Genomic DNA, 55,025 nt, shown 5'->3' on the forward strand with positions numbered 1-55,025 from the left:
CCCGATCCGCGCGTCGAGGTGATCTCCGTGGGCACCGCCGACGAGCTCGGACGGGCGATGGATGCCACGGCCCCCGACGCCGACGTCATCGTCATGGCCGCGGCGGTCGCCGACTACTCCGTCGCCGCGGTGTCGGAGCACAAGCTCCGCAAGCAGGAGTCCCCCGGCACACTCACGCTCGACCTGGTCGAGAACCGCGACGTCGTGGCGGGGCTCGTGGCCACACGCCGACCCGGCCAGACGATCGTGGCGTTCGCCGCCGAGACCGTCGACAGCGAGCAGGAGCTCCTCGAGCGCGCCCGCGCCAAAGCTGCACGCAAGGGCGTCGACCTCCTCGCCGCGAACGCCGTGGGGTGGACGCAGGGCTTCGAGTCCGCCGACAACGCCCTCACGATCGTGGGGCGCGACGGTGACGTCGTGTCGGTGGCATCCGGGACGAAGGACGACACCGCTCACGCGCTCCTCGACGCCGTTCTGACGGCGCGGACGCGCTGATCCGGAGCGGTGTCCTCAGTACCCTCCGGTGGAGTACTGCAGCTGCTCGAGGATCGGGACGATCGCGCTGAACAGCGCCACGATCCAGATCGATACGGCGATGATCGTCACCAGCGTCACCGCGATCCACCCCCAGACCGGAGCGAGACCCTTGCCGGTCTGGCGCCGCAGGATGACCGCGCGTCCGATGACGTACACACCGACGCTGGAGATGACGAGGACGGTGAAACTCCACGCCCAGTGGAAGGGCTTCTGGATGCCGCGGGCGCGCAGCTGACGCCAGTCCAGGAACGCGAACAGCACCGTCAGGGCGACGATGATGAGGCTGAAGATGGACGTGCCGGCCGTCACCGCCAGGGACGACGACGCCAGGTAGGGGGCCTGCTCGGGGTAGGCCGAGGCGTAGACGGACTCCTGGACGTAGGTCTGCCAGTCGAAGAGGAACAGCGTCGACACGGACAGCAGCGGAAGCGCGACGGCGAGCCAGATCCAGACCGTGTTCGTCGAGACGTCGGCGCGAGCGGGCGCGGCAGCCGCGGGAGCCGCGGGAGCCGTCGGGTAGCCGGGAGCCGTCGGGTAGCCGGGAGCGACCGGGGCGCCGGGCCCCGTCGGTGTTGCCGCGCCGGGCTGAGCCGGGGCGCCGGGGTAGGCCGGGGCACCGGGATAGGCGGGGGCACCGGGGTAGGCGGGCACTGCGGCGCCTGCGGAGACGGGGGGCGTCGGCGGGACGGGCTGGGCCACCGGCGGGGTGTCCGCGGCCTGCGCCTCGGGCGCGGCCTCGGGCGCAACGGGGGCATCGGCCGCGGGTGCGTCGACCGCGGGGGCGGCGACCGGCGCGGCGGTCTCGGGGGCATCGGCCGGCGCGGCGGGCGCGGACTCCGGTGCGTCCGGAGCCGCGGGAGCCTCGGCGGAGGGCCGCACGTCGTCGGTCCACGCCGTGCCGTTCCACCGGCGCAGTCCGCCGCTTCCCGCGGGGTCGGGGTACCAGCCGTCGGGCGGAGTGGGCGTGTCGGTCATGTCGTTCCCCCTGTGATGCGTCGGCATGGCGTGAATCCCCCGAGTCTAGTGAAGGCCTCCGTCCTCACCGGAAGTCCCGGGAGGCGTGCGACACACCCACGCGGAGATCCGTGAATCCGTCGGCGACCACGTTCGTGACCCCCTCGACCGATCTCTCGAGCATGCCCCGCACGATGAGCGCGGGCGATTCCCGCACGATCCGTCGATACCGGTTCCACACCCCCACCGAGCACACGATGTTCATGAGGCCGTGCTCGTCCTCGAGGTTGAGGAACGTGATCCCGGATGCCGTCGCCGGCCGTTGCCGATGCGTGACGAGTCCCGCCACCTCGACCCGGCGGTCGGTCTCGGCCGACCGCAGTTCGCGCGAGGTGAGCACACCGCGGGCGTCGAGGGCGGAACGGAAATGCGTGAGCGGATGGTCGTCGGTGGAGAGCCCCGTGGCCCACAGGTCGGCGGCGAGCACCTCGTAGCTCGACGGATCGGTGAACAACGGCGGCTGCACGAACGCCACCGAGTCCGGTAGGAACTCGGGCCGGTCCTGCGCCGCCGACCCCGACAGCCAGATCGCCTCGCGTCGCGAGTGCCCGAGGCATTCGAACGCCCCGGCGGTGGCGAGTGCCTCGAGCTGGGCGGTGACGAGGCCCGTCCGGCGCACCAGATCGCGCAGGTCGCGGTACGCACCGCCGCTCTCGCGTTCGGCGACGATGCGTTCGGCGACCTTCACCCCGATGCCGGTGACACCGGCGAGCCCCATCCGCACCGCGAACGCCCCGTCCCGCCGGTGCGCCTCGGTCTCGTCGGGGGCCGAGCGGTCGAAATCCCCCGTCGGGGGCTGGTCGGCGCACGCGCACGCGTCGAGTCCGGTCGCGGGGCGGCGGCGATCGGCATCCGGCCCTCCGGTCTCGTCGTCGAGCGGCTCGAGGCCGGCTTCGACCCCCGACCGCAGCAGGTCGGGGCGACGCACCCGCACCCCGTGGCGGCGGGCGTCGGCGGTCAGCGTCGCGGGCGAGTAGAACCCCATCGGCTGCGCGCGCAGCAGCCCCGCGAGGAACGCCGCCGGATAGTGCAGCTTGATCCACGAGCTGGCGTAGACCAGCAGGGCGAACGAGAGCGAGTGCGACTCGGCGAACCCGAAGTTCGCGAACGCCTGGATCTTCGCGTACAGCTCGTCGGCGACCGCGCCGACGAGGTTGTTCTCGGCCATGCCGGCGTAGAGCTTCTCGCGCAGCGAATCGATGCGCTCGAGCCCGCGTTTCGACCCCATCGCACGCCGCAGCAGGTCGGCATCCTCGGCGGAGCAGTTGCCCACCGCGACGGCCATCTGCATGAGCTGTTCCTGGAACACCGGGACGCCCATCGTCCGTTCGAGCACCGGACGCAGCCTCTCGTGCACGTAGGTGATCGGCTCCTGCCCGAGCTTGCGGCGCACGAAGGGGTGCACGGCACCGCCCTGGATGGGCCCCGGGCGGATCAGGGCGATCTGCACCACGAGGTCGTAGAAGCGCCGGGGCTGCAGACGCGGCAACAGCCCCATCTGCGCGCGGGACTCCACCTGGAACACCCCGATCGAGTCGGCGCGGCACAGCATGTCGTAGACCGCTTTCTCCTCCTTCGGCAGCGTCGACAGCTCCCAGTGCTCGCCCGTGGCATCCCGGATCAGGTCGAAGCAGTACTGCAGCGCCGCGAGCATGCCGAGCCCCAGCAGGTCGAACTTCACCAGCCCCATCCAGGCGGCGTCGTCCTTGTCCCACTGGATCACGGTGCGGTTGTCCATGCGGGCGTGCTCGATCGGCACGACCTCGCCGACGGGCCGGTCGGTGAGCACCATGCCGCCGGAATGGATGCCGAGATGCCGCGGCGCCTTCAGCAGCTCGGCCGCGAACTCGATGACCTCGTCGGGGATGTCGTGATCGGCGCCGGTCTCGAGCGTCGCCCCCCACCGTTCGACCTGTTTCGACCAGGCGTCCTGCTGGCCCGGGGAATGCCCCAGGGCGCGGGCCATGTCGCGCACGGCGTTCTTGGGTCGGTATTGGATGACGTTGGCGACCTGCGCCGCGCGGTCGCGGCCGTAGGTCTCGTACACCCACTGGATGATCTCTTCGCGACGATCGGAGTCGAAGTCGACATCGATGTCGGGCTCTTCGTCGCGCAGGCTCGACAGGAAGCGTTCGAACGGCAGGCGGTAGAAGATCGAGTCGACCGCGGTGATGTCGAGCAGGTAGCAGACGGCGCTGTTGGCCGCCGATCCCCGCCCCTGGCACAGGATGCCGCGCCGCCGTGCCTCGGCCACGATCCCGTAGACGATGAGGAAATACCCGGGGAAGTCCTTCATCTCGATGACGGCGAGTTCGCGCTCGATGCGATCGCGATCGTCGGCGGAGAGGTGGGGATACTTCCGCGGTACGGCCTCCCACACCAGGTGCCGCAGCCACGACATCGGCGTGTGCCCCTCGGGGACGGTCTGCTTCGGAAGCGCGGGCTTGGCTCGCCGCAGCGGGAAGGCGAGCTCGTCGGCGAGCGAGACGGTCCGCGCCACCGCTCCCGGGTAGCGCGCGAACCGCGCGGCCATCTCGGCCCCCGAGCGCAGGTGCGCCCCGGCGTGCGCGGGCAGCCACCCGTCGAGTTCGTCGAGACTGCGGTTGGCGCGTACGGCGGCGACCGCCGCGGCCAGCAGCTCCTTCTTCGGTGCGGCGTAGTGGACGTTGTTCGTGGCGAGCACGGGGAGCCCGCGTTCGGCGGCGAGCGCGGCGAGCAGGTCGTTGTGGGCCGAATCCAGCGGAGAGCCGTGGTCCATGAGCTCGACGTGTACGGCGGCGGGTCCGAACAGATCGACCAGACGATCGAGCGCGCGAGCGGCTCCGGCCGGACCCTCGGATGCCAGGGCCCGACGCACCGCCCCCTTCCGGCATCCGGTGAGGATCGCCCACTGCGGATCCGCGGGGCCGCCGGCGCGTTCGGCCAGATCGGCGAGGTCGTAGACCGGTCGCCCCTTCTCGCCGCCGGCGAGCTGGGCGTGCGTGATCGCCGCGGCGAGCCGGTGGTACCCCTCTTCGCCGCGGGCGAGCACGAGCAGATGCGAACCGGTGGGATCGGGTTGACCGTTCTGCGGCCCCGGGAGCCCGAGCGAGAGCTCGGCGCCGAAGACGGTGCGGACGGTGCGCGCCTCGGCTGCCTCGGCGAACCGGACGATGCCGTAGAAACCGTCGTGATCGGTGAGCGCGAGCGCGTGGAGACCGAGCTTCTCGGCCTCTTCGACGAGCTCTTCGGGCGAGGACGCCCCGTCGAGGAAGGAGTACGACGAGTGCGCGTGCAGTTCGGCGTACGGGACGGCGTCGACGGGACGCTCGATGGCGGGGGGAACGTAGGGCCCGCGCTTGTGCGACCACGCGGGGCTGTCGCCGCCGTCGCCGTTCGCCGGTGTCGAGGCCGGTCGCCTCGTGTCACTCAGCGCCCGTTCGAGTTCCGACCACTTCACCGGCGGATTGTGGAAGCCCATCAGCCCTCCCCCGTCCGCCGGGTGCGCGCGACCCGGGGTCGGTCAGTCATAACGCCCCTCCGCTCGCCATTCGCCCTCTTCGACGACGAGCAGCCACGCGCCGCCGTCGGCGTCGACCACCTGGAAGCGGTGGGCGCGGCGCCGGCGCAGCGGATCCCACCCGCGTTCGCTGATCGGCCAGGGCCCCGCCCACTCGCGGATCCGCACCCGGCGCCCGCCGGCGTCGAGGACCGCCGGCGGGGCGCTCAGCGCGTCCCGCTCCCCCACGGTGACCGACGCCCCCGCGATGTCGGTGACCTCGACCAGTCGCGGCTCGGGATACACGGTGGCCGGCAGCGGGTCGGGGAGACTTCCCGGCCAGGGCCGGGCACGGTCTTTCGCCGTGACCGCGCGGTCCCCCCACGGCACCAGCACCTGCCGCTCGGCCAGCCAGCGGCCCCCGCCGATGACGGGGGTGACGACGGCGCGGTGCCCGAGCATGGCCTGCACGCGGGAGAGGGCGTGGTGCACCCGTTCGTCGGGTCCCGCGCCGAAGAGGCCCTTGGCGTGGTGCGCCGCGTCATCGACCGCCTCGGGTTCGATGGACACCCCGGCCACACCGCTGCCGAAGATGCCCCGGCCGTCCTCGGCGAGCTGCCAGCGGACGCGGTCGACCACGGCACCGGCGTCGAACGACCCGGGGTGCAGCCAGACGCGTTCGCTGCGCTCCCCGCGCTCACCCGAGAGCACCACGCGCAGTTCGGTGCACACCAGGTTCTGCTCCCCCAGGCGCGCGATGAACTCCTCCGCGGCGATGCGCATGCCGAAGGCGATCTGGTCGGCGAGTTCGAGCGGCGGCTCGAAGGCGACCTCGCGGTGCAGCTCGGGCGGAGGCGTGCGGGGCTGCACCGGTTGGGAGTCACGCCCGGACGCGAGAGCGTGGAGTCGCGCCCCGCGCTCGGCGAAGCGCTCGCGAACACGCTCGACGGGCATCGCGGCGAACTCGCCCAGGGTGTGCACCCCGAGGCGCGCCAGCAGGCTCGCAAGATCGACGTCGTCGAGAGAGGTCACCGGGAGCGGGGCGAGGAACGCAGCCGCCTGCCCGCCGGGCACCACTCGCACCGGCTCGTCGGCACGGGTGACGCGGGCGGCGTGTTCGGCGGTGAAGACCCCGTCGGCCACACTCGCCCGGGCATCCGCGAACCCCTCGGCCGCCAGGAGCCGGACGAGCATGCGCGCCGCTTCTTCTTCGCCGCCGTAATACCGCGCCGGACCGCGCGCACGAAGGGCGCAGAGTCCGGGACGCACGATCTGCACCCCCGGGGCGTGTTCCTCCACCAACGCCACCACGGGGGCGAACACGCGCGCGTCGCGCACGGGATCGGCCGCGACGACGATGACGGACGGACACAATGCCTGAGCGTCACGGCGCCGCTGGCCCCTGCGCACGCCCTGGGCACGCGCCGCCGCGGAGCAGGCCACGACGGTGTTGTTCTCGAACACCGCGAGGGGTGCGTCGGCCCGCGGAGGTCGAACGGCTTCGCGGCGGTAGGCCAGGACCGGCCAGTCGGGCAACCACAGGACGAGGCTGCGGGTGGGCTCCTGCATCATCCCGCCACCCGCTGCCGGTACTCCGTCCGCTCCCGCGGGAGGAGTCTCTCGGTGGGAGCACCGAGCAGTTCGATCGATCCGTCGGCGGCGGGGAGCAGCATGCGCGCCCGACGTGCCGTGGGGGTGCGCTTGCTGCTGACCGACACCGTCAGCTCGCGGCCAGCGAGATACCCGTGCCCCTGGCCGAGACCCGCCCACCGCGGATCGGCGACGTCGATCACGGCCTCCGCCTGCGGCCACGCCCCCTGCACCAGCAGGACGGTGCCGCGATCGCGGAGCCGCGCCGCGAGTCGGGTGGCCTCGGCCCCTCCGCGGGCGGTGTTCGCTCCGGCCGGGGGGCGTACCGCCACCACCGGCAGGACCTCGGCGATCGTGGCCGTGACCGCCAGCCACCGCGGCCCCGGATCGGGGATGAAGACGAGCCGGTCGAGGTCGAGCCCGTACTTCTCGGCGGCCTCGGCGCCCAGCTCGGGCATGCCGACGACCCCGCACCACGCGCCGTCCTGCGAGGGGCGGGCCATGAGCGCCAGCAGCAGCGACATCGAGCGGGCGATCGCGTACGCCGACCCCGATCGCAGGCCACCGCCGGGAAGCAGCGACGTGAAGGCGGGGTGCGTCGGCAGCACCGGCGCGTCCAGGCGCCGCCCCTGCATCCGCTCGAGACGATCTCGGAGCGCGTGGATGTCGGGAACGGCCTCCGCCTGGTCTCGCACGATCGCCCTCACTCCCACAGGTTAGAACATGTGTTCTACACTCTCAATCCCTGTGGTTCGAAGATACGATCACCCTCCGACATCGCCGCGGGCGGCTCAGATCAGATCGGCGGTCCGCGCGATCCGGGCGAATCCGCCCTGCTGCAGCACCAGCCCGGTCGCGGCCATCAGCTCGGCCGCGGAGCGCGTCACGACCCCGAGCCCCGCGACCTCGGCCGACAGATCGAAGGTGCGGGTGGCATCCAGCGCGACGGTCACGTCGTATCGGAGATTGCCCGCCATCCGCGCCGTCGTCTCCACGCACATGTTCGTCTGGATACCGCAGATGACGATCTCCCGGATGCCGCGCTCCCCCAGCCACGCGTGCAGATCGGGGTCGCCGTAGAACGCGGAGTTGACGTTCTTCGTGAGGAACAGAGCCGGCTCGACAGCCGCGACGACGTCGACCAGGGCGTTCCCCGGCGACGCCGGATGCAGCGGAGATCCCTCCGACCGCGAGTCGTGGCGCACGACGACGACGGGCTCCCCGTCGGCCACCCAGCGCTCCACGAGGGCACCGACGTTGGCCTCGCAGTCCGGATTGGCGGTCGGCCCCCAGAAATCGAGGTCGTCGAAGCCACGCTGCATGTCGATCACGAGGAGAGCACGAGTCATGCCTCCATCACACCACCGACCGGGATGCCGCGCACCGCCTCGGGGCAGAGGTGACGCCTATGCCGCCAGCGCCAGGTACGGCTCCCATCGGGGGTCGGACTTGTCGACTCCGCGCACCGTCCAGGACGACCCGTGAGGGGGCCCCGGAATCAGACGCAGCTCCCACATCATCTCCTGGGGCGTGCGGTCGCCCTTGATGTTGTTGCACCGCAGGCAGCAGGCCACGAGGTTCTCCCACGTGTCCTTCCCCCCGCGCGAGCGGGGAAGCACGTGGTCGATGGTCGACGCGGCCTTCCCGCAGTAGCCGCAGCGGTGCGCATCGCGACGCAGCACCCCCCGCCGGGTCACCGGAACGCGACGGGCGCCCGGAACGCGCACGTAGCGCGTGAGGATGATCACCGCGGGGCGATCGTACGTCCCCGCCGCCGCCCAGACGGGATCACCGTCCACGCGTTCGACGACGGTGGCCTTCTCGTTCATCACGAGCACGAGGGCCCGCTTGAACGACACGACGGCGAGCGGCTCGTAGCCCGCGTTCAGCACCAGTGTGCGCATTCCGTTTCCTCTCGAATGGCCGAGACGGCTTCTCGGATGTTCGACTCTCGACGGTGGAAGAGGCGCAGGGGCATGAAAAAAGGCGCTGTCTATGCAGACAGCGCCTCGAAAGCCGCGGTGAGGCCGCGGCATCCGCTCACACGATGCCGAAGGACGAGCAGCCCGAGCGCATCCATGGTGCGGATGCGAGGCATGGTGTCCATCAGCGTTCCCTTCGGTTCTCCCGACGTCGCGAATAGGCTAACCCACCGCGACACGCCCGGGGTCCGCTCCACGGGGAAACGACAGACGGCGTGTCGGAGAACGATCGTCTCCGGCACGCCGTCTGAGGACTTCGGTGTTCAGCCCGCGTTCTGCTGCAGCCAGGCGTACGGGTCGACCACGGAGCCGTTGATGTGCACCTCGAAGTGGAGGTGGTTGGCCGTCGAGCTGCCCGTCGAGCCGACGAGGCCGATGAGCTGGCCCGCGGCGACGGTCTGGCCCGCCTGGACCTGCCGGCTGCCGTATGTCATGTGCCCGTAGGTCGTGGAGACCTTCTGGCCGTTGATGACGTGCTCGATCACGATGCCGACGCCGTATCCGCCGTAGCTCTCGGACGAGACGCTCACGACGCCCGCGGCGGCGGCGAAGATCGGCTGCCCCTGGGGAGCGAGCAGGTCGACGCCCTGGTGGTATCCGGAATCCCACAGGCCGCGACCGAGGATGTAGTTGGTGATCGGCCACCGGACCTCGCCCGAACCGGGCGCGGTCATGTTGAGGTTGACCGAGGAGACGGCGACGTTCGCACTCGCGGCCAGCTGCCGGGCGCGTTCGGCGGCAGCCGCTGCGGCGGCCTCCTGATCCTTCTTCTTCTGGATCTCTTCGGCCGTGGTGGCGGAGTAGCTGCTGCGGTCCAGCGTCTCGGCGTTCGCGTTCGACGCGACGACGAGCGACTGGTTGTCGGGGGCCGACATCTCCTGCAGCGTCACGGTCTCGGCCGCGGGGAGCGACGCGGCGTACGCGGGGATCGCGACGGTCGCGACGAGACCCGCGACCATCGAGAGGATCACCGCGCTGCGCAGCGGCTTCGCGCCGCGTCGGAACGACGAGGAGCGGGGAGCGGGAGCGGGACGGGCGACGGCCGAGGAGGCCACGGCGGGTGTCCGCTGGGGGCGGCGAGCGGGTCGGGCGACCGCGGCGCGCGCGCTCTTTCGAGTCTGACCCGTCGCCGGGACCTCGGGCAGGTCCGCAACGGGATCGGTGTGTTCAGCCAAATTTCCTCCGGCGCCTCTGCGTGGTACACGCTGGCTCGTCAGCACTCGATTGGGGGCACGATGTGCGGGCTTCACCCTCTGCGGACGACGAGCCGGGGAGGCAAACCGCGAGGGGTCCGACGGCGGGCTTCTCGCCTGTGGACTCTCAGAGGCTACCCGAAGATAACGAAACTGTCACGCCTAGCGACGGGGTGTACAGGCGATGTCCGGGATACGACGATCTCCCGCGTCGACGCGATCAGGCTTCGTCGACGAGGAAGATGTGCGACGCGACCTCGACGGGAAGCTCGAGCCCCTCGTCGACGCCGTCCATCTCGACGAGCACGTACCCCTCGTTGAAGCGGTAGTGGCCACGCGCCCCGGGGAGGACTCCCGCGGCCTTGAGCTGCTGGAGCAGTTCGGGATCGACCTGCGCCGGCTCGGCCAGACGCCGGACCGTACCGGAAATGGGCTCCCCGGCATCCGTCAGCTTCCGCACGAGGCCCACGACGCCTTCTTCGAAGGTCGCCCCGGCCACGTCGCCCAGCTGGTCGAGGCCCGGGATGGGGTTGCCGTACGGGGACTCGGTGGGGTGACCGAGCAGCTCGACGAGCCGACGCTCGACCTGCTCGCTCATGACGTGCTCCCAGCGGCAGGCCTCGTCGTGCACGTAGGCCCAGTCCAGGCCGATGACATCGCTCAGGAGGCGCTCGGCGAGACGGTGCTTGCGCATGACGTCGACGGCCTTCTGCCGCCCGTCGCCCGTGAGCTCGAGCCGGCGGTCTTCGGAAACGACGACCAGGCCGTCGCGCTCCATGCGCCCCACGGTCTGCGAAACCGTCGGACCGGAGTGGCCGAGCCGCTCGGAGATGCGCGCGCGCAGCGGAACGATGTTCTCTTCCTCGAGCTCGAGGATCGTGCGCAGGTACATCTCGGTGGTGTCGATGAGATCGGTCATTCAGGAGTCCTCGGGCCTCGTAGCGGTCCTCCCAGCCTACCGACCCCCTCCGACACACGCGCCGGACGCGACGGACCCCCGCCCTAGAATCGACGCATGCCGCACGTGGACCTTCCCACCGACCTCCTGCCCGCCGACGGCCGCTTCGGATGCGGCCCCTCGAAGGTGCGCGGTGCGCAGCTCGAGGCGCTCGTCACCCGCGGGGCGACGATCCTCGGGACCTCGCACCGCCAGGCACCCGTCAAGAACCTCGTCGGCAGCACGCGCGAACGACTCGCCGAGCTGTTCCGCCTGCCCGAGGGGTACGAGATCATCCTGGGCAACGGCGGGTCGACCGCATTCTGGGATGCCGCCGCCTTCGGACTCATCGAGAACCGCAGCCAAAACCTGGTCTCGGGCGAGTTCGGCGGCAAGTTCGCCGCCGCCGCTGCCGCTCCGTGGCTGCAGGCGCCCGACGTGCGTCGCGCCGAGCCCGGCACCCGGGCCGGCGCGGAAGCCGTCGAGGGCGTCGACGTCTACGCCTGGCCGCACAACGAGACCTCCACCGGCGTCGCCGCTCCCGTGACGCGTGTGCACGGGGATGCCGGAGCCCTCACGGTCATCGACGCCACCAGTGCGGCGGGCGGCATCGACTTCGACGTGACGCAGGCCGACGTCTACTACTTCGCCCCGCAGAAGAACCTCGGTTCGGACGGCGGTCTCTGGTACGCCGCAGTCTCACCGGCGGCGATCGAGCGCATCGAGCGCATCGCAGCATCCGGTCGCTACATCCCGGAGTTCCTGAGCCTGAAGAACGCGGTCGACAACTCGCGACTGCAGCAGACGCTCAATACGCCGGCGCTCGCGACCCTCCTGCTCCTCGACGAGCAGCTCGGCTGGATCCTCGACAACGGCGGTCTGTCGTGGGCCGGCGCCCGCACGCAGGAGTCCTCGTCCGCGCTGTACGCGTGGGCCGAGGCGAGCGAGGTCGCGACCCCGTTCGTCGCCGACCCCGCCGACCGCTCCCCCGTCGTCGTGACCATCGACTTCGACGAGTCGATCGATGCCGCCGCGATCGCGAAGAGCCTGCGCGCCAACGGGATCGTCGACACCGAGCCGTACCGCAAGCTCGGCCGCAACCAGCTGCGCATCGCCACGTTCGTCTCCATCGAGCCCGACGACGTGCGCCGCCTCATCGGCGCGATCGACTACACGATCGAGCACCTGCCCTCGGCCTGAGCCCCTCTCGACCGGAAGCCGTCCCGATCGGCGCGGGGCGGCTTCCGCCGTTTCCGGGAGCAACGAGGCGCGGTCAGAGGCGCGCGCAACAGCACCGAGGCACCCTCGTCGGAGCCCCCGCCATCCGAGGAACCCGTGTGGGACTCCCCGGACGGCCGGTCGACTCAGTAGCTGCGCTCGCGCTCGTCGTCGTCCCCGTCGGGATCGTCGTCATCCTCGGCGTCGTCGTCCTTGGAGTCGTCGTCCCCGTCGGGATCGTCGTAATCCTCGGCGTCGTCGTCTTCGTCGGCGTCGTCCGAAGCGCCGGCCGACTCGTCCAGCTCGTCGATGTCGACGCCGTCGAGGTCTCCCGCGTGCAGGCGCGCCTTCGGCTCGTCGTCATCGTCGTCGGTCTCATCATCGGCGTCGTCATCGTCGTCGAGATCGTCGTCGTCGTCGAGGTCGTCGGCCAGCTCGTCGTCGGACTCGTCACCGGCGGCGGCCGCCGCGGCCTGGGCGGCCTGGTATTCAGCCAGGCGCTGGGCCCACGGCACCCAGTCGGGAGCCAGCAGCGCGCCGTCCCCGGGCAGCAGTTCGGCCTCGAGCACGGTCGGCTCCGAGTCCTCGACCAGCGCGACGGTCACCGTCCAGTACCACCCCGGATACCCGGCGAGACGCGTGTGGAACCGCAGCGAGACGACGTCGTCGGCCTCCACGACGTGACCGGCGGCCGGTCCGACGGTCTCGGCCGGAGTGATCTCGTGGAGCGCGGCCAGCGCCAGGTCGTGCGCGTGGAGGAGCCGTTCGTCGGCGACGGGCTCAGGCTTCGAAGTCATCGGCGACCTTGCGCAGGACCGCGGCGATCTTCTTGGCGTGCGCCCCGCTGGGGTAGCGCCCGCGACGGAGGTCGCCCCCGATGCCGTCGAGGAGCTTCACGAGGTCTTCGACGATGATCGCCATGTCGTCAGCGGGCTTGCGCGACCGCTTCGCCATGCTGACGGGAGCCTCGACCACGCGCACGGAGAGGGCCTGGAGGCCGCGCTTGCCGTCGGCGACGCCGAACTCCAGTCGCGTGCCGGCCTTCGGCCCGGGGGTCCCGGCGGGCAGGGCGGTGGCGTGCAGGAACACGTCCTGGCCGTCATCGGTGGTGATGAAGCCGAAGCCCTTCTCGTCGTCGTAGAACCTGACCTTGCCGGTGGGCATGGACACCTCGCTGGATATGTGCGCGAAGAGCGCGGCGGAACACGGGACCCGATCGGATCCCGGCCCCCCAGCCTACGGCACGGCCGCCAGGCAGTAGGCTGACGACGATGAGCACGCGCACCCCCGACGGCGACGTCCCGATCCGTCGTATCGACCGGATCCTGGCCTTCATGTCCCTCGGTCTCGGGATCCTGTCGATCGTGTGCTTCTTCACCGTCATCCTCGCGCGACCCGCCGGCGTGACGAACTTCGGCGAGGGCATCTGGCCCACCGTCGTGGTCCTGCCCCTGATCGCCCTCCCGATCGCCTTTCTCATGATGATGGCCGTGCTCATCATGAGCTTCGTGCGAAGGGCACGCGCCAACAAGGGACGCTGACGTGGCCGAGACCTCCGACCAACGTGCGCTGGCGGTCTCGCTGAGCGCGTTCGACGAAGAGGTCCTCGCCCGCCTCCTCTCCGATCGCCACGTGTCGACCTCCGCGACGTGGCGCGACATGTTCGACGCCGCCGACGCGCTGCTCGACCCCGCCTCGATCGCCCGCGCGCTGCCGTTGCTCGCGCGCGTGGAAGCCGAAGCGCTCGTCGCCGCGGTGGACGACGGCATCCCGGCAATCGGCCCCGTCGGTCGCGCGCTCCACCATCGCGCCCTCGTCGACGACGACGGCCGCGCCTACGCCGCGGTCGCGACCGCCGTGAAGGACGCGGCTCCCGACGGGTTGCCCGCGGCATCCTCGGATGCCGTCGCCGAGGCCTCGGACGACGCAGCCGCCGCCGAGTCGGCCTTCACCAACGCCGCGGCGCTGGCCGATGTCCTTCTGCTCACGCTGGAGTCCCCCCTCGGACGGATCGGGTCGGGGTCGCTCGGCGCGAGCGAACGCCGGCGGCTCGTCGATGCCGGAGCCGCCCCTTCGGGGGAGGAAGCCGATCTGCTGGTGGGCCTGGCCGCCCGCACGGGGTTGCTGGGCACGAACGGCCGCGCCTGGCTCGTGACCTCGGCAGGGCGCGCGTGGCTGCGTCTGCCCACGCTCGAGCGGTGGGCATCGACCGCCCGCACGTTGCGCGACACGCTGCCCCGGGCCTACCGCGCACCCTCGGGCGGATGGATGCCGCAGCCCACCTGGGCCGGAGCCACCCCTTTCGACCCCGCCGGAACCGAGCGCGCCGCGCGATGGACGCACCGCCTGCGGGCATGGGGTCTCCTCGACGCCCGCGGCGCGGTTCCCCCCTGGGGTCGGGGTCTGGCCGAGGGCGCCGACGTCGACACCTCGGTCCTGCGCGACCTGCTCCCGCCGGAGGTCGACAAGGTCTACCTGCAGAACGACCTGACCGCGATCGCGCCGGGGCCGCTCGCCCCGCACCTCGATGTCCGGCTGCGCGGGATGGCGGCGCGCGAGTCGCGCGCGCAGGCGTCGAGCTACCGATTCAGCGCGGCGACGATCGGCGCGGCCATCACCGCCGGAGAGACGGCCGACAGCCTCCGCGACTTCCTCACCGGGATCTCGCTCACCGGGCTGCCGCAGCCGCTCGCCTACGTCATCGAACGCACCTCCGCGGAGCACGGGAGGGTCCGCGTGAGTGCGGACACGGCATCCGGTCTCACCACTGTCCGCACGGACGACGAGACCCTGTTGCGCGCGATGGAGGTCGACACGTCGCTGCGTTCGGTGGCGCTCAGTCGCTCGGACGACGAGCTCATCACGCACGTCGCGGCCGACGTCGTGTTCTGGGCCCTGAGCGACGCCCGCTATCCGACAGTCGCCGTCGACGCGGACGGGCGCCCACGGGCGGTCGAGCGGGCGAAGCTGGCCGCGGCCGCGACACCCGACGAGCCCTCCGAGCTCTACGGTCCGCTCATCGCGCGCCTGCGGGCCGGCGGCGAGGACTCGGATGCCGCGTGGCTCGAGCGCGAACTCGATCAGGCGGTGCGCGCTCGCGCCGTGATCGACGTCACCGTGCGGCTGCCGGACGGATCCGCGCGCGTGTTCCGACTCGAGGCCACGGGACTCGGCGGCGGGCGCTTGCGCGGGCGGGATCGCGCCGCAGACGTCGAACGCACTCTGCCGCTGTCGCACATCGACTCGATCAGCCCGGCCTCCTGAGCGTCGACCGGCGACCCGCTCCCGACGCACCGGTAGAATCGAACGCTATGGCTGACGGTCCCCTCATCGTCCAGAGCGACCGCACGGTGCTCCTGGAGGTCGCGCACCCCGATGCGGAGACCGCGCGGCACGAGCTCGCGGTCTTCGCAGAACTCGAACGCGCTCCGGAGCACATCCACACGTACCGCATCACGCGGCTCGGGTTGTGGAACGCGCGTGCGGCCGGACACGACGCCGATGCGATGCTGCAGACGCTGGACCGGTGGTCGCGGTTCCCGGTCCCGGCGTCCGTGAGCACCGACATCCGCGAGACGGTGGGCCGGTACGGACGTCTGGTGATCGAGCGCGACGAGGACGGGGCGCTCGTGCTGCGTTCCACCGACCCCGCGGTGCTCAGCGAGGTCTCGCGCAACAAGCGGATCTCTCCGCTGCTCATCGGCCACCCGACTCCCGACAGCTACACGGTCGACGCGTGGGCGCGCGGCCACATCAAGCAGGAGCTGCTGAAGATCGGCTGGCCGGCCGAAGACCTCGCGGGGTACACGCCCGGGACGCCCCACCCGATCGACCTGGCCGAGGACGGCTGGAAGCTGCGTCCGTACCAGCGGCAGGCGGTGGAGTCGTTCTCGGAGGGCGGCTCCGGAGTCGTGGTGCTCCCCTGCGGCGCGGGGAAGACCCTCGTCGGCGCTGGCGCGATGGCCGAGACGCGGACGACGACCCTCATCCTCGTGACCAACACGGTCAGCGCGCGCCAGTGGCGCGACGAGCTCCTCCGGCGCACGAGCCTGACCCCCGAGGAGATCGGCGAGTACTCCGGCCAGTCCAAGGAGATCAAGCCGGTCACGATCGCGACCTACCAGATCCTGACGGCGAAGCGCGGCGGGAAGTACGCCCACCTGGCCCTCCTCGACGCGCTCGACTGGGGGCTCGTCCTCTACGACGAGGTGCACCTCCTTCCCGCGCCGGTGTTCAAGCTCACCGCCGATCTGCAGGCCCGCCGCCGTCTCGGACTCACCGCAACCCTCGTGCGCGAGGACGGACGCGAGGGCGACGTCTTCAGCCTCATCGGCCCCAAGCGGTTCGACGCGCCGTGGAAGGAGATCGAGGCCCAGGGCTTCATCTCCCCCGCGGCCTGCTACGAGGTGCGCATCGACCTGCCCGCCGACGAGCGGCTCGAGTACGCCGCCGCCGCCGACGAGGATCGGTACCGCCTCGCGGCGACCGCACCGGCCAAGATCGACGTCGTCCGGCGCCTCGTCGATCGGCATCCGGGCGAACGCGTCCTCGTGATCGGACAGTACCTCGACCAGATCGACGAGCTCTCGGAAGCGCTCGATGCGCCGAAGATCACGGGCGCCACGCCGGTCTCCGAACGCGAGGAGCTGTTCCAGGCCTTCCGCGAGGGCGAGATCTCGCTGCTCGTGGTGTCGAAGGTCGCGAACTTCTCGGTCGACCTCCCCGAGGCCTCCGTCGCCGTGCAGGTGTCGGGCTCGTTCGGGTCGCGCCAGGAGGAGGCGCAGCGCCTCGGCCGTCTGCTCCGGCCGAAGCAGTCGGGCCACACCGCGAGCTTCTACACGCTCATCGCCCGCGACACCGTCGACCAGGACTTCGCGCAGAACCGTCAGCGTTTCCTCGCCGAGCAGGGCTACGCCTACACGATCCTGGATGCCGAGGGGATCGTCGCCGAGGCCGCCTGAGCACTACCAGGACTCGGCGTTTCTCGCGATATCCAGCGGTTCCTTGGGTGGAGTCACGATAATGGGCGCATGACAGCACCGCGCATCCTCGTCGTCGACGACGAACCCAACATCCGCGACCTGCTCATCACGAGCCTGCGTTTCGCCGGATTCCAGGTCCGCGCCGTCGCCAACGGCGCGCAGACCATCTCCGCGGTACTCGAGGAGGAACCCGACCTCATCGTGCTCGACGTGATGCTGCCCGACATGAACGGGTTCAGCGTCACCAAGCGCCTGCGGGGGGCCGGTTACACCGCCCCCATCCTCTTCCTGACCGCCAAGGACGAGACCGAGGACAAGATCACCGGCTTGAACGCCGGCGGCGACGACTACGTCACCAAGCCGTTCAGCCTGGATGAGATCGTGGCCCGCATCCAGGCGATCCTCCGCCGCACGATGCAGGCGGACGAGGAGTCGGTGATCCGCACGGGTGAGCTGACCATGGATCAGGACACGCACGACGTCAACGTCGGCGACGTCTCGATCGACCTCAGCCCCACCGAGTTCAAGCTCCTCCGCTACCTGATGCTGAACCCGAATCGCGTGCTCTCCAAGGCGCAGATCCTCGACCACGTCTGGGAGTACGACTTCAACGGCGACGCGGGCATCGTCGAGAGCTACATCTCCTACCTGCGCCGCAAGATCGACCCGCACTCCTCCGAGCCGCTCATCCAGACCAAGCGCGGATTCGGCTACATGCTGAAGTCCGGCAAGACCGCCTGAGCGGAGCGCGATCCTGGAGAACTCCGACGATGCACTGACGCACTGGTGGCGCCGGCTGAGCCTTCGCACGAAGGTCACCGGCGTCACGGTGACGCTGCTGGCCGTCGGGCTCGTCGCCGCCGGCATCGGCACGCTCGTGTTCCTGCGTACGACGCTCATCAACAACCTCGACGAACAGCTGGGCCAGCAGGCGGCGGGCAACATCGCCAACAGCATCTTCGTCACCGATGACGTCGAAGGCCAGCTCACCTTCACGCAGGTCGACAACGCCCCGCAGATCGGCTCGATGGTCGTTGTCTACGGTCCCGACGGGCAGCGCGTGGCGTTCTACAACGGCACGGCGATGAAGACCGTGCCGCAGTTGCCCGAGACCTTCTCGGTCGAGCAGACCTACAGCCAGGTCGACCGTCGCATCGACCTCGACGACCCGGTCTCCGGGCAGCACTTCATCGCGCGGGTGGGTCTGCTGCAGGTACCGGGCAACAACAGCTTTTACACCCAGATGGTCATCCAGCCGCTGGCGCCGACCGACCGGATCGTGGCGGCGTACGTCGGCATCTACGGTTTCGTGGCGCTGCTGATCCTGATCGCGAGCGCACTGTTGACGCGTGCCCTGGTGACGCTGACCTTCCGCAGCCTCGGCCAGGTCGAGACGACGGCCATGGACATCGCCGCGGGCGACTTCAGTCAGCGTCTGACGGACATCGTCCCCGACACCGAGGTGGGCCGGCTCAAGGCGGCGATCAACGCGATGCTCGGGCGCATCGACGGCGCCCTGAATCAGCGGGATGCCACGGTCCGGCAGATGCGCCGGTTCATCGGCGACGCGAGCCACGAACTGCGCACTCCGCTCGTGACGATGCGCGGGTACGCCGAGCTGTACCGGATGGGGGCGATCCGATCCGATGAGGACGTGGCCCAGGCCATGGAGCGCATCGAGAAGGAAGCCATCCGCATGGGTGCCCTCGTCGAAGACCTCCTCGCGCTCGCGCGCCTGGACGAGCGACGCGATGTGGCGATCACTACCCTCGATCTGCGTCCCATCGCCCGCGATGCCGCGCTCGACCTGCGCGTGACCTCCCCGCAGCGCGAGGTCACCGTCGACGACACGACCAGCCGCGCCGCCATCGTCCTGCCCGTCATGACGCTCGATCCCGAACTCCCCGCCGAGGACGGCGCGGCGACGCCCGGCCGACGCCGGACGGCGCCCACCACCTCGGCGATGGCGATCGCCGGTGCGACGCTCTCCCGACTCCGGCGTCGACGCGACGCCGGCGACACCGCGGAGACCGAGGCGGCACCGAAGGGCCCGGTCGACGCGACCACGCCGCCGCGGCGGGTGGCGAGCCTGGCGCCGATCGTCCTCGGCGACGAGAACCGCGTCCGCCAGGTCGTCGCCAACCTCCTCGGCAATGCCCGCCGGTTCACTCCGGACGACTCCCCCATCGGCTTGCGCGTGGGGGTGGATGCCGAGACCGACATGGGGTGGATCGAGGTCATCGACCACGGCGAAGGTGTGCCTGAGCAGATCCGCGAGCAGATCTTCCAGCGCTTCTGGCGCGCCGACACCTCACGCACCCGCGAAACCGGCGGCTCCGGACTCGGCCTGTCGATCGTGGCATCCATCGTCGACCTGCTGCACGGGAAGGTCGAGGTGGCCGACACCCCCGGCGGTGGCGCGACCTTCCGGGTGTCGCTCCCGCTCGCAGAGCGTCGGGATGCCAGCGAGCACGCTCTCATCACGACGCAGCCGCTCGAGCGGCTCCCCGAGGCCCTCCGGCCCGAGATCGCCGACGAGTAGCCCCGCCGCGCGCTCCGCCGGGCGGTGACGGCTGCGCGGTGCTGCGCTGGCCCGCGCCGTGCCGGCCCGCGCCGCGCTGCGCTGAGTTCGGGCGAACGCCCGCGCCGGCCCGACCCACGCGTACGTCCGCGCCAAGTCAACATCGACCGAAACCGCCCGCGGCAGAGCCAAGGAGGCGAGGCCTCGTGGCTCGCGCCCCGACGAAAGAGCGCCCCCTCCCGAAGGAGGGGGCGTTCTTTCAGCGCTCAGGCGTGGATCAGAAGTCCATGCCGCCGGTCGGGTCGCCCGCGGGAGCGGCGACCTTCTCGGGCTTGTCGGCGACGACGGCCTCGGTGGTGAGGAAGAGACCGGCGATCGACGCGGCGTTCTGCAGCGCGGAGCGCGTCACCTTGGCGGGGTCGATGATGCCCTGCGCGAACAGGTCACCGTACTCACCGGTCGCGGCGTTGAGGCCGTGGCCCACGGGGAGCTCGGAGACCTTGTTGGCCACGACGCCGGGCTCGAGGCCGGCGTTGAGGGCGATCTGCTTGAGCGGAGCCTCGATGGCGACGCGGACGATGTTCGCACCCGTGGCCTCGTCACCGACGAGCTCGAGGTTCGCCAGAGCCGTCTTGCCGGCCTGGATGAGCGCGACGCCACCACCGGCGACGACACCCTCTTCCACGGCGGCCTTGGCGTTGCGCACGGCGTCCTCGATGCGGTGCTTGCGCTCCTTGAGCTCGACCTCGGTCGCGGCACCGGCCTTGATGACGGCGACGCCACCGGCGAGCTTGGCGAGGCGCTCCTGGAGCTTCTCGCGGTCGTAGTCGCTGTCGGTGTTCTCGATCTCGCGGCGGATCTGGGTCACACGACCCTCGATCAGCGCGGAGTCACCGGCACCCTCGACGATGGTCGTCTCGTCCTTGGTGATGATGACCTTGCGCGCACGGCCGAGCAGGTCGACGGTCGCGTTCTCGAGCTTGAGGCCCACCTCTTCAGTGATGACCTGGCCGCCGGTGAGGATCGCGATGTCCTGCAGCTGCGCCTTGCGACGGTCGCCGAAGCCGGGCGCCTTGACGGCCACCGACTTGAAGATGCCGCGGATCTTGTTGAGCACGAGCGTCGCGAGAGCCTCGCCCTCGACGTCCTCGGCGATGATGAGGAGTTCCTTGCCCTCCTGGATCACCTTGTCGACGATGGGCAGAAGGTCCTTGATGTTCGAGATCTTCTGGTTCGCGATCAGGATGTAGGGGTCTTCGAAGACCGCTTCCTGGCGCTCGGGGTCGGTGACGAAGTAGGGGTTGATGTACCCCTTGTCGAAGCGCATGCCCTCGGTGAGCTCGAGCTCGGTGCCGAAGGTGTTGGACTCCTCGACGGTGACCACACCCTCCTTGCCGACCTTGTCGATCGCCTCGGCGATGAGCTCGCCGATCGCGGGGTCAGCGGCCGAGATGGAGGCGGTCGCGGCGATCTGCTCCTTCGACTCGACCTCCTTGGCCGAAGCGAGGAGCTCGTCGGTCACGGCCTTGACGGCCTTCTCGATGCCCTTCTTGAGCGAGATGGGGTCGGCGCCGGCCGCGACGTTGCGCAGACCCTCGCGCACGAGCGCCTGAGCGAGGACGGTCGCGGTGGTGGTTCCGTCACCGGCGACGTCGTCGGTCTTCTTGGCGACCTCCTTGACCAGCTCGGCGCCGATCTTCTCGTACGGGTCGTCGAGCTCGATCTCCTTGGCGATCGAGACACCGTCGTTCGTGATCGTGGGGGCGCCCCACTTCTTCTCGAGCACGACGTTGCGACCGCGGGGGCCCAGGGTCACCTTGACGGCGTCGGCCAGGGTGTTGAGGCCGCGCTCGAGACCGCGACGGGCCTCTTCGTCGAAAGCGATGATCTTTGCCATAAGTTTGTCGTCCCTCCCGGACGGGTGACTTCCAGTTTTTGGCACTCGACGAAAGCGAGTGCTAATTCATTCTGGCACTCGCCCCTGGTGAGTGCAAGCCACACGACACCCCCGGACACGACGACGCCGCGGCCCCCGTGAACGGGGACCGCGGCGTGCGGGAAAGCGAGAGGCGGTCAGGCGATGAGGCGGACCGACTCGGCCTGCGGGCCCTTCTGACCGGACCCGACGGTGAACTCGACGGCCTGTCCTTCCTCGAGGACTCGGAAGCCGGACATCTCGATGTTCGAGTAGTGGACGAAGACGTCCTGGCCGTCCGTCACGGTGATGAAACCGTAACCCTTCTCGGCGTTGAACCATTTGACGGTGCCCTGGGCCATGCGAACTCTCCTGTTGCTGAACGACGTGGTCATCGTAAGCACGGGGAGCCGCGTGATTCCGGCCCGGGAGGCCATTGTTGACACGGCGGCATCCAACTTTTTACGCCGCGGAAACACCGGACGGCCGCGAGGACTCAGGGGGTGGGCTGGGTCGCCCTGTCGAGACCGATCACCACGACCAGACGCTTCTCGGCGCTTTCGTCGTCGGCGGTGTTCGGGTCGTCGGTGGGTTGGAGGAAGTCGCTCTGCGCGACCTCCGCGCCTCCGATCGCCGCGGCGAGGCCGAGCGCGGCCTGCTCGTCCGCCGGACTCTTGTAGTACACGGTCGTCGTGGCGAAGTCGGTCGTGTCGGAGTCGCCCGTCTGGACGGCGTCGCCCGACCACCCGAGGGCCACGATCTGATCCCGGAGGTTGCCCGCGAGGCCCTCGTCGGCGGTGCCGTTGAGGACGACCACCGAGTAGGAGGTGTCGATGGCCGGCGGAGTGGTCTCGGCCACGGTCGGCGTCGGCTCGGGATCGGAGGACAACGAGATCCGCCCGGATGCCACGAGCACCCCGAAGATCCCGACGACGATGAGGACGATCGTCGCCAGCGCGGCCCAGAGGAAGACAAGCCACCCGCGCGAGCGGGGGCGCTCCGCCCGGTGGGCGCCGACGCGGCCGTCACCGTCCGGAAGGTCGTCGAAGCGATCCCGCGGGAAGGTCGATCTGGGCATTGGACGATGTTACCGGTCGGTTCCCCAGCGTCCGATCAGCGTGACGCCGTGCGCCCGAGGCGCGTCCGGTGCTGCTCGGCGGCCTCGTCCCGGCGGCGGCGGAGGCGCCGCACCAGCATCGGGTCGTGCGCCAGCGCCTCGGGGTCGTCGAGCAGACGCCCGAGCAGCTGGTAGTACCGGGCGGGCGCGAGGTCGAACTCCGCGCGGATCGCCTCCTCCTTCGCGCCGCCGTGGCGACGCCACTCACCTTCGAACGCGAGGAACGCGCGGTCACGGTCGGAGAGAGGCACGACCTCACGCTACTGCGCGCGGAAGGCGGATCCCGGATGCCACGCCACCCAAGCCCCGAGCGGGTCGACGCTGGCGAGGACCTCCCCGTCCAGCGCGAGCGCGAAGCCCCCCGGACGGAGGTGGGGCGTCTCGTTCCACGCATCGTGGAGGCCCGCGGCATCCAGGGTGACCCACCGCCCCGCGGCACGCGCGGCCGCGATGACGTCTCCGCGGTGACGCCGCGGCACGTGCGCGAGGACACCGGGCGTCGTGACGACCAGGGTCGCATCGCGCGGGGCGAGCGCCGCGAGCGCCGGGAGCGCTGCGGCCCCGTCGCCCTCGACGAGGAGGGGCGGATCGCCTGCGGCGATGTCGAGGGCCGCGGTGATCCGTTCGCGGCGGCCCTCCTCCCCCGGCCACACCAGCCCGGTGAGCCAGGCGCGATCGCGCACGTCCCGCGCGTCGAGCGGCTCGAGGTCGATCCCCGCCCGCCACACGACCTCGGGGAGGCGTAGCGGAGGGTCGCCCTCGATCTCGGACTCCAGCACCACCGGGCTCGGTCCGTCCGACGGGTCGAGGCTTTCCACGGCGCCGCCCGAGGCGCGGAAGCGGTACGAGTACCGGTCGGGGTACAGGCACAGTCCCGCGCTGGCGCCGATCTCGATCAGCGCGATCGGCCCCTCGATGATCGACAGCGCCGGCAGCAGCGCGGCGCATCGCAGCGGTTCGTTCGTCTGGAGGGTCCGCCGAGTGCACTCGTCGACGATCGCGTCGGCGTGCGCGACGACCCACGCGGCCCATCGATCCCCCGCCTCCATCGGCGCGCCGAGCAGACGCATGACCGCGAAGACGAGGGGCGGCTGGCGATGCGTGTCCGGAATCCGCGCCAGCACCTCCGCGACATCCGGATCGATCTCCACCCGTCGCGCCCAGTCCTGGTACACGCGGGAGCGGCCGCGCGCTTCGTCGCGGGCGAACCGCCCGTAGCGGTCGACGACGGCGGTCACGGCATCCTGGTCCACCCCGCGATTATCCCGCCACGGGCATCACCGGTCCGGGACACGAGACAATGGAGGGGACGAAGGAGACCACCCATGACCTACGCCGTCGAAAAGTCCGACGACCAGTGGCGGGCCGAGCTGACGCCCGAACAGTACGCGGTCCTGCGCCAGGCCGGCACCGAACGCGCCTGGACGGGCGAGCTGCTCGACGAGAGCCGCGCCGGCCTCTACGCGTGCGCCGCGTGCGGCGCCGAGCTGTTCCAGAGCGGCACGAAATTCGACTCGCACTGCGGGTGGCCGAGCTTCTACGAGTCGGTGCGCCCCGAGGCCGTCGAGCTGATCGAGGACAACAGCCACGGCATGCAGCGCACCGAGGTGCGCTGCGCGAACTGCGGCTCGCACCTAGGCCACGTCTTCCCCGACGGGTTCGGGACGCCCACCGGCGACCGCTACTGCATGAACTCGCTGTCGCTGAACTTCACCCCCGTCGACGAGGCATGAGCGCGCTCGAGGCGATGCGCGACCGCCGGTCGTGGTCGAAGGTCACCGATCTCGCTCCCACCGGACCCGAGCTCGAGGCGTTCGTTGCGGCGGCCGGTCGCGTGGCCGACCACAAGTCGCTGCGGCCGTGGCGGCTCATCGAGATCCGCGGAGCCGACCGCGACGTGCTCGCGCGCGCCCTGAATCGAGCGGACGGCAAGAAGGGCCTGTCCTCGAAGCCGCGTCGCGCACCGCTCATCATCGCCGTGGTGGCCGATCTCAGCTCGAAGAAGATCCCCGCGTGGGAGCAGGAGGCCGTCGCCTCCGGCGTCGCCCACATGCTGAGTCTCGCTCTCGACGAGGCCGGGTTCGGCGTGTTCTGGCGCACCGACGACAACACCCGCAGCAAGGTGCTCGCCAAGGCCCACGGCCTGGCGAAGGGCGAAGTCCTGCTCGGCTGGCTGTACGTCGGTGGCAAGCCGGTGCGTTCCCGGCCGACCCGGCGCAAGACCGTGGATGCCGCGATGCACCTGTCGCGGATGCCGGGAGGCAAGAAGCGTCGAAAGGTCGACGAGGCGCGCCTCTGACCCGTCGTCGTGGCGGCGGCCTCAGCGGGGGCGCCGACGGCGCCACGGCAGCGCCGCCACGACGACACCGACGATCGCCACGGACGCGGCGAGCACGGCGATCGGCGTCGCCGGTGCCGCCGGCGCGGGCCAGACGGCATCCAGGACGACCGAGGTCGTGAGCAGGCCGACGACGGATCCGAGTCCGAGCAACAGGACACCCGTGCGCTGCACGATCACCGACGACAAGAAGATGTAGACCACCCCGACCGTTCCCCCCAGGTACAGCCACGGATCGGCGGGAAGGGCGCGGGGCGCCCCGACGATCGCGATGTGGACGAGCCCCGCGACGATGAGCACCGCCGTTCCGCCGGCGAAGTTCACGACCGTCGCCGCAAGGGGGCTCTGCACGCGCAGGCGCAGACGACCGTTCGTCCCCTGCTGCCACGCGACGCCGGCGCCGGCGACCACCGGAACGATCAGCATCCAGACCGGGATGCCGCCCACCCCGTCGCCCGTCAGCGAGACGCCGACTCCGGCGAGCGCCAACACGGCCCCGACGATCCGGCGGACGGTCACCGGAACCACTCCCGCCGGGCCGTGTCCGATGCGGTCGAGCAGGAGCCCGCCGGTGGTCTGGCCGGCGACGAATCCCACGGTGAACAGGGCGACGCCGATGGTCGCGACCGCGAGGCCCTGGCACGCGACGGTGAACGCCCCCGCCGCCCCGCCCCACAGCATCCAGGTGGGGACCGAGCGTTCGCGGACGCCCGCGACCAGACGCGCCAGCCCCGCGCGCCCCGCGGGGAGTGCCGCAGCGATCAGGAGCACCACGACCAGTCCCGATCCGAACGAGATCCCGCCCGCCAGCACGCCGTCGCCGATCTCGGCGCCGAGCGATCCGTTGACGCGGGCCTGCACGGCCGTAAGAGCGCCGATCAGGACGGCTCCGATGACGGCGATCCCCGGTGATCGTCGTGCCGACATGCATCCTCTTCCCTGGGCACCGCTCGCGTCGCGGGCCGTCGTCGATCGTACGTGCCCGCGCGCCGGTGTGGACCGGACGGCCCGGATGCGCGAGGCTTTCCGCGTGCCTCACCTCACCGCCGGCCCCGATGACGTCGCCGCAATCCTGTCCCAGCTGACCGCTGCGCGCGCGGACCGCGAGTTCCTCGCGAATGTCGAGCTGCACCTCCCCCGGCTGCACGACCTGTTCCGACGCCTATACGGCGACCGCCCCGACGGTCTCGAGCGTCTCGCCTCGGTCATCGACCTCGCCCGCAGGTCCTGGGCAGAGCGCCCCGCGGGACTCAGAGACGTCGATCGCGAGCGGGCGAGCGCCCCGGACTGGTTCGAGAGCGAGCGGATGCTCGGTGGGGTCTGCTACGTCGACCGGTACGCCGGTGGGCTCCGCGGCATCCGTGAGTCCATCCCGTACTTCCGCGAGCTGGGGCTCACCTACCTGCACCTCATGCCGCTGTTCGAAAGCCCCGAGGGCAACAGCGACGGGGGCTACGCGGTGTCGAGCTACCGCCGGGTGAACCCGACCCTCGGCACGATGGAGGAGCTCGCCGAGCTGGCCGCGGAACTGCGCCACGCCGGTATCTCGCTCGTCGTGGACTTCATCTTCAATCACACCAGCGACGAGCACGAGTGGGCGAGGAAGGCCGTGGCCGGGGAGGCGGGCTACGAGGACTTCTACCTCATCTACCCCGACCGCGAGATGCCCGACGCCTATGAACAGACGACGCGCGAGATCTTCCCCGACGACCACGCCGGCTCCTTCGTGCAACTGCCGGACGGCCGGTGGATCTGGGCGACGTTCTACCACTTCCAGTGGGACCTCAACTACGCCAATCCCGCGGTGTTCGAGGCCATGGCCGGCGAGATGCTGTTCCTCGCGAATCAGGGCGTGGAGATCCTGCGGATGGATGCCGTGGCCTTCATCTGGAAACGGCTGGGCACGACGTGCGAGTCGCTGCCCGAGGCGCACCTCCTGCTGCAGGCGTTCAACGCGGTGCTGCGGATGGCCGCACCGAGCCTGCTGTTCAAGTCGGAGGCGATCGTCCACCCCGACGAAGTCGTCTCGTACATCTCCCCCGACGAGTGCCAACTGTCGTATAACCCGCTGCAGATGGCGCTGACCTGGGAGGCTCTCGCCACCCGCGACGGACGCCTCTTGCAGCAGGCCCTCGAACGCCGACACGCCCTGCCCGAGGGCACCGCGTGGGTGAACTACGTGCGCAGCCACGACGACATCGGTTGGACGTTCGCCGACGAGGATGCGGAAGAGTTCGGCATCCAGGGGTATTCGCACCGGCGCTTCCTCAACGACTTCTACGTGGGACGCGTGGAGGGGTCGTTCTCGCGCGGGGTTCCGTTCCAGGAGAACCCGCGCACCGGCGACGCGCGCATCACCGGAACCACTGCGTCTCTCGCGGGGATCGAGGCCGGAGATGCGGGCGGCGAGGACCGGGTGATCCTCGCGCACGCGCTGGCGCTGTCCACCGGGGGCGTTCCGCTGCTCTACCTCGGTGACGAGGTCGCGCAGCTCAACGACTACTCCTATCGCCGCAACCGCGCCGAGGCCGGAGACAGCCGGTGGGTGCACCGCCCGCACCGCCCCGAACAGAACTACGCCGACCGGACGGATGCCACGACCCCCGCCGGCCGCGTGTTCTCGCGGCTCACGCGGCTCATCGACGTGCGCCGGTCGACGCCCGAACTCGCCGGCAACGAGCTCATCGCGTTCGACGCGCACGTCGACTCGGTCGTGGCGTTCCTTCGCCCCGGTGGTGCCGGCACCGCCGTGCTCGTGCTCGCGAACGTCGCCGACCACGCCGTCGAGATCGACGCGCTGACCCTCTCGGGCCTGGAGCCGGATGCCATCGACCTCCTCGCCGACCGGCCCATCCCGCTCGCCGGCGGGCTGACCGTGCCGGCCCACGGGGTGCTGTGGTTGCGGGTGGGGCTGCGCTGACGAGCGATTCCGCGACAGTGGAGCTCGAATTCGCGCCGGAATCTCTCCTAGCCGCGTGATGGAAACCTTCGCGTCATAGACGCTCCCTACACTCCCCTCCCGGGGGATTCATGGAGAAAGCAGCACACCGGTTCCGCGGTGACATTCAAGGCCTGCGCGCGCTCGCGGTGGGCCTCGTCGTGTTGTACCACGGAGGACTGCCGTTCCTCCCGGGCGGATACGTCGGCGTCGACGTCTTCTTCGTGATCTCGGGCTTCCTCATCACGACGCATCTCCTCCAACGGCTCGAGAGGACGGGGCACGTCGGCTTCGCCGACTTCTACGCCCGCCGCGCACGCCGCATCCTCCCGGCATCCCTCCTCGTCGTCGCACTGACGGTCATCGCCGCCCTCATCTGGATGCCGCCGCTGCTGATGAAGGAGGTGTTCTTCGGCGCCGTGGCGACGGCGCTCTACGTGCCCAACATCCTGTTCGGTCTGCAGGGCACGAACTACCTCGCGGAGTCCACGCCGTCGGTGTTCCAGCACTACTGGTCGCTCGGCATCGAGGAGCAGTTCTACCTCCTCTGGCCGCTGCTGCTTCTCCTCGTGGTGCGTTTCCTTCCCGGACGCCGTCGACTCACGATCGTCCTCACCCTGCTGACCGCGGCGTCCTTCGCCGCGGGGCTGTGGTTGACGTTCGAGAATCAGCCGTGGGCGTTCTTCGGTCTGCCCACGCGCGCGTGGGAGCTGGCCGTCGGCGGCATCGTGGCCGTCGTCGCGCTGAACCGCGAGTCGGTCCTCCCCCCGCGGGTGAGCGCGGTCGTCGGCTGGGTGGGCGTGGTCGGCGTCGTGGTCGCGGCCCTCGTGTACAGCGAAACGACGCAGTTCCCCGGTGTCGCCGCCGCCCTTCCCGTGGTCGCGACGGCTGCCGTCATCCTCGCCGGGAGCGGCCCCGCCCCCTACGGCCCGGCGGCGATGCTCTCGCTCCGCCCGCTGCTGTTCATCGGCACGATCTCCTACTCGCTGTACCTCGTCCACTGGCCGCTGCTGGTCATCCCGCAGGCCGCCGTCGGGTTCGAACACCCGCTGCCGCTGTGGATCACGCTCGCGCTGAGTCTGGCCGCGGTGCCGCTCGCCTGGATCCTGTACCGCTGGGTGGAGACCCCCGCGCGCGACGCGCGCTGGCTCACCGCGTTCCGCCCGCGGCGCACGCTCTTCGCCGCTGCCGCCGCCTCCGTGCTCGTTGTGGGGCTGACAACGGGGAGCTACACCCTGTCCGCGGCCAAGCCCCTCCACGAAGCCGCGACCGTCGCGGCATCCGAGCCCTCCGATCCGCCCGCGCTGACGTCGTTCGTCCCGGCGAACCTAGAGCCGAGCCTGCGGGCCGCGTCCGACGATCAACCCCGGATCTACGACGATGGATGCCACCTCGGCTTCGACGCGACGACCCCCAAGGACTGCGTCTACGGCGACCCGGCAGCACCGCGCATCGCCCTGTTCGGCGACTCGCATGCGTCGCAGTGGTTCCCCGCACTGTGGAGCTACGCGGAGGCGAACGGCATGTCGCTCGAGGTGCACTCCAAGAGCTCGTGCCCGTCGGCCGACGCCGAGCTCTTGCGAAACGCCGTGCCCTACACGGCATGCAGCCAATGGCGCGAAGCCGTCCTCGAGCGGCTGGCGGCGACTCCCCCGGCGCTGGTCGTCCTGGCCAACTACGAGAAGGTGTCGTACGCGAGCCCGAGCGGTGACGACGTGGCGGATTGGAAGGCGGCCCTCGACCGGACGCTGTCCCGCATCGACGCCCCGACCGTCGTGATGGCCGACACTCCCGACCTCGGCACGACGCCGTCGGTGTGCCTCTCCGCGCATCTGAACGCCGCCCTCGACTGCGGCCGCGACCGCTCCACCGCCGTCGCGCAGGTGTACCGCGACGCGGAGCGCGCGGCGGCCGACGCCCACGGCGCGGCGTTCATCGACCTCACGGACTACCTCTGCACGACGGACGAATGCGGGCCCATCGTGGGCGACACCCTCGCCTACCGCGACGCCCACCACCTGACGGCGACGTTCAGCGCCCAACTGGCGGGACCGCTGACGAGACAGCTGGCGGATGCCGGCTTCCCCGGCGCCGAGGGCTGAGTCCGGCGCGCGTCAGTGATGCGTGAGGAGCACCTGGTGCGCCTCGCCGCGGCAGAAGCACACCTCGGCTCCGGCGAGCCCGCTCACGGGCTCCTCCATGTAGCCGCATTCGACGACCGTGCGCCGACGGAACAGCGTCCGGACGATCCGCGCGGTCGCGTTTCCGTGGCCGCAGGAACGGCACGTCGCGCGACGCAGCGACGCGTCCTGATCCGTCTTGTGCGCATCTGACATGACCATGTCGACGGCCCCTCTCTCAGCCCTGCTCCTTTGCAAAGGCTGTCCCCCGATTGGAGGACACTAACACCGTTTAGGGGTACGGTGGGCGGCCTTGCGCGAATCGTGTGGGAGCGCGTCCAATGGGTGCCCTGAGGCGGGAAGACGCGGGGTCGAGGTGCCGGCTACAGGACTTGAACCTGCAACCCCCGTTTGTGCCGTTGGCTGTTCATTGTTGTACCCCCCTGTACTCTCCGCGGAAACACGCGGGAGCGGTACAACTAAGTACACGTAAGGACAGCCGCAAAACCGTGAGTAAATCGTGAATGAGGCGCGCCAACCATCACGCCAGGCGACGCCGCTGCTCGGCGTCCCCGGCGTCCCGTAGACGACGCAGACGGCGGACCAACATAGGCCGAGCCGCCTCAGCCTCCGGGGCCTCAATCGCACGATGCAGCACCTGAAAGTACCTAGCCGGCGACACCCCGAACCGAGATCGTATGGCCTCATCCTTCCGCCCCGACCAGCGCGGCCACTCCTCCTCGAAATCGAGCAGGCTCATCACCTCGATAGCTGCCATGCGCACATCCTCCCCCGCACCACCGACACACGTCGTGGCGCAACGACCGCGACAGCCGATATCGTGGCGTGCCATGAGCGCCGACGACCCGAAGCCCGGGAAGCTAGACCACCTCCGCGAAGACATTCGGACTGCGGCATCCGGTCTGCCTGCGAGCGGGTTCGTCCGTCGCGACCTGAACCACCTCGAAACCCACCTCGCCGACGGGGAAACGGTCGACCGTATCGTGTCGGGCACGTACGACAACGCGAACGGCATCCTCGTGCTAACCGACCGTCGACTCCTGTTCCTCAATCACGGGATCCTCTCCCAGCGCAGCGAGGACTTCCCGCTCGAGAAGATCAGCAGCGTCCAGTTCAAGGGCGGGATGATGCTCGGTGAGGTGACGATCTACACGTCGAACCAGCAGGCGACGATCAAGAACGTCGCGAAGCCCCTCGGGAAGACCTTCACGGACGCCGTGCGCTCCCGCGGTTCCGCACCCCGCGCCGCCGCACCCCCGGATCACGCTCAGCAGTTGGCGCAGTTGGCCGAACTCCGAACCGCGGGCGTCCTCACCGAGGACGAATTCGCCGCGAAGAAGGCCGAGATACTCGCGCGCATGTGATCCGTCGCCCGCGGCCACCAACGACGAAACGCCCCGGCGTCCCAACCCCTCGTGAGGGTGGGACGCCGGGGCGTCTGTCACGCAGCCTTCGTGTAGCGGATGCGGAGGGTGAACGATCCGGGCGTGCCGGTGCCGCCAAACCCGCCGTACGTGGATCCCACGGCGACGAGCCCGCGCGCGGCGCCCGTGCGGAGCGCCTCGCGGAGCCCCGCGGGTAGAGCGATCTCGCCCGTGCCGCCCGGCCCGATCGTGCCCGAGGATGCCAGGTCGAACGAACCGTCCGTCGGCTCCCCACCAGGCCGGGAACCGTACGTCGTGCCACGCACCGTCAGCGCCGCCGAGTTGCCGTCATCGGTCTTGCGAGCCGTCAGGATCGCCTCGTCGATCGACAACGCGCCCAGATTCTTGATCTGGTCGCCGTACCCCGCGAACCCCCGGAGCACACCCGAACCGTAAGCGCTGCCCTGATAGATGTCGGACGCGCCGCCGTACCGATCAGCGTTCCAACGGTCCCACGCTCCCGCCGACAGACGGAACGTGCCCGACGACTGCGGGCCGATCGTCGCCGTCGCCGTGACCACCGCGCCCCCAGCTGCGGGCGGCGCTTCCGGCCCGGCCGCCGCCGGCTCCACCGACGGCCCCAACGCGATGACCGGGCGCGCCCAGTCGTCGAGCATCACCCACGCGGTCTCGTCGACCACGTACGAACCGGCCACCGACGGCACGACCACCTCGACGCCGGCAACCTCGACGGTCACCTGCTGATCGCCTACTGCCGTCACCACACCCGCGACGACCGGCACAGCCGGCACCACCGGGCCGACCACGAGCACCGGTCGCGCCGACGTGGGATCCAGCAGCACGCGGGCAGACTCCCGCGACGCGTACCGCCCGGCCACCGCCGGTAGCCACACGTCACCACCGCGGATCTCGATGCGCACCCGCCGCCCCTCGGCGTCCACATCGAGAACAGTCCCCGTCGTGACGAGCGCCGAGTCCTCATCGACACTCGGCCCCTGAGGTGCGCGCCGCGCCAACAGCCCCATGACCCCGAGCGAGCTCGTGTCGATCACGACGTCAGCCCCACATCGATTCGCATATCTCCCCCGTCCGCGGTCAACGGCAGATCCCACGCCGTGACCCACCCCCACAGGGGCGAGTCGTCACCGCGCGAGATCGACACCGGGTCGTCGATCTCGATGCGCGGGTCCGGCGCGATCCGCACCGGCACCGACTGCGCCGGCCGCGCCGCGCTCTCGAGCATCGACCGGGCCGCCGCCTGCGCTTGCACGTGATTCTGCAACAGGCTCGACGACCACTCCTTGACGACGATCCCATACGGACCGTTGACGCTCATCGGCCCGCTGGTCAGCATCGCAATGCCCTGCACGTCCGCCTCGGCCGAGTTGCCGGTCGACGCGACGACGACGTTCGGCACACCGTCGCGGGAGTCCGCGCGCGGCGCGCTGACCAGCGTCCCGCCCTCCCCATCCTTCAACCGCAGGACGGGCGCCGGCACGTCGGGCAGCGGCGCGCGGAACACGTACTGCCCCCACGAATCGACCCGCAGCAGCGCCGGCCACGCGTCCGCGATCTCCCTGAGGTTCTCCATCCGGCTCTTTGACCACGACATCGCCGACGGGCACGCCCGATCGACGAGCGCCGGGTCGAACGACACGCCCACACCAGCCGGTGCGAGCCGTCGCGCCTCGGATGCCAGCGAACCGACCGGCGAGGTGAGTTTCGTCAGCTTGTCGTCGCGCGCTCGAGCGAGCAGCGATTCGCCCTTGACCGTGATCGTTCCAGCGTCGTCGTCGTCCCACCCCTTGATCTGGTAACGACCGATGCGGGTCTCCCACACCTGCCGGGTAGCGACGGACTCGACCACGATCGACACGTCCAGGAACTGCCCGAACCGGGCGAGCGGGTGCCCCGGGTCGACGCCCGGCCGCCAGTCGAACGCGTCACCGCCGGGCGTCGGGGCAGCCCACCGAGGAACGGTGATCGACAGTTCCTCGATCACTTCCTGATCGGCCTTCCCCGTGACCCGGCCCGACCGGACCGGAACCTCAGCTGCGAGCATCTGCCCGCCCAGCCAGGACGTCACCCGGGGCCGCCAGATCGGCGCCCCCGCCAGCACCTCATCCGGCGGCCCTTCACGCATCCGTGCCCCCTCTCAGAGCAGCGCCCAGTCGGTCGCGTCGAACTGATCCCACGTGTCGAACAGCACGTCGAAGTCGCTCCACGTCCGCGACGACATCGCCGCGTCGAAGTCATCCCACGTGAACGCGAGCAGACGCGCCGACGGCTCCGGGTCGGAAAGCTCGCGCACCCCGAGCGAGAACCGCCGCCAGGTGTCGAGCCCCTCCGTGATCAGTTCGTCTTTCCACGACGTCACAATCCCGATCACCACGGCTTCGAGATCACGCATCCCCGGCGTCAGCCGTCGAACAATGACCGGGCTCGCCTTCAGGATCGCCTCGAGCGCCGCGGCATCCGCACCGTGAACGTCGAACGCCCACGCGTACGAGAACGACCCCGCGACGTCCAACCGGGCGGCCGGATCCCGCCGGCCCGCGATCTCGAACACCGACGACCGCGAACCCGCCGAACGCTCCTCCGTCAGCGACGCGATCTCGACGCCGACGACCGAGCGACCATCGAACGTCTGCACCACGGCGACCCCGTCGAAGTCGACCACGATCGGCGCGGCCGTGTAGGTTACCCCGGCGACCAGCACCTCGTACGTGACGGGCACGTTCAGCGGCGCCCGGTTGTCGGTGAGCAGCACCTGCACGCCCGCGGACACCCCACGCCCACCGGACACACCCCACCGGGAACCATCCGCCGTCGTCTTTGTGATCTCGTACGCGACCCCGGCCGCGACCCCGTTCAGCTTCACCTGAACAGGGCGCGGCCGAGACGCCGACAGCAGCACCGCCTCAACAGTCACCACCACGTCACACCCCCAACGCGGTCTTGATCTGCCGCTGCGCGCCCGTCACGATCAGCGGATACACGGTCTCGCCGATCAGCGCGGCCATGAACTCGAGATCCTCCCGGGCGATGCGCAGCGGACCGGACGACCCGCCGCCGGCACCACGCGACGCCTCGATCGCGACACGCTCCATGCGCGACGCGACCTTGTCGACAGGCTCGATGTACTCCCGACCGCCCGGGTTGTCGCCCACGACGGCGAGCATCGGCCCCATAGTCACACCACCGGTCGCGAGGTACGGGATCTGCGGGATGCCCAGACTGAACGTCTGCCCACCCACGATCGGCACCCACGACGGGATCGACACCGAGATCGAGTTGAGCCCCCGGATCGCGGAGTTGACCAGGCCGATGATGCCGTTCACCGGGCCGCGGATCGCGCCGAGCGCCGCCTGAAACCCGGCCGACATGAACCCCGCGATCGCGCCGAAGACGTCGCGCACCGTGTTACCGATCCACGTCACCGCCCCGACGATCGCGCCGATTGTCGGCTGAATGATCGACGAATTCACCCACTGGAACCCCGCGCCGATTGCATTCAGCGCAGGCTGCACGTAGGTCGCCCACAGGAACTGGACCGCGAGCCCGAGAAACTGAAGGGCCGACGAGATCCAGTCGACGACCGGTTTCACCGCGTTCTCGTAGAGCCAGACGAACCCGGACCCGATCCACCCGAGCACCGGGGAGACGACCGTCTCCCACAGCCACGTGATCACCGCCGCCCACAGGCCGATGTACAGCATGATCCCGGTCACGATCGGGAGGATGATCGACTGATAGATCCAGGTGAAGACGGCCCCGATCGCCGTGAACACGGGCGACAGGACGCTCGTCCACAGCCAGTTCCACGCGTCGCCGATCCACTGCGTGACCGAGCCCCAGTTCTGGACGAGCCAGATCCCGGCGGCGACGAGCAGCCCGATCCCGACGATGATCGCGAGGATGATCCACGTCACCGGGGATGCCAGCCACGCGGCGTTCTGCGCCCACTGCATCGCCGTCTGCACCGCCTGCGCCGCGGCGTACACCTTCATCGCCCCGCTGATAGCGATGATCGCCCCCGACGCGATCGCGAGCACGGAGCCGATCGCGGTCACGACCCCGGTGTTCTCCGACGCCCACCCGGCGAAGCCCTTCAGCGCGCCGAGCACCCCGTCGATCACGGGCGCCAGCGACGCCCCGATCTCGACAGCCGTCATCTGAAGCTCACGGCGGATCGACTCCCACGCCGCTGCCGGGTTCCCCGACACGGTCTCGCCCATCCGCTGCGCAGCCCCCGCGACGTCTCCGAACGACCCCTGCATTGCCGACAGCTGCCCGATGAACTTAGGGATCTCCCCCGTGCCCAGATCCTCGAGCGGCGTCCCGAACAGCGCGAGCGCCGCCTGCGACTGAGCCGCCGGATCCGTCATCGACTGAAGCCCGCCGATGATCTGCGCGAACGCCTCCGACGCGGTGTCACCGCCCGCCAGGATCTTGTTCGCCATGTCCTCCTGCGAGAGACCGAGAGCGTCGAACGCGCTCTTGCTCGAGGTGGACATGTCGGTTGCGCGAATCGTGAATTCCTTCAGCGCGTCACCGGTCTTGTCGATCCCGTACATGCCCTTTGCGGACGCGTCCGCGAGCATCGAGAACGCTACGTCGCCCGAAATCCCCAGCTGCTGAAAGAACGGGGCGTACTCGTCGACCGCGTCGAGCAGATCGTCGCGCACCGCCGGGGGCACCTTCTGAAGTGCCACCGTCAGCAGGTCGATACCCTCCTGCGCGGAGGACGCCATGCCGGTTGTGAGCATCTGCCCGACCACCTGCGAGATCCGGTCGGCCTCGATCTCGAACCCGCCCGAGACGGTGAGCACCTGCTGCGTGATCTGCTGAAGCTCATCGACCGACGCCTCGCGCATCCCCTGGATCGACCCGATGACACCCGCCGTGGCGGCCTGCACCTCCTCGAGCGAACCGCCGAAGTTGTTCGCGTACGCGTTGCCCGCGGCCTCTCCCGCGCGGGCCGCCTCGGGCTCGGTGAGCGCGAGCGTCCCGGCCAGCTGGTCGACGCCGGCCTCCGCGTTCGCGAACGCGACCGCCGACCCGGTCGCCGCGGCACCGATCGCGAGCAGCGTTCCGGCGGCCACCTTCGACCCGGCACCCAGCGCGTCGTTCCACGCGTCGAACTTGGATTTCGACTGGTCGACCTTGTCGAGCTCCTTGTCCTCGACGAGCAGACGAATGATCAGATCAGTAGCGTTCGCCACGCGGTCACCTCCTGCTCCTCAGACGCTCGAGCTCGGCCCGTTCGTCTTCCTTCTGCTGCTTCATCGCGTCGCAGCTGAGCGCGAGCGACGGCCACATGTCGTAGGGGATTTCCCACAACTTGTCGGGGGTGAGTCCCGGCCAGAAGTCGTGCCGGCAGATCAGCAGTCGGCGCTTCTCCACCTGGTCCTCTAGCCACGGTTCGGCCTCGTTCAGTGCGTCGAGCTCGGGCGACGACGTCGCCGACGTCCGCCGCCGACGGCCGCGACCGTTCGGGACTACTGAGGGTCCGGGGTCTCCTCACCCTCCGTCTCCGCGTCGCGGTGATCGCCGAGCTCGGCGACGAGGTTCTCGATGTTGTCGAGACGCGCGCACGAGTCGAACGTGACGTCGTGCCCGGCGCGGCGCAGGCTCGCGAAGATCGCGAACGCCGTCTGCATGGACGCGGATTTCATCCGCTCGGCGTACTCCTTGCGGTTCCACCCGGTCTCTTTCTCGACCGCGGCCCCGTCCCACAGGTTCGGCTTCACGACGGGGATCGTGGACCCGTCCGCCAGCTTGATTTTCGCCATGCTTCACACCTCAGTTCTCATCGGCGGCGCGCGTCAGGATGCCCTCGACGCCGCGCAGCAGTTGGTCGCGCCCCGCGATCACGGGGCTGCGGAAGTAGGGTTGCCCCGCCTGGTCGACGTAGCGGCTCCGGTTCCCGAACGCGGGATGCCGGAACCGGCGCTTCTGCCAGAACTTGGCCTTGTTGTAGCCGTCTTCTTTCGGGCCGGTCGTCTTGAACTCGACGCCCTGCCGGGTCTTCCCCGCGACGACGCGGAACCGCAGGCCGGCCTTGATCCCGGCGCGCAGTCCGGTCGACTGCCCCCGCCCGGCGGTGTCGGTCTCGGCATAGACGTTCGTCTTCACCAGGTAGAACTTGCCCTTGCGTTTGGCGTGCACCACCTTGTGACGAAACCCCGTCTTGCGGATCCCGCGCGGGAGCGGCCCGTCCAGCAGCGCCTTCTGCTCCGCGATGACGGGCGCGCCGAGAGCGCGAAGCTCCCGCCGGACCGGCGTGCGCACGGCCGGCGGGAACTCCCGCATCTTGTTGAGCAGGTGACGCAGCGACTCCGGATCAGGGACGGCGCCCGTCACCTGCTCGGTCACAGCGCCGAGTCGAGAGTCCGGTACACGACGTAGATCGGCTGCGCCGACACCCCGTCGTCGAACGCCTCGAAATCGATCGACTGCTTGATCGCGTTCCCACCGTCCGACGCGGGAACCTCACCGTTGAGCCGGATCGCCGGAAGGACGATCTGAAGCGTCGGCTTGTGGGCACCCGACATCGCGACGTTGTGCTCGAACGTGAGCACGACCGCGATCGACTGCTTCCCGAGGTACGCGTCACGGAGCGTGTTGTCGGTGTACTCGGCGGTCATCTTCCCCGAGAGCTCGGGCAGCCCGAGCAGGGGGGCACGAGACCGCAGCCCCTTGCCGCCGAGGTTCCACCCGTCCGAGTCGAGCGACCGCTTCACGGTCAGGCTGAAGTCGGCGACGTTCGCCGCCGCCGTCGCCGTCGTGGTCGCGATCGCCGTCGCCGTCGGCGCGGTCAGCGTCCCGCCGAGCGAGATCGCACCGCCCACGAACGTGAACACCCCGTCATCGGCGGGGTAGCTCGCGGCCGACGCCGGGTACGACGTCAGCAGTTCCCGCGCGGTGAGCGACAGCTTCGCCTCGACGATGCCGCCCTCCTTCGCGGAGAGCTCGATCGAGTCGAACGCGCAGCCGGTGAACGTGTGCGGGTAGGCGTTGACGCCGCCGAGGGTCGGCAGCACCTCCTGCACCGTGAACGTCGGCACCGGATCCGAGGTGCTCAGCGTGTGCACCTGCTGGTACACCGCGGGAGTGGTCGCCGGGACGACCGTGTTCGACACGGCGCCCAGCACGGCGTTCAGCCACAGCCCGAACCCGCGGGTCGGCACATCGAACGCGACGTCCCCCGACCCCTCGAACCGTGCGACGACGTTGCGGTTCAGCCGCTTGACGTTCTTCCCGGGGCGCAGCCCCCTCGAGTCGGTCGTCTTCACGTCGTACTTGATCTTCGCTTCCGACTCGGCGAAGCGCGTCGGCGCGACGGCCGTGCCGTACGTGGTCTCTCGGGTCATGCCGAGAGTGAAGTCGAGTTGCGTCGTCACTTGCCCTTCACCTCCTCGGTCTCGCCGCCGCCGGGCTCGCCGTCGGTCTCGTCGTCGGCCGACGACAGGGCGCCGGCCTGCGCGGCCTGCGCCTCCGCGTTGACCGGCTCGAAGTTCCCCACCTGCGCGGCGAACAGCGGCACCAGATCCTCACGGATCTCGAATTCCTCGCCCGCGGCGATCACGCGCCCCAGCGCCGGCACGTCGAGCGCACCGAGCGGAGACACGTTCTTGAATCGGGGCGCGGCGTTCTTCGTCGCCATAGCTCCCCCCTTCCGTTGTCGTTGGTCAGTTGGGACGCACGCGATGCGCGCACACGAACTCGGCGATGATCTCGACGACGTACCCGCCGGCCTGCCCGTCGACCTCGACGCCCGCATTACTCATCGATCCCGGCAGGCACCACATCACAGCCCCGCCGAGAGTGCGGGTCTGATCGTCCCGCCCGATGTAGGTCTGAATCTCGGTGAGGATCTCGTACGCCTGATCGAACGCGGCCCGCGCGGCATCGTCACCGTTCCCGGCCGCGTACGCGCCGAGGGTGACACCCAGCCGGATCTCCTCGTCGAACTGCTGCCGAGACTTCAGGTTCTTCAGGTCCGGGGTCACGTTGACATCCGTCAACCCGACCCACATCGACGACGTGATCGTTTCGGGTGCCGCGTAGTAGCGGTCGATCTTGTACCTGCGGTGCTCCGTCGCTGCGACGATCGCCGCCCACAGCCCGTCGCGGGCGGCAAGGATCCCCGTCGCCTGACTGATCCCGCTCACGAACCACCACCGAATCCCGGACGCGGCGGATACGGCTCGAGCCAGACCGCCACCTTGGCGAGCAGCCCCACCCCTGCGGGTGCCGACGATGCCGGCTCGCCGCCTCGCGCGCCGCCACCCGCCTTCGTCTGGTTCCACATGTGCTTTCCCTGCTCGCGAGCGCTCAGCGTGAACTCGACGGGCAGGGAACCGTCGGGGAGCTCGTGGCGTGCGGGCTCGACGTGACGGCCGGTGTGCCGGTCGATGATGCTGCACGCGCCTCGCGCGAACAGGTCGAGCTCGGCCTGTTCGTCGGCGATCTGCGTGTCGCCCCACCCCAGCGCCTTCCCGAGTACCGCAGCCGTGATCGGCCAACCCTGCGTCATCGCTGACTCCCCTCTCATGCAGACGGGGAGGTGTATGCGCGGCGGCACACACCTCCCCGTCAGTGATCACTCGGTCGGCGTCGCGTAGCCGTTCGCGATGTACCCCGCGGCCTCGTCGGCGGGGAGCGAGATCACACCGCCGACGGCGGGCCACTTCTCCCCGTCGCGAGTGCCGGTGATCGCGACCAGCATCTGCACCCGAACCTCGCCCTCGGCGGCAGCCTGCTCGGCGGCAGCCTGCTCGGCGGCAGCCTGCTCGGCGGCAGCCTGCTCGGCGGCAGCCTGCTCGGCGGCAGCCTGCTCGGCGGCGTCGGGCGTTGCCGACGCCGCCTTGCCCCGTGCGCCCGACATCAGGACGCGCCGCCGAGGAAGGCCTTCACCGCCGAGGCGTCCTCGAGCAGACCGTCGCCGCGGAGGATGCCGCGGAATGCGACCTGGTTGTTCTCGAAGTAGCGCTCCTCGGACCGGGCGATCTCGATCGCGCCGACCAGGCGAACGATGTACTTGGACACGTCGCCGAACACGATCGACTTCTTGCCGACGCCGTACTCCATGTTCGCGTCCGGGTACATGGCCTTGCCGAGCAGGGTGTCCGGCTGCCCGACCTGGACCGACGGCTGCCACAGGTACTCGCCCGAGCCCGATGCCTTCGCCTTGCGCAGCGAGGGCAGCGCGGCGTCCGCGACGATGAACCCCGAACGGGGCGTCGCGCGGTAGGGCGCGGCCACCGAGTAGAGCAGATCGATCACGTCGTCGAACGTCGCGGCACCGCCGACGCCGGTCGCGCCGGTCTTGCCGGCGGTCGCGGCGGTCACGATGCCCTGCGTCTCCGTGGTGCCCGCACCGATCGCGAGCTTGGCGGCGAACGAGGCGCCGACGTTCTCGGCGATCTTGCGAGCGACGAACGCCTCGATGTCGATCGCGGCGTCCTCGACGAGACGACGGGGGACGACGATCAGCTGCGAGTGCTCGTACGCCTTGATCGACGCCTTGCCGAACGCCGGGTCGGTGCCGCCTCGGGTCGCCGACTCGGCGACGTTGGCGTTCGCCGCGCCGTGGCCGGACACGGTGGGCCACTGAAGTTCCTCGCCGGACTCGGTGACGATGATCGTCGGCCCCGCCTGAAGCACGGACGACATGTCGCGGAGCGGCTCGGCGAGCCGATCGAGGAAGGTCGTGGGGATCGTGTTGCCACCGGCCGTCGCGGTCCCCGAGGCCAGCGCTCGCTGGAACTCCTGCTGCGTGAATCCGACGCTCGCGCGGCGCTGCTGCCCGTCGGTGCTGAGCACCGACCGGAGCTCGTCGGCGAGGGCGCTGCCGCCGCGGCCCTCGGGCTCGGGGCGCGCGGCCGGCGTGGCCGCGAACGCGCGCTCCTGCTCGTACGCGCGCTCCACCTGCTCGATGCGGGCGCTGCGCTGACCGATCTCCGCGTCCACGCGGTCCCACTTCTGCTGCTCCTCGGCGGTCAGCGTCCGGGTCGCGGCGATGTCGCGGAGCGGCACCATCTCGGTCTGGAAGAGGTTCTGTCGCTCCTCGCGCAGCGTGCGCAGGGCGTCCTGAGTTTCGGGCATCTGTGCTCTCTCTTTCTTCAGAGGGTCAGTTCGATTTCCCGGGCGCGGATCAGCGCCCGGTAGTCGGGTGTGTTGTTGGTCGGTGCCGGCTGAGGCGCATCGGCGCCCGCCCGCTCCGCGTCGAGCCGAGCTCGGACCGCGGACAGATCGAAGTTGCGGAGCATTTCCGCGGACGACGCCCAGTAGGCGGGGTCGGCGACGGGCGCGACGTCGATCAGACGCAGGCCCGTGATGCGTCGCACCAGCTGGTCGTTCTCGCCGTAGCTCCACTGCTCCCCGTCGGGCAGCACGCGGAACGCGAACGACGAATACCGGTAGTCGCCGCGCCGCGCGGACACCGCGAGATCACGGCCGTACGTGGTGTTCGGCAGATCGATCTCGTAGTCCACGCCCTCGTCCCCGAGGAACAGGCGCAGCGTGCCGGCGTCGGTGACGCCGAGCAGGTAGTCCGAGTTGTGGTTCGTGCGAGCGATGACTCGCACGTGTTCGGTGAGATCCACCCCGCCGTCCGCGGTCGGCTCGCCCAGCGCGCGCGGGTCGATCTGCTCGGTGAAGTCGCCGTACCACCAGTCGTAGAGCGTCCGCGACGACGAGTTGAACGCGATCGCGCGGCCCGTGAGGATCCCCGGCGAGTCCGACCCCTCGGGCGCCGCGCGGAACGTCACCTCGCTCGCGAACGTGCGCCGCTCCACCGTCGGCGCGCTTGCATGGTCGGTCATACCGCCTCCTTAGTGATTGCCGTCGAGATCGACTCCGCGAGCGATTCACTCTCCGACTTGGTCGTGCTGTACCACTGCTGCCACTCCTCGATCTGCTGATCGGTGAGCGGTGCCCGATCCTCGAGCGCGCGCGCCTCGGCGAGCGTGAGGGTGCCGTTCCGCAGCTGCTCCGTCGTGTTGCGGGTCCGATCGAGCAGGTTCGGGCGGGTGAGTGCGTCCATCGCAAGCTTCACGAACTGCCCGTCGGGCAAGAGCTCGTTGATCGCGCCCTCGTACCGGGTCACGTGCGGCAGCATCTTGCGCACGTTGAACCGCTCGGCATCCGCCTCCCGGTTGCCGTACGTCCGCGAGTTGCCCGCCTCGCCGCCGATATCCTCGGGCGGCACCCGGAAGATCACGCCGATGATCGTCGCGTTCGCCTTGATCGTGGCGAGGAACTGCGCCTCGGCCGGGTCGATTGACAGCTTCTTGTAATCCCAGTCGCCCGGGACGGTGACCAGGCCGCCGTCCTGCACGGACTCGAGGAACAGCCGCTTGGCCTCCCGCGCCGTCTCCTCCGACAGCCGGGCCGTCTTCGACGAGAGCAGCGCCGTCGGCGTCGCCCCCGATTCGAAGTAGCGGCGTCCGAACTCGGCCGCGTAGTGCCCGAGCTCGAAGTCGCGCGCGAACTGCCGGATCGGAGACAGCCCCTTGATCGACCCCGGCTCGATGAACTCGCGCACGTGGATGATCCGGCCACCCTGCGAGTACGGCCGCTCGAGCTCGCCCTGCCCGGCGATCCGGTAGCGAGGACCGTCGCCGGTCTTGATCGGCTCGACGCTGTCGGGATGCAGCCAGCCCACACCGAGGACGCGCGCACCGTTCGACACGACATAGCCATACGCGTTGCCGCGCAGTTGCAGACTCGTCGAATACTGGTAACGCCACTCCACAGGGGACAGCCCGGGGGCCGGGCGCAGCATCCAGTCGGGCGTGGCGACACGGCGACGTGATGTCGGCGTGGACTCGTACACGTGCTGAGGGAGACACGAGAACGTGTCGGCGACCAGCGATACCGCCGCGTACACCGCGGCGAGTTGCAGGGCCTTCGTCCGACCGCCCGAGAACCGCACTGGTCCGCTGCCGTACACGTCCTCCCAGCCGATTTCGCGCTTCTCCGCGCGGACGAACGCGCTCATCGGCGCCCGCCCTTCAGGGGTCGATCACGGCCCGCGAGTGCACGGGCGATGCTCCACGCGATCAGCAGCACGCCGGCCACGATCAGCGCCAGCGGCCACCCCAGCCACAGCCCCACACCCGCGACGATCGCTAGCATGCCGACGATCTCCGTCAGATCAGTAAGGGTCATGCGTCCTCCGTTCATCCGCCCGCGCTCCCTCGGAGCCCCGCGAGCGGGTCGTATGCGAGCTCGGGCAGCAGTTCGGCGAGCATCTGCCGCGCGTAGGTCACCGCCACCAGCGCCGAAACTGGTCGCATCGACCGGCCTCGGATCCACTTCCACCCGGCATCCGTGGCTTTCGTAGACGCCGTCTTCAGCGCCTCCGTCAGTTCCTCTTGCCCCAGGTGCACGACCTCGTGATTCAGGACCGCGTTCAGCAGGCCCGGGCCGGCGATCGCGATGTTCGCCGCGGTCATCACCCGCGCGTCGATACCGGCCTCGAGCAGCGCCGGCAGCAGGAACCCGGCCGCCCGATGTTCGAGGTACACGGGGCCGTCGACCTCGCGCACCAGATCGACGATCCCCGGCGTCCCGTCCTCGCCGAGCGTCGGGTCGCCGTCGATGATCCAGTCGGTGCCGGGCGCGTCGGCGAGCACCTCGATGTGCATCTTCCCGTCGCCGCGGACCCCCGCGACGGCTATCGACGCCCACGCCGACTCGGGGGCGACGTCGATCACGTACACGACTTCGTCGCGCGCGATCTCCGACCCCGGGTCGATGACCCGTTCGTCCTCCCACCGCTCCCGCGGGATCTTCCACGCGACTTCCAGATCGTCTTGCCACCAGTTCAGGAACGGCCGCAGGAACCCGCCCTGCATCGATTCCCGGAACGCGGCGATCTTCGTCTGATTCGTCGTGTAGCCGAGCGCCGGCATGCACGACCACCACGTGAGCGGGTCGTCCGGGTCAGCCTTCGGAGCCGCGGAGTATTCGACGTAGAGCGACCGCATCCGCTGCGCGTTCAGCAGCGACGGATCCGCCCGCAGCAATTCGACGCGGGCTCGCCCCGCCTCGACTTTCTTCCACAGGAACGGCGACTTGACCTTGTTGTAGCCGACAGTCGAGATCCACAGCGATTGCGCGTCATCGACGGCCGTCGTCGCCGGCATCAGCGCCGCCTCGAGCCGGTCGTCCTTCTGCGCGAAAATCTCGTCGCCGATCGTCAGCCCGAGCGTGCCACCGTGACCGGCGTCCTCCGTCGGCGCGTCGATCGCCCATTTCGAGCCGTTGCGGAACCGCATCGACTCCGAACCATTCGACAGGTGCAACGTGTTGCCCCGCCGGTTCGGCCGCAGCTGCGACTTGAACACCGACCCCGCAATGCGGTGATGGTGCTCCTCCTCGAGTTTCTCGAGCGCCTTGTCCCGCGTCTGCGCGATGTACAGCAGGTACTGCCGCTCGGGCCACATCAGCATCCGGTGAATCCCCCACGGGATCACCAGCGACGACTTCCCCGACTGACGGGGAACGATAATGACGATCTCCGAGTACCACAGCAGCCCCGTCGCCGGGTCAATCTCGAACGCCGTCTCGAGGATCTCCCGCTGCCACGGCATCGGCTCCCACCCGAGCAACCGCATGCACCCGATCACCTCAGACGCGATCGTGGCCCGCGCCGGGTTACGAGGAGTGGCCCACCTCGGGACCGTCTCCGTCATCCCGGCCGGCATTCCGGATCGCTTCCACGATGTCGGCACTCGAACCCCCCTCGTCACCCGTGAGATCGGCGAGCACCTTGCGCAGCGCCTCCACGGTCGACGCGAAGTAGCGGGCATTCTTCGGATCGTCGAGCGCCCGCGCCCCGCGGAACACGAGCTCGTGCCGCAGACGCGTCGCCTTGTCGTTCGCCTCGGGCAGCGCCTCCCGCGCGGCCCGCTCGATCGCGGCATCCGCCTCGAGCAGATCGAGTAGCTCGAGCGGCCCCAGCGAATCCCGGTGCACCCACCCCGCCTCACGGATCGCCGACGCCGCGACGATCGCCGCCGTCGCCGAATCGCCCCGCGCGTCCCACAGCGCCTCGTCGATCAGCTGCGCAAGCTCGTCGCCGAGATCCGGTCGACGCGCCGACAACGCCTCACGCACACGATCGTCGAAGTCGGGCGCCCCGACGGTCACGACGACCGCACCTGTATGGCGCTTTCCCCGTGTAGGGCGCGCCCTCACCACCGGCTCGGGCGCCACATCGGCGACCACCTCGCCGCCGGCCTCAGCACGCTTCCGCGCCCGGTACGCAGCCTGGTCATCCGCCTTCCACTTCTTGCACGCCGCACAGCCGCAACCCGCGCGATACCGCGCTCGCGTGCCGTGCTCGGGGGTCTTCGTCACCAACGCGACCTCCTCCGCTGTGCGCCCCGCTGACGCGACGGCCGCGGGCGACACATCGGAGCGCGTGACGGCCCGAGTTGTGCCCGCTCACACCCCCGCCCGCGCCCTACACGCCCTACACGCACAGCCGAACGAACCGGGGAGAGGGATTTATGGGCGGCGCGCGGGTCGGGAAGGGTGGGGGCGGGTGCAAAAAATCGTGGTGAACCCCGCGGGGTGGGCGGGGGCGGGGCGGCTTCCGCCGTGCCGCGCGACGCCTCACCCACCCCGCGATCGTTCTCAGTCGTTCGTGTTGCCGCGTTTGCCAACGTTCGCCCAACGCGACGAGCGTGTGCCGCGCCGCGTCCGGGGCGCCCGGTCCCGCCTACCCGAGTTGCACCCATAGTGCGCCGGCCTCAGGTTCGACGGATCCCACGTTCCCCCCTTCGACGCGGGCAGCACGTGATCCAGCGACGGACCCCACGGATGCCAGCGCCTCAGCCCGTAGATGACCGGGCGTCGACACAGCCAGCAGATCGAACCGGGCGGGCACACCAGGGCCAGCAGGCCCGCGTACTCCGTCGCGCTCAGCTTGTCCGCGTGGTGAGGCACGAGCACCCCCCGCCCCCGGTCTCTTTGTCGCGCCCCCGGTGTATCGTCGCGCGACATGGAACCACGACGAGGCGCGACGCATGACCGCGTCAGTGAGCACACCGAGCTCGTCTATCTGCGCGCCGGGTCCGATCCCCCGTGGGAGCGGCCACACCGTGACGGCGTCGACATCACCGACCGGCCCGAGCTCTGGACGCCCTATCAGCGCACCCGTCGCGAGACGTTCGAGGCCCGCGTCGCCGAGTACCAGCGACGCGGGCTCCTCCCGTGATGTGCGCTCAGGCGAGCGCGGGTCGGCGAGCGTCGCCGATGTGCATGCGCCAGACGTCCGTTGTTCCGACCATCGTCGTCTGAATGACCCCGATCCGGTACTGCGTGCAGGCCGCTGACGGCGTGTAGCTCATCGTCTGCTGCGTCCACGAGAACGACGTCGACAGGGTCGTCCCGACCACGAGGGATCCGAGCGCCGTCCCGTACGAGTCGTACTCGAGCGCGCACACCGCCGAGCCTCCCCCGCTCGTGCGGTTCTGCTGCATCAGCGCCGAGATCACCTGAGGCGCCCCCGGCGACCGCACCGTGATGAAGTCACCATGCAGCGCCCGGAGCGTGGCGGTGCCGTCGTTCGTGAGACGCAGAGCCCGCTTCGCCGTCATACCCGACGGCGGGGTCAGGTTGGCCGGCTTGCTGTACGTGTTCGCGCCCGAGTTTCCCGTGATCGACAGGAACCGCGCGTCGGTCGCCGTGTACCCCGGATCCGACAGCGGATTGAAGGTCGGGAACCCCTTCGACGCCGGGACAACCGGGATACCGAGCGCCACGCACTTGTCCAGGAACTCGATCAGCTGCGACAGCAGGATGCTCCCGGTCTCGCCGTTCGTCTTGTGCGTGAAGATCGTGAACACGATCGGCTCACGCGCCACCCGATCGAGGAACGCCAGCCCACGCGGCTGAAGGCTCGCCGAGTCGTTTGACCACGAATAGCGGCCGTGGAGGAACGCGCCCCGGTCGTCGAGCCACTCGACATACGGGCTCCCCGTACCCGCGAACACTCGGTCGTATCGGAGGTATGCGAGCCGGTCAGTCGCCGCGTTCGTCAGGTTGTAGGGGTAGACCCACGTCGTAGCCGGGGCTCCCGTCAGCGCGACGATCGCGGCCTGCGCGTCATCGAACTCGCCCGCACGCAGCGCGTCCGTCGCGAGAGCCGTCATGTCCTGGTGCGTCTGCCCGTGGTTCGCGATCTCGTGGCCGCGGTTGTACAGGTCGAGCACCTGCGCCGCCGTCATGCGGCCACCGCCCCCGAACGTGGACGGGTTCACGGCGAACGTCGCCCGGAACCCGCGCGCCTCGAGCAGCGGGGCGACATCGGTGTAGTGGTCCGCCCAGTTGTCATCGAAGATCAGCACGACCGCGCCGCGTGCGGACACCATGCTCGCGCGCAGCGCCGACGCGGTCTTAGCCCCCGACGAGATCACCGGGGCGAGCGTGGTGTCGACGACGACGCCAGGCAGGCCCTGATCGCCCTTGTCGCCCTTGTCTCCGGTGTCGCCCTTCGTCCCCTTCAGGATGATGGTGTTCGGTGCGGGCGCCGTCAGCGGGGCGACCTCCGTCAGATCGACGACAGCCCCGCGCGGGAGCTCGAAGCTCCACGCCTGCGCCGGGACCGAGTCACCGTCGATCGTCCGCAGGTTGAAACTCACCGTCCACTGAAGACCGGTCGGGTTCGTCGCAGGGTCGTCCGTCGCCAGCAGCGACACCAGACGAGATCCGTTCTGCGTCAGGTATCCCTCGTCGTCCAGCGCGACCGTGATCGGCCGCGGGTGCACCGTCGCCGGGTCCGGGGCGGCCGTCACGACACGCAGGGCGGACGCCGACATGTTGAACGTCACCGTCCCCGTCAGCGGCACGACGTCGGGCACGTCGCCCGCGTCGCTCGAGTCCGCCACGCCGGCCACGTAACGCGCCTTCACACGCCCGTAGCCGAGCGGAGCCAGATCGGCCATGTCCTACCCCCCTCGGGTCTTCAGAACTCGATGCGGCCCCCACGGGCCTGAGCGCGACGAGCACGCTCGATGCCAGACACCGCCACCTCGGGCGGATCGGCCTGCTGCACTACCAGTGCCTCTACCGGCGGCATCATGTGCGGCTGATCCGGGATCACCGCGAAACCCACGATCGCCGCGGCCGTGCCGCGTGACAGGCTCACGACAGCTGCGCGATCCGCCGCCCCGCGTACGCCGAACCGGCGATGCACGGAGCGAACGCGTCGACCTCGGCCGCCAGCAGCGGCACCACCGAGAACACGACGTCGAACGACAGGCCGCGCGCCTCCTCGATCCTCCGGAGGTGCGACGCCTTCCCCACGACGTCGGGCGCCAGCACCAGGCGAACCGCCGCCTCGAGCGCGCCCCGATCGAGCGAGTCCCGGCGCGGGTCGTACACGGCGACCGTGAGACCCGCATTCGGGGCCGCGTCGGCGGGATCCTTCTCCCGGGCGAACGTCGCCGGGGACGCCTCGATCGACCGGGCCGCGTCCGCCTGCTCGGCCGCGCGGGACTCGGCGACCGTTGCGAGACGGTCTTGGTCGACCGCCCCCCCCGTCGGGCTACCCGCTCAGCGTGCCCGCGTTCACCATCTGCACCGCACCGACCAGGATCGATGCGATGACCGTCGCCACCTGCACGATGAGACCCGACGTCGAATCGGACCACAGCGAGAACGCGAACCCGGCGGCACCGATCGCACCCCCCAGGGCGTAGATCACCCCGCGGCCGTTCGTGTTCAGCCACGTGTACCGGTCCCCCGCGCGCAGCAGGAACAGCCCGAGGGCGCCCTGCACGGCGAGGAGACCGGATGCCGACAGATCCAGCAGCGCCGACGACTGCACGTCCGACACCGCCCCCAGGATCACCAGCAGCGACACGGTCGACGCGACCAGAGCCTGCACCGCCTGGCGCTTCTGATCTGTGAACCAGCCCGCAACTCGGGCGAGAAAGTCCTTCATCGTGCCACCTCTCCGACGATCTCGGCGTAGTACCGGTCGCCAATCTCTTGCGTGAATGGCACGCCACGATCGCGCGCCCACTGAGCCCCGTTCTTGCACGCCTTGCATGCTCGATACGGGCGCGCCGAACCGATCGGGCGCAGATTCGCGCCGGCCAGCAGATGACCCCGAGGGCACCTGGTCTTGTTCGTCTCGCGATGCCGCCCGTTGCGCACGACATCGCGCATGTTGTCGGAATGCGTGCTCCATCGGAGGTTCGACAGAGCATTGTGAGTCTTGACGTCGTCGGCGTGCAGCGCCTCCATGCCTTCCGGGCACGGCCCCACAAACGCCTCGAGTACCAGACGATGCACCTGCACCGTGCGGGCCACCCCATCGCGGCACAGCGAAACGCTGCGGTATCGGGCTCCGGTAGCGGAGAGCAGACGCCCGCGGATGCGCCACCCTCGAGCATCGATGCGATCCAGGCCGCGCACACGCCCTTCGTCGCTGACCTCGTAGAACCCCTCGTACCCGACGACAGGACGCCACCGCTCGGCGGTCATCCGTCGTCCTCCTCGTCGTCGGGGTCGACCGTCGCCCACAGGCGGTCATCGACCGCCGCGAGCTCATCGACGCGCGTGTACAGGCCCGCGACACCCACCTCGAGGCGGCCCGCGGTCTCCTTGAGCTCGCGCACGGCGAGCTCGGTACGGATCGCGGAATCCTTCACGCTCGACCCGTTGTTGAAATGCACCTCGTGATGGATCTCGCCGATACGGGCATCCGTGCGCTCGATGAACGCCGGCAGCCCCTTGACCGAATCGAGCACCTGCGCCGCCGTCAGCACCGCGCGCGCGAACGACACCACCCCGGCCGGGATCGTCTTCACGACCGGCCACACCTTGCGAACGAACAGCCACAGACCGGCGGCAACGCCGACCACGATCGACACGCCGGCCGCGATGTCCCTCAGACCGATCGCGTCCAGCACGTCGACCATGACCGGCTACGCACCCTGCTGCTGCTTGCGCAGGCTGTCGATTTCACCCTGCGGCCACGTGACCGACTGCGCGCCCCGCGCGAGGAGATCGTGCAGCACCGTCTCTTCGGTCAGGTAGTCGATCCGGCCAGCCTCGTAGATGTAGACCGTCCCGTTTCCGCCCTGCGCGTAGACCACGATCGGCAGCTGCGCCGCCGCCGCATCCTGTCGCGCCGCCGCGGCGATGATGCTCGAGTGCATGACCGACGTCGTCTCCATGATCTGCACGGGCGCGCCCGTCGTCGACTTGGTCGACTTGACGTCGTCCGGGGTCGGGAACGGAACCACGACACCGCCGATCGAGAGAGACTGCCCGATCGGCGAACTGATGATGGTCGGCATATCGTCCTCCTCAGGTTCGGGCATCCGTGTCGTGCCCGGGTTGATCGTGACCACCGCGAACGCGGGGATCGTGTAAGGGTCGGGGTCGCCGATGTGCCATAACTCCTGCGGCGACACGAAATCGACGATGAACCCGACAATCCGGCAGAGCGCGACGAACCGCGCCCATGCGAGCGACTCGGACCAGGGGGCGAGCGCACGCCAGTTGTTGACGTCGATCGCCGCCATGTCCCGACCGTTGAAGGTCAGCCCATGCGACGACGTTCTGGGCACTGCCGCCCAGATGCCGAGCTCGGCGCGGTACTGGTACTGGATGCTGAGCGGCCGGTAACCGTTCCAGCCGGGCGTGGGCACGAGCCACACGCCGTACTTTTCCAGCCCGAGACGCTGAAGCGCGCGCCACCGCGCAGCCGTCCCGGACGGCAGATAGAATTCCGGGCCGAGGTACACCAGGTCAGACAGCGGAGCCTCACCGTTCGCGTAACGCGTCACCTGTCACCCCCCCATTCAGTAGCCGACCGCGAACCAGTTCGCGCGTCGGAGACCGGCCGGGCCACCCCACAGCACCGAGAATCCCGTCCGCGACGGACTCGCCACCCCGCGGATGCTGCCGCCTCCCGAGGCGTCGCCGTCGGTGACCACAGTCGATAGGAGCGTGGACGGGAACGGTCGATAGAACGTGATGCTCATCCCTGCGCCCGACGAATCGACCGACGCCACGTTCGTGCCCGATTGGATGAACACGAACGACCCCGCCGGGACACTCGGATCGACCTCTACCGGTCGACGCCATGCGGTGCCGTCCCACTGATACAGGGCCGAGCCAATCGAGCACTGGTCGCCACCGCTGAGGAGCGACGAGAACGACGAACCCCATGCATCCGCTGCCGTCTTGGTCGGAAACGACAGGACGCCCGAGGCCGGCACGAACTGCCCACCGCGGGAAACTTCGATCTGGTGCAGCGGGCGCGCATCCGCCCTAGCGGTCGTCAGCGGACGACTCGCCCCCACGGGGAACTCGGATGTCGATAGCGCGGCGACGACTTGCGCCTGCTCCGTCGCGTTCGCCACGGGTACCACGTCGTTGACGGACAGGAGCGAATTTGCCAGCCCGGCGCGGCTCGGTGCCTCCCCGGGCGCGAGAGTCGCGTGCTTCTTGCTGTCGAGCGCCATACTCGCCACCCCCTCGGTGTGTGCGGCGCGGCCACCGCCAGGGGAACCCTCACCCCGGCGACGGCCGCGCCTTTCCCTCACCCACTCCCACCTCTGGGAGATCAGGCACCCCCACCGAAACCCGGCCAGGGGAAAGAACTACGCCCCGAACCGTGCGCGCTGACCTGGAAGCCATGCACCCGCGCGGCGCCCGCAACAGCGCGACGCTCGACGACGCGGCGGTGCGGCAGATTGTGCGCAGCGGCGACGACCCGAGGCGAGCCCCCGGCCACGTCAGGCCGGGAAGACTCGAGCGCGGGAACGACAAAGGCCCGAACCGGATCGGTTCGGGCCTTTCGTCAAGTCCTGCGCAAGCTCAGCTTAACAGGCCACCGCGCCACCCGGAGGCCGTTTCCGGGTGCCGGGCGAAACTCACACGATCGCTGCCACCGCGCCCGATATCGCTGCGCCGAGGCCCGCGATCACCGCCACCAGCACGGCCAGCAGCAGCGCCGAGAACAGCACCCGCCCCGCGACCACGACCGGACCAGACGACACCCGCCGACGCGCACCCACCATGCCTACGACGAGCAGCACCACCGCGCAGCCGATCGCCACAGCCCCCGCAGCGACCGCCACCAGCACCCACCCCGCCACGGTCACAGCGTAACCTCGGCGGCCGTAGACGACGGATCACTCGAACCGGTCAGCGTCAAGATACCTTGACGCTCGGAGTGTCCGTCAAGTAACCTTGACGCATGGATGAGCAGAAGAAGACCGCCTACCTCGACAGCCTGCAAAGCGCCGCCCTCCGACTCGAGGACCTCGAAGCGGACATCAGAAGCTTTGCCACCATCGCCCGCGAGAACGGTGCAAGCTGGACCGACGTCGGCGACGCGCTCGGCGTCTCCCGTCAGGCCGCACAGCAGCGATTCGGGCGCTGACGAACGCATTACGACTCCCGTCCTGTCGAACCGTGGGCGAGTAGTGCGCGCACCGCCGGAACCATCCCGGCGGGAATGTCGACGCGCGAGTCTCCGTCGTAGACCACGACGTCGCCCGTCGGGCCGAACTGAGCGACCGCCTCGTAGCGCTCGTGACGCCGCCGGGCGTTCGCGTGCATCATCGCCCCTCGTGCCGCGTTACCCCGATGCCGGGTGACGGTCCCCGTGCGACCACACGTGCACTGCCATTGCCACCCGGCCCCGGTTTCGCGGATCTTGGGAATGTGCTTCATGTCGTGCTCCCTCCCGGGCGCTCGGGCTCCTGCACACTCGGTCCGGGATCGCCGAGACCCAGCACGACGTGCCCCGGGACTATGCCGCCCAGGTCGCGCAACGATGGGTCGCCCGCGAATACGAACGTGACGGTCCGCGTGATCGGAGGACGGCGCTTGTCGCAGCGCTCGGTCCCGCAGTCGCACGACGACGTGTCCACCAGCACGAGCGTGTCGCCCCGCTGATAGGCGCGGTCGTTGCGCCGCACCTCGAACGTCTTCTCGCCAGACAGCACTGCCGAGAAGTAGGGCTCGACCGTCTTGAGGGTGTGCGTGGTCATCGTGTGCTCCCATCCTCGTGGTCCGTTCTCACGTTGGCGCGACAGACGAGCCGGTGCCCGAGTAGTAGCCATAGCCCCGCCGGCACCCCGTGCAGCAGCCCCGGCGCAGCGAACCTCTGACCACACACACCGCACACGTTCACCCCGTCGCCGATCACCCGGACACCTCCGATGCCGCGAACCGACCGTCGTCCGCACGCGACGACCTCGCCTCCATGCGAGCCCGAACCTCACGCAGCGCCGACCGGCGGAACAGCGGCGTCCGCCGACCCGCCACGTACGCCACCCGCTCAGGCTCGATCTCGCCCTTCTGCTCCCACCGTTGCAGCGTCCGCAGCGACCCCGCCTCGGCCGCCGCCTGAGGGCCACCGAGCAGCGGGTCGCCACGCTCCGCGATCGGCGTCGCCGTCGACTCATCGAACACCCGCTCCGGACGCAACGCCCGCGACACCGTCACCGCCTCCTCGACCGGACGCTCCCGCCGCTCCGCACCCCACACCTTCAGGGCATCCACGACGGACCAACCCGACCGCACCCCGTCGTCGTTCACCGGGTGCTCCTCGAGCAGCAGACCGTACAGCGACATCACGTCGTCCTCGTCGGCGAGCCGCTCGTCCAGGTGCGCGAGGATCCCGGCCGCCGCGGCCTCCGCGTCCTCGAACGCCTCCGCGGCATCCGACCGCGGCCACCCGCCCTGCGGCGACCACCGCCACAGGCCGATCTGCACCGCCCGCGACGCATCCAGCAGATCCGCCGGCACCGGGGCCGCGGCCTCCACCGGGGCAGACCCCGACCGCCGCGCCCGATCCTCATACACGATCGCCGACGTCGGATCGATCTTCGACCGCATCCGCCCCACCAGATCCGGCACCTCACGCAACGCCCACCGGAACCGGCCCCGACACCGTACGCATACCAGCGTCCTGCCGACCGTCGGCTCGCCGACGCAGCCCGTGCACGGATATCCCGGGTGCTCGTACACGAGGCACTCGGCGAAATGCCGGCCCGCCTGCGCACACCCCAGCAGACACGTACTCACGCGGGATACTCCTTGACTGCGGCGGTCTGCTCCGCTCGGCGGCGGCGAATGATTCGGCGGGCTTTTCGATGCGCGCCAGCCTCGGTGAGTGCCCACCCGACCGGGGCGCTGAGGGCCGACGGGGATCGGGGCAGCCCGCGTGCCGGGTCCGCCTCCCACCCCATCCTGAGCCGTACGTGGTACCCGATCGCGGCGGCTTCGATGCGGTAGCGGAAGATCACGAACGCGCCCATCAGAACGGGGTTTCCTCTCCCGAGGGGACCGACCAGGCGCCTGACTCGTCGACCGGCGACCCACCGGATGCCGGCCGCTGCCCGCCACCTCGCGCCCGTGTGACGACGGCCGTCGCGTACCGCAGCGCCGGCCCGATCTCGTCGACCTCGAGCTCGAGCACCGTCCGCGCGTTGCCCTCCCGGTCCTGGTACGACTTCTGCACCAGACGCCCGGTCACGATCACACGGGCACCCTTCGTCAGCGACCCGGCGATGTGCTCCGCGTGCTCCCTCCATGCCGAGCAGTGCATGAACAACGGCTCACCGTCCTTCCACTCCCCCGCCTGACGGTCGAACACCCGCGGCGTCGAAGCCACCGTGAACCCCACCACCGGAACCCCGCCCTGCGTGTGCCGCAGTTCGGGATCCGCCGTCATGTTGCCGACGA

64 protein-coding genes (2 of these 64 only partly in view) are annotated in these 55,025 nt (G+C 70.0%); 14 read left to right on the forward strand and 50 right to left on the reverse strand.

Going from position 1 to position 55,025, the window contains the following annotated elements:
- A protein-coding gene (gene coaBC, locus CSIV_RS14025) for a bifunctional phosphopantothenoylcysteine decarboxylase/phosphopantothenate--cysteine ligase CoaBC (protein ID WP_077051981.1) crosses the window boundary here: on the forward strand, nt 1-495 show its 3' portion. It extends 708 nt beyond the left edge of the window; only the last 495 of its 1,203 coding nucleotides appear in the window; its start codon lies off the left edge, out of view; its stop codon occupies nt 493-495.
- 15 nt (nt 496-510) lie between these two features.
- Here the strand turns inward: coaBC and CSIV_RS14030 are convergent, their stop codons facing one another.
- The 8 genes from CSIV_RS14030 to CSIV_RS14065 form a co-directional block, all read right to left on the reverse strand.
- Nucleotides 511-1,512, reverse strand: coding sequence for a DUF2510 domain-containing protein (locus CSIV_RS14030; RefSeq protein ID WP_077051982.1), 1,002 nt, complete (start codon nt 1,510-1,512; stop codon nt 511-513).
- A gap of 64 nt (nt 1,513-1,576) precedes the next feature.
- Nucleotides 1,577-5,011, reverse strand: a complete 3,435-nt coding sequence (locus tag CSIV_RS14035; RefSeq protein ID WP_077051983.1) for an error-prone DNA polymerase — start codon at nt 5,009-5,011, stop codon at nt 1,577-1,579.
- A gap of 42 nt (nt 5,012-5,053) precedes the next feature.
- Entirely contained in the window at nt 5,054-6,598 is a 1,545-nt protein-coding gene (locus tag CSIV_RS14040) for a DNA polymerase Y family protein (protein WP_077052679.1), read from the reverse strand.
- Nucleotides 6,598-7,326 (reverse strand): hypothetical protein, encoded by a 729-nt coding sequence (locus tag CSIV_RS14045; protein ID WP_238592386.1) that lies wholly within the window; start codon nt 7,324-7,326, stop codon nt 6,598-6,600. The genes CSIV_RS14040 and CSIV_RS14045 overlap by 1 nt, the downstream gene beginning before the upstream one ends.
- An 84-nt stretch (nt 7,327-7,410) precedes the next feature.
- Nucleotides 7,411-7,968, reverse strand: a complete 558-nt coding sequence (locus CSIV_RS14050; protein WP_077051984.1) for a cysteine hydrolase family protein — start codon at nt 7,966-7,968, stop codon at nt 7,411-7,413.
- A gap of 57 nt (nt 7,969-8,025) precedes the next feature.
- Nucleotides 8,026-8,523, reverse strand: a complete 498-nt coding sequence (locus CSIV_RS14055; protein WP_077051985.1) for an HNH endonuclease — start codon at nt 8,521-8,523, stop codon at nt 8,026-8,028.
- 341 nt (nt 8,524-8,864) lie between these two features.
- Entirely contained in the window at nt 8,865-9,776 is a 912-nt protein-coding gene (locus tag CSIV_RS14060; protein ID WP_077051986.1) for a M23 family metallopeptidase, read from the reverse strand.
- 238 nt (nt 9,777-10,014) lie between these two features.
- Nucleotides 10,015-10,713, reverse strand: coding sequence for a metal-dependent transcriptional regulator (locus tag CSIV_RS14065; protein ID WP_077051987.1), 699 nt, complete (start codon nt 10,711-10,713; stop codon nt 10,015-10,017).
- Nucleotides 10,714-10,809: 96 nt separating this feature from the next.
- Here CSIV_RS14065 and serC point away from each other — a divergent pair, with 96 nt between their 5' ends.
- Complete coding sequence (serC, locus tag CSIV_RS14070) at nt 10,810-11,931, forward strand: phosphoserine transaminase (RefSeq protein ID WP_077051988.1); 1,122 nt, start codon at nt 10,810-10,812, stop codon at nt 11,929-11,931.
- Between the two features lie 164 nt (nt 11,932-12,095).
- On the opposite strand, the gene CSIV_RS14075 is transcribed toward serC, so the two are convergent.
- Nucleotides 12,096-12,746 carry a DUF3027 domain-containing protein gene (locus tag CSIV_RS14075; protein ID WP_077051989.1) on the reverse strand — a complete coding sequence of 217 codons (651 nt, stop codon included), beginning with the start codon at nt 12,744-12,746 and terminating at the stop codon, nt 12,096-12,098.
- Nucleotides 12,730-13,113 (reverse strand): cold-shock protein, encoded by a 384-nt coding sequence (locus tag CSIV_RS14080; RefSeq protein WP_077051990.1) that lies wholly within the window; start codon nt 13,111-13,113, stop codon nt 12,730-12,732. Before CSIV_RS14080 ends, CSIV_RS14075 begins: the two co-directional genes overlap by 17 nt.
- 107 nt (nt 13,114-13,220) lie before the next feature.
- Between CSIV_RS14080 and CSIV_RS14085 the strand changes: the two genes are divergently transcribed.
- From CSIV_RS14085 to CSIV_RS14105, 5 genes are all read left to right on the forward strand, one after another.
- Entirely contained in the window at nt 13,221-13,490 is a 270-nt protein-coding gene (locus tag CSIV_RS14085) for a multidrug ABC transporter ATPase (protein WP_077051991.1), read from the forward strand.
- Between the two features lies 1 nt (nt 13,491).
- Nucleotides 13,492-15,213, forward strand: a complete 1,722-nt coding sequence (locus CSIV_RS14090) for a helicase-associated domain-containing protein (protein ID WP_077051992.1) — start codon at nt 13,492-13,494, stop codon at nt 15,211-15,213.
- A gap of 47 nt (nt 15,214-15,260) precedes the next feature.
- Nucleotides 15,261-16,910 carry a DNA repair helicase XPB gene (locus CSIV_RS14095; RefSeq protein ID WP_077051993.1) on the forward strand — a complete coding sequence of 550 codons (1,650 nt, stop codon included), beginning with the start codon at nt 15,261-15,263 and terminating at the stop codon, nt 16,908-16,910.
- A gap of 69 nt (nt 16,911-16,979) precedes the next feature.
- Entirely contained in the window at nt 16,980-17,672 is a 693-nt protein-coding gene (locus CSIV_RS14100) for a response regulator transcription factor (RefSeq protein WP_077051994.1), read from the forward strand.
- Between the two features lie 88 nt (nt 17,673-17,760).
- Complete coding sequence (locus CSIV_RS14105) at nt 17,761-19,473, forward strand: sensor histidine kinase (RefSeq protein ID WP_238592387.1); 1,713 nt, start codon at nt 17,761-17,763, stop codon at nt 19,471-19,473.
- 256 nt (nt 19,474-19,729) lie between these two features.
- Here the strand turns inward: CSIV_RS14105 and groL are convergent, their stop codons facing one another.
- The 5 genes from groL to CSIV_RS14130 form a co-directional block, all read right to left on the reverse strand.
- Nucleotides 19,730-21,349 carry a chaperonin GroEL gene (gene groL, locus CSIV_RS14110; protein WP_077051996.1) on the reverse strand — a complete coding sequence of 540 codons (1,620 nt, stop codon included), beginning with the start codon at nt 21,347-21,349 and terminating at the stop codon, nt 19,730-19,732.
- Between the two features lie 176 nt (nt 21,350-21,525).
- Complete coding sequence (locus CSIV_RS14115; RefSeq protein ID WP_022877418.1) at nt 21,526-21,729, reverse strand: cold-shock protein; 204 nt, start codon at nt 21,727-21,729, stop codon at nt 21,526-21,528.
- Nucleotides 21,730-21,863: 134 nt separating this feature from the next.
- Entirely contained in the window at nt 21,864-22,445 is a 582-nt protein-coding gene (locus CSIV_RS14120; RefSeq protein ID WP_077051997.1) for a LytR C-terminal domain-containing protein, read from the reverse strand.
- Nucleotides 22,446-22,480: 35 nt separating this feature from the next.
- Nucleotides 22,481-22,735, reverse strand: a complete 255-nt coding sequence (locus CSIV_RS14125) for a DUF3263 domain-containing protein (protein ID WP_077051998.1) — start codon at nt 22,733-22,735, stop codon at nt 22,481-22,483.
- 9 nt (nt 22,736-22,744) lie between these two features.
- On the reverse strand, nt 22,745-23,737 hold the full coding sequence (locus CSIV_RS14130; RefSeq protein WP_077051999.1) for a DUF2332 domain-containing protein: 993 nt from the start codon (nt 23,735-23,737) through the stop codon (nt 22,745-22,747).
- Nucleotides 23,738-23,809: 72 nt separating this feature from the next.
- Between CSIV_RS14130 and msrB the strand changes: the two genes are divergently transcribed.
- Together msrB and CSIV_RS14140 are read left to right on the forward strand one after the other, a co-directional pair.
- Entirely contained in the window at nt 23,810-24,217 is a 408-nt protein-coding gene (gene msrB, locus CSIV_RS14135; RefSeq protein WP_077052000.1) for a peptide-methionine (R)-S-oxide reductase MsrB, read from the forward strand.
- Entirely contained in the window at nt 24,214-24,783 is a 570-nt protein-coding gene (locus CSIV_RS14140; RefSeq protein WP_077052001.1) for a nitroreductase family protein, read from the forward strand. The genes msrB and CSIV_RS14140 overlap by 4 nt, the downstream gene beginning before the upstream one ends.
- A gap of 21 nt (nt 24,784-24,804) precedes the next feature.
- Here the strand turns inward: CSIV_RS14140 and CSIV_RS14145 are convergent, their stop codons facing one another.
- Nucleotides 24,805-25,749 (reverse strand): DMT family transporter, encoded by a 945-nt coding sequence (locus CSIV_RS14145; RefSeq protein WP_077052002.1) that lies wholly within the window; start codon nt 25,747-25,749, stop codon nt 24,805-24,807.
- Between the two features lie 85 nt (nt 25,750-25,834).
- Between CSIV_RS14145 and CSIV_RS14150 the strand changes: the two genes are divergently transcribed.
- Together CSIV_RS14150 and CSIV_RS14155 are read left to right on the forward strand one after the other, a co-directional pair.
- Entirely contained in the window at nt 25,835-27,742 is a 1,908-nt protein-coding gene (locus CSIV_RS14150; RefSeq protein WP_083735224.1) for an amylosucrase, read from the forward strand.
- Between the two features lie 110 nt (nt 27,743-27,852).
- Entirely contained in the window at nt 27,853-29,862 is a 2,010-nt protein-coding gene (locus tag CSIV_RS14155) for an acyltransferase family protein (RefSeq protein ID WP_077052003.1), read from the forward strand.
- A gap of 12 nt (nt 29,863-29,874) precedes the next feature.
- On the opposite strand, the gene CSIV_RS14160 is transcribed toward CSIV_RS14155, so the two are convergent.
- Both CSIV_RS14160 and CSIV_RS18740 read right to left on the reverse strand, forming a co-directional pair.
- The gene (locus CSIV_RS14160; protein WP_077052004.1) at nt 29,875-30,102 is read right to left on the reverse strand and encodes a hypothetical protein; all 228 of its coding nucleotides are present in this window, start codon (nt 30,100-30,102) and stop codon (nt 29,875-29,877) included.
- A 319-nt stretch (nt 30,103-30,421) separates the two neighbouring features.
- Nucleotides 30,422-30,784: a DUF3263 domain-containing protein gene (locus tag CSIV_RS18740; RefSeq protein ID WP_338012021.1), complete on the reverse strand. Its 363-nt coding sequence runs from the start codon at nt 30,782-30,784 to the stop codon at nt 30,422-30,424.
- Between CSIV_RS18740 and CSIV_RS18660 the strand changes: the two genes are divergently transcribed.
- Complete coding sequence (locus CSIV_RS18660) at nt 30,732-31,265, forward strand: PH domain-containing protein (RefSeq protein WP_083735147.1); 534 nt, start codon at nt 30,732-30,734, stop codon at nt 31,263-31,265. The two genes, CSIV_RS18740 and CSIV_RS18660, sit on opposite strands and share 53 nt — an antisense overlap.
- A gap of 77 nt (nt 31,266-31,342) precedes the next feature.
- Here CSIV_RS18660 and CSIV_RS14175 read toward each other — a convergent pair whose 3' ends face one another.
- The 19 genes from CSIV_RS14175 to CSIV_RS18790 form a co-directional block, all read right to left on the reverse strand.
- Nucleotides 31,343-32,338, reverse strand: coding sequence for a hypothetical protein (locus tag CSIV_RS14175; protein WP_077052006.1), 996 nt, complete (start codon nt 32,336-32,338; stop codon nt 31,343-31,345).
- Nucleotides 32,335-33,429 carry a hypothetical protein gene (locus CSIV_RS14180; RefSeq protein ID WP_139340716.1) on the reverse strand — a complete coding sequence of 365 codons (1,095 nt, stop codon included), beginning with the start codon at nt 33,427-33,429 and terminating at the stop codon, nt 32,335-32,337. The genes CSIV_RS14175 and CSIV_RS14180 overlap by 4 nt, the downstream gene beginning before the upstream one ends.
- Nucleotides 33,430-33,441: 12 nt before the next feature.
- Nucleotides 33,442-34,224 (reverse strand): hypothetical protein, encoded by a 783-nt coding sequence (locus CSIV_RS14185; protein ID WP_139340717.1) that lies wholly within the window; start codon nt 34,222-34,224, stop codon nt 33,442-33,444.
- Between the two features lies 1 nt (nt 34,225).
- Complete coding sequence (locus CSIV_RS14190; RefSeq protein ID WP_077052009.1) at nt 34,226-36,511, reverse strand: phage tail tape measure protein; 2,286 nt, start codon at nt 36,509-36,511, stop codon at nt 34,226-34,228.
- Between the two features lie 4 nt (nt 36,512-36,515).
- Nucleotides 36,516-36,692 (reverse strand): hypothetical protein, encoded by a 177-nt coding sequence (locus CSIV_RS18450; RefSeq protein ID WP_175627621.1) that lies wholly within the window; start codon nt 36,690-36,692, stop codon nt 36,516-36,518.
- Between the two features lie 95 nt (nt 36,693-36,787).
- Entirely contained in the window at nt 36,788-37,081 is a 294-nt protein-coding gene (locus tag CSIV_RS14195; RefSeq protein ID WP_077052010.1) for a hypothetical protein, read from the reverse strand.
- A 10-nt stretch (nt 37,082-37,091) separates the two neighbouring features.
- Entirely contained in the window at nt 37,092-37,664 is a 573-nt protein-coding gene (locus CSIV_RS14200) for a hypothetical protein (RefSeq protein ID WP_077052011.1), read from the reverse strand.
- Complete coding sequence (locus tag CSIV_RS14205; protein WP_077052012.1) at nt 37,661-38,692, reverse strand: phage tail tube protein; 1,032 nt, start codon at nt 38,690-38,692, stop codon at nt 37,661-37,663. The genes CSIV_RS14200 and CSIV_RS14205 overlap by 4 nt, the downstream gene beginning before the upstream one ends.
- Nucleotides 38,689-38,955: a hypothetical protein gene (locus tag CSIV_RS14210; RefSeq protein WP_077052013.1), complete on the reverse strand. Its 267-nt coding sequence runs from the start codon at nt 38,953-38,955 to the stop codon at nt 38,689-38,691. Before CSIV_RS14210 ends, CSIV_RS14205 begins: the two co-directional genes overlap by 4 nt.
- 25 nt (nt 38,956-38,980) lie before the next feature.
- Nucleotides 38,981-39,463: a hypothetical protein gene (locus CSIV_RS14215; RefSeq protein ID WP_077052014.1), complete on the reverse strand. Its 483-nt coding sequence runs from the start codon at nt 39,461-39,463 to the stop codon at nt 38,981-38,983.
- Nucleotides 39,460-39,828: a hypothetical protein gene (locus CSIV_RS14220; RefSeq protein WP_077052015.1), complete on the reverse strand. Its 369-nt coding sequence runs from the start codon at nt 39,826-39,828 to the stop codon at nt 39,460-39,462. The genes CSIV_RS14215 and CSIV_RS14220 overlap by 4 nt, the downstream gene beginning before the upstream one ends.
- A 66-nt stretch (nt 39,829-39,894) precedes the next feature.
- Nucleotides 39,895-40,179, reverse strand: coding sequence for a hypothetical protein (locus tag CSIV_RS14225; protein WP_077052016.1), 285 nt, complete (start codon nt 40,177-40,179; stop codon nt 39,895-39,897).
- Nucleotides 40,179-41,399 carry a phage major capsid protein gene (locus CSIV_RS14230; protein ID WP_077052017.1) on the reverse strand — a complete coding sequence of 407 codons (1,221 nt, stop codon included), beginning with the start codon at nt 41,397-41,399 and terminating at the stop codon, nt 40,179-40,181. Before CSIV_RS14230 ends, CSIV_RS14225 begins: the two co-directional genes overlap by 1 nt.
- Before the next feature lie 17 nt (nt 41,400-41,416).
- Entirely contained in the window at nt 41,417-42,118 is a 702-nt protein-coding gene (locus tag CSIV_RS14235) for an HK97 family phage prohead protease (protein ID WP_077052018.1), read from the reverse strand.
- Nucleotides 42,115-43,296: a phage portal protein gene (locus CSIV_RS14240; protein ID WP_077052019.1), complete on the reverse strand. Its 1,182-nt coding sequence runs from the start codon at nt 43,294-43,296 to the stop codon at nt 42,115-42,117. Before CSIV_RS14240 ends, CSIV_RS14235 begins: the two co-directional genes overlap by 4 nt.
- Nucleotides 43,293-43,466 (reverse strand): hypothetical protein, encoded by a 174-nt coding sequence (locus CSIV_RS18455; protein WP_175627622.1) that lies wholly within the window; start codon nt 43,464-43,466, stop codon nt 43,293-43,295. The genes CSIV_RS14240 and CSIV_RS18455 overlap by 4 nt, the downstream gene beginning before the upstream one ends.
- Nucleotides 43,467-43,477: 11 nt before the next feature.
- Entirely contained in the window at nt 43,478-44,893 is a 1,416-nt protein-coding gene (locus CSIV_RS14245; RefSeq protein WP_175627623.1) for a terminase large subunit, read from the reverse strand.
- A gap of 64 nt (nt 44,894-44,957) precedes the next feature.
- Nucleotides 44,958-45,452, reverse strand: a complete 495-nt coding sequence (locus CSIV_RS18460; RefSeq protein WP_077052021.1) for a hypothetical protein — start codon at nt 45,450-45,452, stop codon at nt 44,958-44,960.
- A 489-nt stretch (nt 45,453-45,941) separates the two neighbouring features.
- Nucleotides 45,942-46,310: an HNH endonuclease gene (locus tag CSIV_RS18790; RefSeq protein WP_443189830.1), complete on the reverse strand. Its 369-nt coding sequence runs from the start codon at nt 46,308-46,310 to the stop codon at nt 45,942-45,944.
- Here CSIV_RS18790 and CSIV_RS14260 point away from each other — a divergent pair.
- Entirely contained in the window at nt 46,309-46,524 is a 216-nt protein-coding gene (locus CSIV_RS14260; protein ID WP_077052022.1) for a hypothetical protein, read from the forward strand. The genes CSIV_RS18790 and CSIV_RS14260 overlap by 2 nt on opposite strands.
- A gap of 7 nt (nt 46,525-46,531) precedes the next feature.
- Here the strand turns inward: CSIV_RS14260 and CSIV_RS14265 are convergent, their stop codons facing one another.
- The 9 genes from CSIV_RS14265 to CSIV_RS14305 all read right to left on the reverse strand — a co-directional run bounded on the left by CSIV_RS14265 (nt 46,532) and on the right by CSIV_RS14305 (nt 52,426).
- A complete protein-coding gene (locus CSIV_RS14265; RefSeq protein WP_077052023.1) occupies nt 46,532-48,253 on the reverse strand; it encodes a polysaccharide deacetylase family protein in 1,722 nt (573 codons plus the stop codon).
- 20 nt (nt 48,254-48,273) lie between these two features.
- Nucleotides 48,274-48,456 (reverse strand): hypothetical protein, encoded by a 183-nt coding sequence (locus tag CSIV_RS14270; RefSeq protein ID WP_077052024.1) that lies wholly within the window; start codon nt 48,454-48,456, stop codon nt 48,274-48,276.
- Entirely contained in the window at nt 48,453-48,692 is a 240-nt protein-coding gene (locus CSIV_RS14275) for a hypothetical protein (RefSeq protein WP_077052025.1), read from the reverse strand. Before CSIV_RS14275 ends, CSIV_RS14270 begins: the two co-directional genes overlap by 4 nt.
- 163 nt (nt 48,693-48,855) lie before the next feature.
- Nucleotides 48,856-49,254 (reverse strand): hypothetical protein, encoded by a 399-nt coding sequence (locus CSIV_RS14280; protein ID WP_077052026.1) that lies wholly within the window; start codon nt 49,252-49,254, stop codon nt 48,856-48,858.
- Nucleotides 49,251-49,799, reverse strand: a complete 549-nt coding sequence (locus CSIV_RS14285) for an NUMOD4 motif-containing HNH endonuclease (protein ID WP_077052027.1) — start codon at nt 49,797-49,799, stop codon at nt 49,251-49,253. The genes CSIV_RS14280 and CSIV_RS14285 overlap by 4 nt, the downstream gene beginning before the upstream one ends.
- Complete coding sequence (locus CSIV_RS14290; RefSeq protein ID WP_077052028.1) at nt 49,796-50,236, reverse strand: hypothetical protein; 441 nt, start codon at nt 50,234-50,236, stop codon at nt 49,796-49,798. The genes CSIV_RS14285 and CSIV_RS14290 overlap by 4 nt, the downstream gene beginning before the upstream one ends.
- 6 nt (nt 50,237-50,242) lie before the next feature.
- Nucleotides 50,243-51,067, reverse strand: coding sequence for a hypothetical protein (locus CSIV_RS14295; RefSeq protein WP_139340720.1), 825 nt, complete (start codon nt 51,065-51,067; stop codon nt 50,243-50,245).
- A gap of 57 nt (nt 51,068-51,124) precedes the next feature.
- Nucleotides 51,125-51,790, reverse strand: coding sequence for a gp53-like domain-containing protein (locus CSIV_RS14300; RefSeq protein WP_077052030.1), 666 nt, complete (start codon nt 51,788-51,790; stop codon nt 51,125-51,127).
- Nucleotides 51,791-52,201: 411 nt separating this feature from the next.
- The gene (locus CSIV_RS14305; RefSeq protein ID WP_139340721.1) at nt 52,202-52,426 is read right to left on the reverse strand and encodes a hypothetical protein; all 225 of its coding nucleotides are present in this window, start codon (nt 52,424-52,426) and stop codon (nt 52,202-52,204) included.
- Between the two features lie 101 nt (nt 52,427-52,527).
- On the opposite strand from CSIV_RS14305, the gene CSIV_RS14310 reads away from it, so the two are divergent.
- A complete protein-coding gene (locus CSIV_RS14310; RefSeq protein ID WP_077052032.1) occupies nt 52,528-52,713 on the forward strand; it encodes a hypothetical protein in 186 nt (61 codons plus the stop codon).
- A gap of 8 nt (nt 52,714-52,721) precedes the next feature.
- Here the strand turns inward: CSIV_RS14310 and CSIV_RS18120 are convergent, their stop codons facing one another.
- From CSIV_RS18120 to CSIV_RS14330, 4 genes are all read right to left on the reverse strand, one after another.
- A complete protein-coding gene (locus tag CSIV_RS18120) occupies nt 52,722-53,006 on the reverse strand; it encodes a hypothetical protein (protein WP_139340722.1) in 285 nt (94 codons plus the stop codon).
- On the reverse strand, nt 53,003-53,326 hold the full coding sequence (locus CSIV_RS14315) for a DUF3850 domain-containing protein (RefSeq protein ID WP_077052033.1): 324 nt from the start codon (nt 53,324-53,326) through the stop codon (nt 53,003-53,005). The genes CSIV_RS18120 and CSIV_RS14315 overlap by 4 nt, the downstream gene beginning before the upstream one ends.
- Nucleotides 53,327-53,480: 154 nt before the next feature.
- Nucleotides 53,481-54,104, reverse strand: a complete 624-nt coding sequence (locus CSIV_RS14320) for a hypothetical protein (protein WP_175627624.1) — start codon at nt 54,102-54,104, stop codon at nt 53,481-53,483.
- A gap of 493 nt (nt 54,105-54,597) precedes the next feature.
- Nucleotides 54,598-55,025 carry the 3' portion of a single-stranded DNA-binding protein gene (locus CSIV_RS14330; RefSeq protein WP_077052036.1) on the reverse strand. Its footprint extends 25 nt past the window's final position, so only the last 428 of its 453 coding nucleotides appear in the window; its start codon lies off the right edge, out of view; the stop codon is at nt 54,598-54,600.

The organism is Microbacterium sp. CSI-V (genome assembly GCF_001984105.1).
In the GTDB taxonomy this organism is placed as follows: domain Bacteria; phylum Actinomycetota; class Actinomycetes; order Actinomycetales; family Microbacteriaceae; genus Microbacterium.

Excerpts from the sequence above, each read along its gene's own strand:
- CSIV_RS14030 (WP_077051982.1), bottom strand. The coding sequence starts at position 1,512 with ATGACCGACACGCCCACTCCGCCCGACGGCTGGTACCCCGACCCCGCG.
- CSIV_RS14035 (WP_077051983.1), bottom strand. The coding sequence starts at position 5,011 with ATGGGCTTCCACAATCCGCCGGTGAAGTGGTCGGAACTCGAACGGGCG.
- CSIV_RS14040 (WP_077052679.1), bottom strand. The coding sequence starts at position 6,598 with ATGCAGGAGCCCACCCGCAGCCTCGTCCTGTGGTTGCCCGACTGGCCG.
- CSIV_RS14050 (WP_077051984.1), bottom strand. The coding sequence starts at position 7,968 with ATGACTCGTGCTCTCCTCGTGATCGACATGCAGCGTGGCTTCGACGAC.
- CSIV_RS14055 (WP_077051985.1), bottom strand. The coding sequence starts at position 8,523 with ATGCGCACACTGGTGCTGAACGCGGGCTACGAGCCGCTCGCCGTCGTG.
- CSIV_RS14065 (WP_077051987.1), bottom strand. The coding sequence starts at position 10,713 with ATGACCGATCTCATCGACACCACCGAGATGTACCTGCGCACGATCCTC.
- serC (WP_077051988.1), top strand. The coding sequence starts at position 10,810 with ATGCCGCACGTGGACCTTCCCACCGACCTCCTGCCCGCCGACGGCCGC.
- CSIV_RS14075 (WP_077051989.1), bottom strand. The coding sequence starts at position 12,746 with ATGACTTCGAAGCCTGAGCCCGTCGCCGACGAACGGCTCCTCCACGCG.
- CSIV_RS14080 (WP_077051990.1), bottom strand. The coding sequence starts at position 13,113 with ATGCCCACCGGCAAGGTCAGGTTCTACGACGACGAGAAGGGCTTCGGC.
- CSIV_RS14085 (WP_077051991.1), top strand. The coding sequence starts at position 13,221 with ATGAGCACGCGCACCCCCGACGGCGACGTCCCGATCCGTCGTATCGAC.
- CSIV_RS14095 (WP_077051993.1), top strand. The coding sequence starts at position 15,261 with ATGGCTGACGGTCCCCTCATCGTCCAGAGCGACCGCACGGTGCTCCTG.
- CSIV_RS14100 (WP_077051994.1), top strand. The coding sequence starts at position 16,980 with ATGACAGCACCGCGCATCCTCGTCGTCGACGACGAACCCAACATCCGC.
- groL (WP_077051996.1), bottom strand. The coding sequence starts at position 21,349 with ATGGCAAAGATCATCGCTTTCGACGAAGAGGCCCGTCGCGGTCTCGAG.
- CSIV_RS14115 (WP_022877418.1), bottom strand. The coding sequence starts at position 21,729 with ATGGCCCAGGGCACCGTCAAATGGTTCAACGCCGAGAAGGGTTACGGT.
- CSIV_RS14120 (WP_077051997.1), bottom strand. The coding sequence starts at position 22,445 with ATGCCCAGATCGACCTTCCCGCGGGATCGCTTCGACGACCTTCCGGAC.
- msrB (WP_077052000.1), top strand. The coding sequence starts at position 23,810 with ATGACCTACGCCGTCGAAAAGTCCGACGACCAGTGGCGGGCCGAGCTG.
- CSIV_RS14140 (WP_077052001.1), top strand. The coding sequence starts at position 24,214 with ATGAGCGCGCTCGAGGCGATGCGCGACCGCCGGTCGTGGTCGAAGGTC.
- CSIV_RS14145 (WP_077052002.1), bottom strand. The coding sequence starts at position 25,749 with ATGTCGGCACGACGATCACCGGGGATCGCCGTCATCGGAGCCGTCCTG.
- CSIV_RS14150 (WP_083735224.1), top strand. The coding sequence starts at position 25,835 with ATGCGCGAGGCTTTCCGCGTGCCTCACCTCACCGCCGGCCCCGATGAC.
- CSIV_RS14155 (WP_077052003.1), top strand. The coding sequence starts at position 27,853 with ATGGAGAAAGCAGCACACCGGTTCCGCGGTGACATTCAAGGCCTGCGC.
- CSIV_RS14160 (WP_077052004.1), bottom strand. The coding sequence starts at position 30,102 with ATGGTCATGTCAGATGCGCACAAGACGGATCAGGACGCGTCGCTGCGT.
- CSIV_RS18660 (WP_083735147.1), top strand. The coding sequence starts at position 30,732 with ATGAGCGCCGACGACCCGAAGCCCGGGAAGCTAGACCACCTCCGCGAA.
- CSIV_RS18740 (WP_338012021.1), bottom strand. The coding sequence starts at position 30,784 with ATGTCTTCGCGGAGGTGGTCTAGCTTCCCGGGCTTCGGGTCGTCGGCG.
- CSIV_RS14180 (WP_139340716.1), bottom strand. The coding sequence starts at position 33,429 with ATGCGTGAAGGGCCGCCGGATGAGGTGCTGGCGGGGGCGCCGATCTGG.
- CSIV_RS14195 (WP_077052010.1), bottom strand. The coding sequence starts at position 37,081 with ATGGCGAAAATCAAGCTGGCGGACGGGTCCACGATCCCCGTCGTGAAG.
- CSIV_RS14210 (WP_077052013.1), bottom strand. The coding sequence starts at position 38,955 with ATGGCGACGAAGAACGCCGCGCCCCGATTCAAGAACGTGTCTCCGCTC.
- CSIV_RS14220 (WP_077052015.1), bottom strand. The coding sequence starts at position 39,828 with ATGACGCAGGGTTGGCCGATCACGGCTGCGGTACTCGGGAAGGCGCTG.
- CSIV_RS14225 (WP_077052016.1), bottom strand. The coding sequence starts at position 40,179 with ATGTCGGGCGCACGGGGCAAGGCGGCGTCGGCAACGCCCGACGCCGCC.
- CSIV_RS14230 (WP_077052017.1), bottom strand. The coding sequence starts at position 41,399 with ATGCCCGAAACTCAGGACGCCCTGCGCACGCTGCGCGAGGAGCGACAG.
- CSIV_RS14235 (WP_077052018.1), bottom strand. The coding sequence starts at position 42,118 with ATGACCGACCATGCAAGCGCGCCGACGGTGGAGCGGCGCACGTTCGCG.
- CSIV_RS14240 (WP_077052019.1), bottom strand. The coding sequence starts at position 43,296 with ATGAGCGCGTTCGTCCGCGCGGAGAAGCGCGAAATCGGCTGGGAGGAC.
- CSIV_RS18455 (WP_175627622.1), bottom strand. The coding sequence starts at position 43,466 with ATGACCCTTACTGATCTGACGGAGATCGTCGGCATGCTAGCGATCGTC.
- CSIV_RS14245 (WP_175627623.1), bottom strand. The coding sequence starts at position 44,893 with ATGCCGTGGCAGCGGGAGATCCTCGAGACGGCGTTCGAGATTGACCCG.
- CSIV_RS14260 (WP_077052022.1), top strand. The coding sequence starts at position 46,309 with ATGGAACCACGACGAGGCGCGACGCATGACCGCGTCAGTGAGCACACC.
- CSIV_RS18790 (WP_443189830.1), bottom strand. The coding sequence starts at position 46,310 with ATGTCGCGCGACGATACACCGGGGGCGCGACAAAGAGACCGGGGGCGG.
- CSIV_RS14265 (WP_077052023.1), bottom strand. The coding sequence starts at position 48,253 with ATGGCCGATCTGGCTCCGCTCGGCTACGGGCGTGTGAAGGCGCGTTAC.
- CSIV_RS14280 (WP_077052026.1), bottom strand. The coding sequence starts at position 49,254 with ATGAAGGACTTTCTCGCCCGAGTTGCGGGCTGGTTCACAGATCAGAAG.
- CSIV_RS14285 (WP_077052027.1), bottom strand. The coding sequence starts at position 49,799 with ATGACCGCCGAGCGGTGGCGTCCTGTCGTCGGGTACGAGGGGTTCTAC.
- CSIV_RS14290 (WP_077052028.1), bottom strand. The coding sequence starts at position 50,236 with ATGGTCGACGTGCTGGACGCGATCGGTCTGAGGGACATCGCGGCCGGC.
- CSIV_RS14300 (WP_077052030.1), bottom strand. The coding sequence starts at position 51,790 with ATGGCGCTCGACAGCAAGAAGCACGCGACTCTCGCGCCCGGGGAGGCA.
- CSIV_RS14310 (WP_077052032.1), top strand. The coding sequence starts at position 52,528 with ATGGATGAGCAGAAGAAGACCGCCTACCTCGACAGCCTGCAAAGCGCC.
- CSIV_RS18120 (WP_139340722.1), bottom strand. The coding sequence starts at position 53,006 with ATGAAGCACATTCCCAAGATCCGCGAAACCGGGGCCGGGTGGCAATGG.
- CSIV_RS14315 (WP_077052033.1), bottom strand. The coding sequence starts at position 53,326 with ATGACCACGCACACCCTCAAGACGGTCGAGCCCTACTTCTCGGCAGTG.